At 68.8% G+C, this 43700-nt stretch carries 41 protein-coding genes; 28 read left to right on the top strand and 13 right to left on the bottom strand.

The window, feature by feature from the left end; all coding sequences use genetic code 11:
- Window positions 1–77: 77 nt before the first annotated feature.
- Entirely contained in the window at window positions 78–1403 is a 1326-nt protein-coding gene (locus CUR96_RS09155) for a hypothetical protein (RefSeq protein ID WP_102193010.1), read from the bottom strand.
- 56 nt (window positions 1404–1459) lie between these two features.
- On the bottom strand, window positions 1460–2110 hold the full coding sequence (locus CUR96_RS09160) for a PadR family transcriptional regulator (RefSeq protein WP_102193011.1): 651 nt from the start codon (window positions 2108–2110) through the stop codon (window positions 1460–1462).
- A gap of 179 nt (window positions 2111–2289) precedes the next feature.
- On the opposite strand from CUR96_RS09160, the gene secA reads away from it, so the two are divergent.
- Together secA and CUR96_RS09170 are read left to right on the top strand one after the other, a co-directional pair.
- Window positions 2290–5097 (top strand): preprotein translocase subunit SecA, encoded by a 2808-nt coding sequence (secA, locus tag CUR96_RS09165; protein WP_102193012.1) that lies wholly within the window; start codon window positions 2290–2292, stop codon window positions 5095–5097.
- Window positions 5098–5163: 66 nt separating this feature from the next.
- Window positions 5164–6390, top strand: coding sequence for a pyridoxal phosphate-dependent aminotransferase (locus CUR96_RS09170; protein ID WP_102193013.1), 1227 nt, complete (start codon window positions 5164–5166; stop codon window positions 6388–6390).
- Here the strand turns inward: CUR96_RS09170 and CUR96_RS09175 are convergent.
- Together CUR96_RS09175 and CUR96_RS09180 are read right to left on the bottom strand one after the other, a co-directional pair.
- Window positions 6338–7585: an AAA family ATPase gene (locus tag CUR96_RS09175; protein ID WP_102193014.1), complete on the bottom strand. Its 1248-nt coding sequence runs from the start codon at window positions 7583–7585 to the stop codon at window positions 6338–6340. The two genes, CUR96_RS09170 and CUR96_RS09175, sit on opposite strands and share 53 nt — an antisense overlap.
- Window positions 7582–8202: an SAF domain-containing protein gene (locus tag CUR96_RS09180; RefSeq protein ID WP_102193015.1), complete on the bottom strand. Its 621-nt coding sequence runs from the start codon at window positions 8200–8202 to the stop codon at window positions 7582–7584. The genes CUR96_RS09175 and CUR96_RS09180 overlap by 4 nt, the downstream gene beginning before the upstream one ends.
- 99 nt (window positions 8203–8301) lie before the next feature.
- Here CUR96_RS09180 and CUR96_RS09185 point away from each other — a divergent pair, with 99 nt between their 5' ends.
- Window positions 8302–8589 (top strand): helix-turn-helix domain-containing protein, encoded by a 288-nt coding sequence (locus tag CUR96_RS09185; RefSeq protein WP_102193048.1) that lies wholly within the window; start codon window positions 8302–8304, stop codon window positions 8587–8589.
- Here the strand turns inward: CUR96_RS09185 and CUR96_RS09190 are convergent.
- A complete protein-coding gene (locus CUR96_RS09190; RefSeq protein WP_102193016.1) occupies window positions 8577–9191 on the bottom strand; it encodes a hypothetical protein in 615 nt (204 codons plus the stop codon). The genes CUR96_RS09185 and CUR96_RS09190 overlap by 13 nt on opposite strands.
- Before the next feature lie 126 nt (window positions 9192–9317).
- Here CUR96_RS09190 and CUR96_RS09195 point away from each other — a divergent pair, with 126 nt between their 5' ends.
- Complete coding sequence (locus tag CUR96_RS09195) at window positions 9318–9704, top strand: Rv3235 family protein (RefSeq protein ID WP_102193017.1); 387 nt, start codon at window positions 9318–9320, stop codon at window positions 9702–9704.
- A 24-nt stretch (window positions 9705–9728) separates the two neighbouring features.
- Window positions 9729–11213, top strand: coding sequence for a sensor histidine kinase (locus tag CUR96_RS09200; protein ID WP_102193018.1), 1485 nt, complete (start codon window positions 9729–9731; stop codon window positions 11211–11213).
- Between the two features lie 15 nt (window positions 11214–11228).
- Here CUR96_RS09200 and CUR96_RS09205 read toward each other — a convergent pair whose 3' ends face one another.
- Window positions 11229–11477, bottom strand: coding sequence for a WhiB family transcriptional regulator (locus tag CUR96_RS09205; protein WP_017203224.1), 249 nt, complete (start codon window positions 11475–11477; stop codon window positions 11229–11231).
- 235 nt (window positions 11478–11712) lie between these two features.
- Between CUR96_RS09205 and CUR96_RS09210 the strand changes: the two genes are divergently transcribed.
- Window positions 11713–12114 carry a hypothetical protein gene (locus CUR96_RS09210; protein WP_102193019.1) on the top strand — a complete coding sequence of 134 codons (402 nt, stop codon included), beginning with the start codon at window positions 11713–11715 and terminating at the stop codon, window positions 12112–12114.
- Window positions 12115–12135: 21 nt separating this feature from the next.
- Here CUR96_RS09210 and bcp read toward each other — a convergent pair whose 3' ends face one another.
- The 3 genes from bcp to aroA are packed head-to-tail and all read right to left on the bottom strand — an operon-like array spanning window position 12136 to window position 15011.
- Entirely contained in the window at window positions 12136–12609 is a 474-nt protein-coding gene (bcp, locus tag CUR96_RS09215; protein ID WP_102193020.1) for a thioredoxin-dependent thiol peroxidase, read from the bottom strand.
- Window positions 12610–12618: 9 nt separating this feature from the next.
- The gene (gene rsgA / locus CUR96_RS09220) at window positions 12619–13689 is read right to left on the bottom strand and encodes a ribosome small subunit-dependent GTPase A (protein ID WP_102193021.1); all 1071 of its coding nucleotides are present in this window, start codon (window positions 13687–13689) and stop codon (window positions 12619–12621) included.
- Window positions 13686–15011: a 3-phosphoshikimate 1-carboxyvinyltransferase gene (gene aroA, locus CUR96_RS09225; RefSeq protein ID WP_102193022.1), complete on the bottom strand. Its 1326-nt coding sequence runs from the start codon at window positions 15009–15011 to the stop codon at window positions 13686–13688. The genes rsgA and aroA overlap by 4 nt, the downstream gene beginning before the upstream one ends.
- 49 nt (window positions 15012–15060) lie before the next feature.
- On the opposite strand from aroA, the gene CUR96_RS09230 reads away from it, so the two are divergent.
- From CUR96_RS09230 to CUR96_RS09285, 12 genes are all read left to right on the top strand, one after another.
- Window positions 15061–15723: a sigma-70 family RNA polymerase sigma factor gene (locus CUR96_RS09230; RefSeq protein WP_102193023.1), complete on the top strand. Its 663-nt coding sequence runs from the start codon at window positions 15061–15063 to the stop codon at window positions 15721–15723.
- Window positions 15720–15965, top strand: a complete 246-nt coding sequence (locus CUR96_RS09235) for a zf-HC2 domain-containing protein (RefSeq protein WP_102193024.1) — start codon at window positions 15720–15722, stop codon at window positions 15963–15965. The genes CUR96_RS09230 and CUR96_RS09235 overlap by 4 nt, the downstream gene beginning before the upstream one ends.
- Before the next feature lie 55 nt (window positions 15966–16020).
- The gene (locus CUR96_RS09240; protein WP_102193025.1) at window positions 16021–17325 is read left to right on the top strand and encodes a GNAT family N-acetyltransferase; all 1305 of its coding nucleotides are present in this window, start codon (window positions 16021–16023) and stop codon (window positions 17323–17325) included.
- An 89-nt stretch (window positions 17326–17414) separates the two neighbouring features.
- Window positions 17415–18686, top strand: a complete 1272-nt coding sequence (locus CUR96_RS09245; RefSeq protein ID WP_102193026.1) for an APC family permease — start codon at window positions 17415–17417, stop codon at window positions 18684–18686.
- A gap of 114 nt (window positions 18687–18800) precedes the next feature.
- Entirely contained in the window at window positions 18801–20471 is a 1671-nt protein-coding gene (locus CUR96_RS09250; RefSeq protein ID WP_102193027.1) for an ABC transporter substrate-binding protein, read from the top strand.
- A gap of 40 nt (window positions 20472–20511) precedes the next feature.
- Complete coding sequence (locus CUR96_RS09255; protein ID WP_102193028.1) at window positions 20512–21516, top strand: ABC transporter permease; 1005 nt, start codon at window positions 20512–20514, stop codon at window positions 21514–21516.
- Window positions 21509–22510 carry an ABC transporter permease gene (locus CUR96_RS09260; protein WP_102193029.1) on the top strand — a complete coding sequence of 334 codons (1002 nt, stop codon included), beginning with the start codon at window positions 21509–21511 and terminating at the stop codon, window positions 22508–22510. Before CUR96_RS09255 ends, CUR96_RS09260 begins: the two co-directional genes overlap by 8 nt.
- On the top strand, window positions 22507–23367 hold the full coding sequence (locus tag CUR96_RS09265) for an ABC transporter ATP-binding protein (protein ID WP_102193030.1): 861 nt from the start codon (window positions 22507–22509) through the stop codon (window positions 23365–23367). The genes CUR96_RS09260 and CUR96_RS09265 overlap by 4 nt, the downstream gene beginning before the upstream one ends.
- A complete protein-coding gene (locus CUR96_RS09270; protein WP_102193031.1) occupies window positions 23364–24203 on the top strand; it encodes an ABC transporter ATP-binding protein in 840 nt (279 codons plus the stop codon). The genes CUR96_RS09265 and CUR96_RS09270 overlap by 4 nt, the downstream gene beginning before the upstream one ends.
- Window positions 24204–24229: 26 nt before the next feature.
- Window positions 24230–25372, top strand: coding sequence for an ROK family transcriptional regulator (locus CUR96_RS09275; RefSeq protein ID WP_102193032.1), 1143 nt, complete (start codon window positions 24230–24232; stop codon window positions 25370–25372).
- 45 nt (window positions 25373–25417) lie between these two features.
- Complete coding sequence (locus CUR96_RS09280; protein ID WP_102193033.1) at window positions 25418–26674, top strand: 6-phospho-beta-glucosidase; 1257 nt, start codon at window positions 25418–25420, stop codon at window positions 26672–26674.
- Window positions 26671–27687 (top strand): N-acetylglucosamine kinase, encoded by a 1017-nt coding sequence (locus CUR96_RS09285; protein WP_245861161.1) that lies wholly within the window; start codon window positions 26671–26673, stop codon window positions 27685–27687. Before CUR96_RS09280 ends, CUR96_RS09285 begins: the two co-directional genes overlap by 4 nt.
- A gap of 65 nt (window positions 27688–27752) precedes the next feature.
- On the opposite strand, the gene CUR96_RS09290 is transcribed toward CUR96_RS09285, so the two are convergent.
- Complete coding sequence (locus CUR96_RS09290) at window positions 27753–31427, bottom strand: multifunctional oxoglutarate decarboxylase/oxoglutarate dehydrogenase thiamine pyrophosphate-binding subunit/dihydrolipoyllysine-residue succinyltransferase subunit (protein ID WP_102193035.1); 3675 nt, start codon at window positions 31425–31427, stop codon at window positions 27753–27755.
- A 159-nt stretch (window positions 31428–31586) separates the two neighbouring features.
- On the opposite strand from CUR96_RS09290, the gene CUR96_RS09295 reads away from it, so the two are divergent.
- Together CUR96_RS09295 and CUR96_RS09300 are read left to right on the top strand one after the other, a co-directional pair.
- Window positions 31587–33041 carry a GuaB1 family IMP dehydrogenase-related protein gene (locus CUR96_RS09295; RefSeq protein WP_102193036.1) on the top strand — a complete coding sequence of 485 codons (1455 nt, stop codon included), beginning with the start codon at window positions 31587–31589 and terminating at the stop codon, window positions 33039–33041.
- Window positions 33042–33116: 75 nt separating this feature from the next.
- On the top strand, window positions 33117–33536 hold the full coding sequence (locus CUR96_RS09300; protein WP_102193037.1) for a hypothetical protein: 420 nt from the start codon (window positions 33117–33119) through the stop codon (window positions 33534–33536).
- A gap of 35 nt (window positions 33537–33571) precedes the next feature.
- Here the strand turns inward: CUR96_RS09300 and CUR96_RS09305 are convergent, their stop codons facing one another.
- Complete coding sequence (locus CUR96_RS09305) at window positions 33572–33817, bottom strand: hypothetical protein (protein ID WP_102193038.1); 246 nt, start codon at window positions 33815–33817, stop codon at window positions 33572–33574.
- A 241-nt stretch (window positions 33818–34058) separates the two neighbouring features.
- On the opposite strand from CUR96_RS09305, the gene CUR96_RS09310 reads away from it, so the two are divergent.
- Window positions 34059–35375 carry a hemolysin family protein gene (locus CUR96_RS09310; protein ID WP_102193039.1) on the top strand — a complete coding sequence of 439 codons (1317 nt, stop codon included), beginning with the start codon at window positions 34059–34061 and terminating at the stop codon, window positions 35373–35375.
- Window positions 35372–36439, top strand: coding sequence for a hemolysin family protein (locus CUR96_RS09315; RefSeq protein ID WP_102193040.1), 1068 nt, complete (start codon window positions 35372–35374; stop codon window positions 36437–36439). Before CUR96_RS09310 ends, CUR96_RS09315 begins: the two co-directional genes overlap by 4 nt.
- Window positions 36440–36442: 3 nt before the next feature.
- Here CUR96_RS09315 and CUR96_RS09320 read toward each other — a convergent pair whose 3' ends face one another.
- A complete protein-coding gene (locus CUR96_RS09320; RefSeq protein ID WP_102193041.1) occupies window positions 36443–37510 on the bottom strand; it encodes an NADH:flavin oxidoreductase/NADH oxidase in 1068 nt (355 codons plus the stop codon).
- 57 nt (window positions 37511–37567) lie between these two features.
- Here CUR96_RS09320 and CUR96_RS09325 point away from each other — a divergent pair, with 57 nt between their 5' ends.
- From CUR96_RS09325 to CUR96_RS09345, 5 genes are read left to right on the top strand one after another with little or no spacing between them, the layout of a single operon-like run.
- Window positions 37568–38404, top strand: a complete 837-nt coding sequence (locus CUR96_RS09325) for an NAD(P)H-hydrate dehydratase (RefSeq protein ID WP_102193042.1) — start codon at window positions 37568–37570, stop codon at window positions 38402–38404.
- Window positions 38401–39621 carry a hypothetical protein gene (locus CUR96_RS09330; protein WP_245861162.1) on the top strand — a complete coding sequence of 407 codons (1221 nt, stop codon included), beginning with the start codon at window positions 38401–38403 and terminating at the stop codon, window positions 39619–39621. Before CUR96_RS09325 ends, CUR96_RS09330 begins: the two co-directional genes overlap by 4 nt.
- Window positions 39622–39638: 17 nt before the next feature.
- On the top strand, window positions 39639–39971 hold the full coding sequence (locus tag CUR96_RS09335) for a thiamine-binding protein (RefSeq protein ID WP_102193043.1): 333 nt from the start codon (window positions 39639–39641) through the stop codon (window positions 39969–39971).
- Window positions 39972–39980: 9 nt separating this feature from the next.
- Complete coding sequence (locus CUR96_RS09340) at window positions 39981–41213, top strand: MFS transporter (protein ID WP_102193044.1); 1233 nt, start codon at window positions 39981–39983, stop codon at window positions 41211–41213.
- Between the two features lie 22 nt (window positions 41214–41235).
- Complete coding sequence (locus CUR96_RS09345) at window positions 41236–41844, top strand: NUDIX hydrolase (protein WP_102193045.1); 609 nt, start codon at window positions 41236–41238, stop codon at window positions 41842–41844.
- A gap of 2 nt (window positions 41845–41846) precedes the next feature.
- Here CUR96_RS09345 and metX read toward each other — a convergent pair whose 3' ends face one another.
- Window positions 41847–43055 (bottom strand): homoserine O-acetyltransferase MetX, encoded by a 1209-nt coding sequence (metX, locus tag CUR96_RS09350; RefSeq protein WP_102193046.1) that lies wholly within the window; start codon window positions 43053–43055, stop codon window positions 41847–41849.
- Between the two features lie 80 nt (window positions 43056–43135).
- Here metX and CUR96_RS09355 point away from each other — a divergent pair, with 80 nt between their 5' ends.
- Window positions 43136–43612, top strand: coding sequence for a hypothetical protein (locus tag CUR96_RS09355; protein ID WP_146008139.1), 477 nt, complete (start codon window positions 43136–43138; stop codon window positions 43610–43612).
- Window positions 43613–43700: the final 88 nt, after the last annotated feature.

A 43700-nucleotide genomic window follows, 5' to 3' on the forward strand; every position in this document is an offset into this window, starting at 1 on the left:
GCCCGGTCCCTGAGGGGACCGGGCCGCTCTGTCGTCGCCAGCCCGCGCGTGGACCGGCTCGTCGATCGATTCCGACGTCAGTCGAAGATTCCGTCGAGGAGGCTGCCGATGACGAGGCCACCGAGGAGTCCGGAGGCGATGTCGCCGCCGCCACCGCCGCGGCGACCGCCGCCGCCCCAGCCATCGCCGCCGCCCCAGCCCTGATCCTGCGGGCGTGACGAGTCGATGTCGCGCTGGGCGAGCTGCAGAGCCTCGGAAGCGAGGTGCGCGACCCGCCGTGCGACGGCGAGGGCCTCTTCACGGGTGTCCTCGGCGGGGAGCAATGCGGGAAGGTCGACGCGCAGACGCTCGGCCTCTGCCAGGCGGGTGCGCGCATCCGCACCGATCCAGCCACGGTGTCCGGCGATCAGCCCGCGAGCCACGCCGAGCTGACGATCGGCATCGTCGATGGCGTGCTGAACATGCTGCACGGTCGGCAGCGGGTTCTGCTCCCGATGCCGGGCCTTGGCGATCGCCTCGTCGAGTGCGCCGTTGGCCTCGCGCAGCTGCGAGAGCTCGGCGAAGGGATCGTTCGGCGTTCCGGAGGGGGCGAGCGCGGCCAGCGCCTGTTCGAGGGCTGCGACTGCTGCGCGCACCGCAGGCACCTGCGGTGCGGTCCGCGCCGCGATGATGTCACCGCGGGAGTCGGCGACGACCTCGGCGAGCGTCGATTCCGCGCGCAGGGCCTCGATCTCGAAGTCCTCGACCGCGTCGAGGAGCGCGGAAGCGCGGCGCGTGGCCTCGGTGGCCGTCTCGAGCGCGAGATTGGCCTCCTCGTTCTGCTTCGCCGCACGCCGCCGCTCCGACACGTTGGCCCCGTGCGTCGCGAAGGAGATGAGCTGCTCGGCTTCCCTCGCGCTCGCGGTGATCTGCGCCATCGCCGAGTCGGAGTAGCGGGAGGCCAGACGCTCCACGGTCGCGTTGGTCTGCGGGATGCGCTCGCTCAGGGTCTCGGCATCCGCACGCACCTGAACGATGACCTCCGGCGCGCGACGCACGCGCGAGATGGACTCGGCGAGCACGCCGGTCTTCTCATCCAGCAGGTCCTGAGCCCAGTCGCACAGCTGCACGATGCGGGCGTTGCGGGTGCGCAGCTCTTCTGCCGTGTCCGGAATCTCGTCGTGGTTCAGCTGGTGGAGCTGGAACGCCTCGCGCAGGTGCGTCCGCACAGCGCTGAGCGCCTTCTTCAAATCGGAGGTGAGCGACCCGCCCAGCTCCGCATCGGCGAACGCCAGTTCGTCGGCGGTCGTGCGGATCCGCTCGTCCGCTGCGACCAGCGCCTGCTCGGCGCGACGCGCCAGATCGGCGTCCTGTGCCGCGAGTGCTTCGTCTTCGCGCTTGCGTTTGCCCCAGAATCCAGCCATGGTTCCGATCCTACGGGAGGCGCGGTGCCGGAGAGCCGTGCTTTCCTGGGGCATTCCTATGACAGAGCGTGGTTCGCGCCCGTCGGCGCTGTGGTCGTCCGGCGGAGCGCCGGATCTGCGGCATCCGCCTTCACCGGACGTCCGCGGCGAGGGCGTTCCGCCGCAAGGCCCAGCCCGATCGCGTGCTGCGGCTGCTGGCCCAGGCGCTCTTCGGCGTGATCGAGCCAGCGCAGTTCAGCCTCGGCGGCGAACCTCATCGAGGCGATGACCAGCGACCAGGCCAATTCGGAAGCCTCCGAACCGGCGCCGTCGAACGTCGCGGTCTTCAGCTTCTCCAACTGCTCGTGCGACGTGGCACGCTGGGTGCGGATCAACCTCGACACGTCCACTCCGGGGAGGGTCGCCGCCACAGCGAGCTTGATCGCGAGCTCGTCGCGTGTTGCCTGGCCGCGCCGCACAGGGGAGGACAGCCATTGCCCGACCTCGGCCGAGCCCGCCTCGGTGATCGTCCAGTAGACGTGCCCCAGCTCATCGGCGTCCCCGCGGGAGACCAGCCCGTCACGCTCCATGCGCTCCAGCGTGTTGTAGATCTGGCCGACGTTCAGCGGCCACGTCGATCCGGTGCGCCGGTCGAACTCGTGGCGCAGCTGATAGCCGTAGCAGGGGCCCTGGTCGAGGATCGCGAGCAGGCTCTGGCGCACCGACATGGGACTCCTGTTCGAGCGGAGGGGAAAGGCATACCGAGTATATGCATGCGGGGAAACCCGGCCGCCCGGAGCACGCAGGCGACGCGCAGGTCACAGCCCGGTAACATGGCACCGTATGTCTGTGCATGCCCGCACGCGGGCGGCACGGCAGAAGACCCACCAACAGGGAGAAGACATCTGTGGCGAATCCTCTTGAGAAGCTGCTGCGCGCGGGCGAAGGGCGGGTCATCCGCCGCCTGAACCAGGTCGTGAAGGCAGTGAACGCGCTGGAAGAGGAGTTCGCGAAGCTCACCGACGAAGAGCTCCGCGGAGAGACGGCGGAACTGCGAGCGCGCTTCGAGAAGGGCGAGACGCTCGACCAGCTGATGCCGGAGGCGTTCGCCGCCGTCCGCGAAGCAGGCAAGCGGACCCTGGGCATGCGCGCCTACGACGTGCAGCTCATGGGCGGCGCGGCCCTTCATCTCGGCAACATCGCCGAGATGAAGACCGGTGAGGGCAAGACGCTCGTCGCTACGTTCCCGGCGTATCTAAACGCCATCGCGGGCCAAGGCGTGCACGTCATCACCGTGAACGACTATCTCGCCAGCTACCAGGCCGAGCTCATGGGCCGCATCTACCGCGCACTGGGAATGAAGACCGGGATCATCGTCTCCGGTCAGACTCCGGCGGTGCGGCGTGAGCAGTACGCCGCCGACATCACTTACGGCACGAACAACGAGTTCGGCTTCGACTACCTGCGCGACAACATGGCCTGGCGCAAGGAGGATCTCGTCCAGCGGGATCATTTCTTCGCGATCGTCGACGAGGTCGACTCGATCCTCATCGACGAGGCGCGGACCCCGCTGATCATCTCCGGCCCGTCCTCAGGGGAGGCGAATCGCTGGTTCGCGGAGTTCGCGAAGATCGCGCGCACCCTCGTCGCGGGCGAGGACTACGAGGTCGACGAGAAGAAGCGCACCGTCGGTGTGCTCGAGCCCGGTATCGAGAAGGTCGAGGACTACCTCGGCATCGACAACCTCTACGAGTCCGCCAACACGCCGCTGATCTCGTTCCTGAACAACTCGATCAAGGCGCTCGCCCTGTTCAAGAAGGACACCGACTACGTCGTGATGAACGACGAGGTCATGATCGTCGATGAGCACACCGGTCGCATCCTGGTCGGACGCCGCTACAACGAGGGCATCCACCAGGCCATCGAGGCCAAGGAGGGCGTGCCGGTCAAGGCCGAGAATCAGACCCTCGCCACGGTCACGCTGCAGAACTACTTCCGCCTCTACGACAAGCTCGCAGGCATGACCGGTACGGCCGAGACAGAGGCCGCCGAGTTCATGTCGACCTACTCGCTCGGCGTGATCCCGATCCCGACGAACAAGCCGATGATCCGCAAGGACCAGTCCGACCTCGTCTACAAGAACGAAGCGGCGAAGTTCGGTCAGGTCGTCGAGGACATCGCCGAGCGGCATGCCGCCGGGCAGCCGGTGCTCGTGGGAACGGTCAGCGTGGAGAAGAGCGAGTACCTCTCGCGGCTGCTCGCGAAGAAGGGCGTCAAGCACGAGGTGCTCAACGCGAAGAACCACGCACGCGAGGCGGAGATCGTCGCGCGTGCAGGGCGTCTGGGAGCCGTCACCGTCGCCACGAACATGGCCGGTCGAGGCACCGACATCATGCTCGGCGGCAACGCCGAGTTCCTCGCCGTACAGGAGCTCAAGGCCCAGGGTCTGGACCCGGTGGAGACGCCGGAGGAGTACGAGACGGCCTGGGACGAGACCTATGCCGCGATGAAGGCGACCGTCGCGGAAGAGGCGGAGAAGGTCATCGAAGCCGGTGGCCTCTACGTGCTCGGCACCGAGCGCCACGAGTCGCGCCGCATCGACAACCAGCTGCGTGGACGATCCGGACGTCAGGGCGACCCGGGGGAGAGCCGCTTCTACCTGAGCCTCACCGACGACCTGATGCGGCTGTTCCAGTCGGGAGCCGCCGAGGCGATCCTCGCGCGGACGAACTTCCCGGACGACGTGCCGATCGAGTCGGGCCTGGTCTCGCGCGCCATCCGCAGTGCGCAGTCGCAGGTCGAGGCGCGCAACGCCGAGATGCGCAAGAACGTCCTCAAGTACGACGACGTCCTCAACCGTCAGCGTGAGGCGATCTACGCGGATCGCCGGCACATCCTGCAGGGCGATGACATCGCGGACCGCGTGCAGCACTTCATCGAGGATGCCGTCACCGGCGTCGTCCGTGATCACACCGGCGAGGGCCACAACGAGAGCTGGGACTTCGACGCACTCTGGACCGAGCTGAAGACCCTCTACCCGGTCGGCGTGACGATCGACGAGGTCGTCGCGGAGGCGAGCGGCCGCAAGGGCGGCATCACCTCGGACGGCCTCACCCGCGAGCTGCTCTCCGACGCGAAGATCGCCTATGAGAAGCGCGAGGAGACCCTCGGCGCGGCGGCGACACGCGAGCTGGAGCGCCGCGTGGTGCTGCAGGTGCTCGATCGTCGCTGGCGCGATCACCTCTACGAGATGGACTACCTCAAGGACGGCATCGGGCTGCGCGCGATGGCGCAGCGCGACCCGCTGATCGAGTACCAGCGCGAGGGCTACTCGATGTTCCAGTCGATGATGGGACAGATCAAGGAGGAGTCGGTCGGCTACCTCTACAACCTCGAGGTCGAGGTGCGCCGCGCTCCCGACAGCGATGCGGCCGAGGTCGAAGCCAAGGGGCTCTCCGACGGCGCCGGCGAGCAGCGCCTCGAGTACTCGGCGGCGAATGACGCCGGCGAGGTCGAGGTGCGCAACGATCGCGGTCAGGTGCAGCAGGCGGCGACGGATCGGATCCGCCAGGCGGCGGCCCGTGCCGCCGCGACCGAACCCGCCGAGCCCGAACAGGGCGCCCGCGGTGCCTTCGGGCAGCGCACGGATGCCGCCGAGCAGCCGGCCGCAGGCAACCGCGAGCAGCGACGGGCGCAGGGCAAGAAGAAGAAGTAGCGGTAGGCCGAAGAGGGGCCGATCCATCCGGATCGGCCCCTCTTCGCTGGCCTGTAGGCTTGGCCGATGACCCCAACGCGCCACTTCGACCAGTCGTCGAAGCTCAAGAACGTCCTGTACGAGATCCGTGGGAACACGCTCGTCGAGGCGGCGCGGCTCGAGGCCGAGGGGCACCAGATCCTCAAGCTGAACACGGGCAATCCGGCGATCTTCGGCTTCGAGGCGCCCTACCAGATCGTGCGCGACATGCTCGAGGCGCTGCCCACCGCGCACGGCTACAGCGACAGCAAGGGCATCATCTCGGCGCGTCGCGCCGTGGTCAGCCGATACGAGGAGATCCCCGACTTCCCGCGCTTCGACCCGGATGACGTCTACCTCGGCAACGGGGTCTCCGAGCTCATCACGATGACGATGCAGGCTCTGCTGGACGAAGGCGATGAGGTGCTCATCCCGGCTCCGGACTATCCGCTGTGGACGGCGATGACCAGTCTCGCCGGGGGAACCCCCGTGCACTACGTCTGCGACGAGGAGGACGGCTGGCAGCCGGACCTCGAGGACATCCGGTCCAAGATCACGCCGCGCACCAAGGCGCTGGTCATCATCAACCCGAACAACCCCACCGGCGTCGTGTACTCCAGGGCTGTGCTCGAGGGCATGGTGCAGATCGCCAGAGAGCACCAGCTCCTGCTGCTGTCCGATGAGATCTACGACCGCATCGTCTTCGACGAAGCGATCCACATCCCCACGGCGACGCTCGCGCCCGACCTCCTCTGCCTCACGTTCAACGGACTGTCCAAGACCTACCGGGTCGCCGGATTCCGTTCGGGCTGGGTGGTCATCACCGGTCCGCAGGCTCATGCCAAGGGCTTCATCGAGGGGATCACGCTGCTCGCGTCGACGCGTCTCTGCCCGAACGTGCCCGCGCAGCACGCTCTGCAGGCCGCGCTCTCCGGAGTGCAGTCCATCGACGCGCTCATCGCTCCCACCGGACGCCTGCACGAACAGCGCGACATCGCCTGGCAGGGACTCGAGTCGATACCGGGCGTCTCCTGCGTGAAACCCGAAGGCGCGCTCTATGCCTTCCCGCGGCTCGATCCGAACGTGCATGAGATCAGGGACGATGCGAAGCTCGTCTACGACCTGCTCGTCTCCGAGCACATCCTGCTCGTTCAGGGCACCGGCTTCAACTGGGCGACTCCCGATCACCTCCGGATCGTGACGCTGCCGGAGGCCCGGGTGCTCAGCGAGGCGATCGAGCGACTCGGAAACTTCCTCGCCAGTTACCGCCAGTAGCTCGCGCTGGTGCTGGTTCCGGCGCGGCCGCGCTCGGAGCCGGTGCCAGCGAGCCCGCCAGCCGGCGCACGGCCGCGACGAGCGACGAGCGCGGGGTGACGTCGCTCATCGGCCTGGCATGCAGGAGCGCGGCATCGGCAGCCCGCCGGTCGTATGGCAGGAACGTCACGTCGGCGATGCCGGCGAATCTCTCGAGCGTGCGTCGGATCTGACCACGGGCATCGATGCCGAGTGGTCCGGGGCGCACCTGGTTGGCGACCACGGTGATCGGGGTCGGCCCGATGAGATCGCGGAGTTCGGCATGATCGCGCAGGAAGCGGCTGATTCCGAGCGGATCGGCCGTGGTGACGGCGATCACCGCATCGGCCTCGCGGAGGGTCGTCGTCGTCGCGGCGTGGCGGCGCGGACCGGTGAGGTCGAACGTGGCCTCGTCGTCGGCGTCGAGGGTGCCGGCGATGTCGACCACCGTCTCCTGCATCCACTCGCGGCACGCCTGGAGCGTTGCGCGCAGGCGGGCGGCCGACAGTTCCGGCCAGCGGCCGGGTCGATTGATCCCTCCGAGCACTTCGACGGCGCCGGCACTCGTCTCCAGCGTTGTGGCGAGCCGGGTCAGCTCGTTCGAGTCGAGTCCGCCGAGCTCGGCGCGTCGGCACGCGGCCGCGATACCCGGTGAGTCGTCGCTGAGGCCGAGGAGGAGCGCGAGCGAGGGGGCGACCGTGTCGGCGTCGACGAGGGCGGTGCGGCGGCCGGTGCGGGCCAGCTCGACGGCGAGCTGGATGGCGAGCGTGGATCGTCCGGGAGCACCGTGCGGGCCCCAGAGCGCGAGGATTCGGCTGGTGGATGCCGACGAGACCGGCCGCACCGCGACCGGCGCCTCCGCGGTCAGCGCCGCAGCCACCTCCCATCCCGACGCCTCCGCAGGCAGCGCGGCCGTCAGTCCGTAGCGCCCGAGGAGGCGGCTGTCGCCATCCCCGAGGGGGACGATGCGGACGCCGGAACGATCGCAGGCGGCGATGAGGTCGGGCGTGAGGACGGCCCGAACGGCCGGTGCGAGCAGCGTGTCGGCGTCGCCCAGATGGGAGGCGATCGCGGCGTCGGGTGAGAGGACCGCGATCACGCGCACGCCCTCGAGCTCGAGCTCCTCGGCCAGAGCGGTCGCCCGCGGCTCGGGGATGGCGATGATCACGCCGGTCATGAGCCGGCGCCCACGGGGACCAGTGACAGCACCGAACCGCCGGTGATGGCCGCGAGGACGTCGGCCACATCGGAGCGGTCGATGACCACTTCGACTCCGGCCTTCGCCCCCGCCATCATGCCTTCGGTGTCCACGATCGCCGCGACCACGGCATCGGCGATGAGGATCCTGGGCGCATCGAAGGAGCGGTCGTCCTCGAGGGGAGGGGCGTGCCACAGTTCGACGACCGTCCCCGGTGCGACGTCCTCGGGGATGCCGGTGCTGCTCTCGACGACGATCGTCGTGGTGCGACCGCTCTCGGCGCCCGCCGCAGCGGCCGAGGGGACGAGCTCTCCCTCCGCGAGCGTGCGGGCGGCGATCTGCCCCGGCTCCAGATCCTGCGGGGCGAGATAGGCGTCGCCGACGGCGCCGAGGTTGACCTCCACGACCTGGAAGTCGCCCGAGACGAGCGCCTCGCCCGCGACGATGGTGCGGTTGGCCTGCAGCACCGGCGTGGTGTGATCGGCGGAGGAGATGATCAGCCACACACCGGCGATGGAGAGGGCGACCAGCACGATGCCGATCAGGAAGCGTGCATCGCCCCAGAAGGCGCGTCGCGGTCGAGTGTGCGTCGTCATGGAGCCATGGTCACAGAAATCGGCTGATCGCCGTTCGAGTTATCCACAGGCCGGCCGAGAGCGGGGCATATATGCACGGCGCAGGGGAGAATGGGGGACATGCCCGATATGCCCGCATCCGCTCCGCGCTTCCTCGCGCCTGCCCAGGTGGCGGAGCTGCTGAGCATCGAGGTGGACGAGGTGATCGCGCTGGTCTTCGAGGGGCGCCTGCGAGGTTCGCAGCTCGGGTCTCCCGCACGCTGGCGGGTCGAGGAGTCGAGCCTCTCGGAGTACCTCGCCGAACAGTCGGAGGAGGCCAGGCGGATGGCGTTGTGGCGTCAGGCGAACGAGGCCAGCTTCCCCGAGGTGTGGGGAACGTCGACCCGCACCCCCCTTCAGGGCAGCTGAGCGACTCCGGACGTCCGGAGCCGGAGCAGCGCGCTGAACGGCACGATGCGGAACCCCTGCACTGCTTCCGCGCGCCGCACCTCGCCGGCGTCGTGCACGGCGAGGTCGAGATGATCGGCACCGGCCCGGTCGATGGTTCCGTGCACCTCGCCGCCGTCCTGGAGGGCGATGCGGACGGGCACCCGCCGGCGCGCGAGATCCCGCAGCACGAAGCCGAACGTCATGCGTTCGCGCAGCGCGGGCTCCGCCGTGGTCTGCGGGTCGAGACTGGCCAGCAGCATGCCATGATCCATCGTCATCCCGCTGATCGCGTGCAGCGGGATGACCGACATCGTCCGAGCCGCGGCCGATTCCGCATGGGACGACGACTCGGCGGCGATCCAGTCCGCCCCGAGCGCCCGGAGGCGCACGGGGAGACGCAGCCCGGCGGCGAGCTCGAGCGTCACCGGCGCCTCGACGGCGCACAGCATCCGGAGCCTGCTGCGCAACTCGAGTCGTGAGATGCGCAGCCGCTCTGATTCCGCATCGAGGGCGGCGCGCTCCGCCTCCCACTCCGAGGCGAGCTGACCTTCGAGGTCTTCGAACAGGCGATCCCAGTGCACCCGACCGAGCGTAGGCGACCGACCGGATCCATGTACGAGTTATCCACAATTGTCGTGCTCGCACCGTCGGAGCCGTCGTCACCGTGCTGTACTTTCACGCAGTTTCCCAGAACGAGAGCGCCCCTCATGACCTTGCACGAGTACTTCGCACCCCAGCCCACCTCGGCATCCGAGCTGCCGGATCCCGCGCCGCTGCTGCGAAGCCTCACCCAGGGCGTTCTCGAGGTTCTCGCCGGCGTCCGCGAGGTCGATCAGCTCGCGAGGTGGTTCAGCGAGGATGCGTTCCGCAGTCTGGTGACCAGGGCGAACCTGTCGGCCAGGGCGCGCAGCGCCCGCGGGGTCGCACCGGCGCGGCCCTCGTTCGAGATCCTCTCGATCCGGTGCGCGGCGCCCAGGGACGACGTGATCGAGGCCGTGGTCGTCGTGGCGGGTCCCGGACGCACGCGAGCGGTCGCAATACGGCTCGAGGGCATGGACCGACGCTGGCGGGCGACGTCGCTGGCGATTCTCTGAGCCGACTGAATCTATGCTGGGGAGGTGTCAACCCTCAGCGATCTCGCCCAGGCCCAGGGCCTCCTGACCGACGCCGACGTCGAGTGGCTCCACCGCCTCGCCGGCGACGGCCAACTGCTCGCGGACCTCGCCTCTGCCGACATCGTCGTCTGGATCCAGACCGACGACGGCAGCTTCGTCGCCGTCGCGCACGCCCGTCCCAGCGGTGCTGCCACTCTGTTCTACCGCGACATCGTCGGGGAGCGGGTCCGTCCGCAGTGGCGCACCCAGGTGCAGGGGGCGTTCGACTCGGCGGAGATCGTCGATTCCTCGTCGCCGGACTGGTTCGAGGAGACGCCGACCAGAGTCCGGGCGGTGCCGATCGCGCGCCAGCGGCGCAAGGAGGACGGTGCGGCGACGGTCATCGGCGTGGTCACGCGGCACACGAACCTCGGTGAGGCCCGCACCCCGTCACGGCAGCAGATCACTTTCGAGGAGTGCGCGAACGACCTCTTCCGCATGATCGCCGACGGCAGCTTCCCTGATCTCGCCGCCCCCACGTCACCGCGTCGCGGCGCGCCCCGAGCATCGGACGGACTGATCAGGATCGATGTCGACGGCATCACCACGTTCGCCAGCCCGAACGCCCTCTCGGCATTCAATCGGATGGGCTTCGATGACGAGCTCGAGGGGGAGTCCCTCGCCGAGGTGACCACCCGCCTGGTGCCGCCGTCGCGGCAGGTCGACGAGTCGTTGCCCGTCGTCGTCACGGGGCGCGCCCCCTGGCGCACGGACATCGAGGCGCGCGGTGTCACGGTCTCCCTCCGGGCCATCCCCCTGAAGGACCACGGCAACCGGATCGGCGCGATCGTGCTCTGTCGTGACGTCTCCGAGCTGCGGCACCAGGAGCAGGAACTCATCACCAAGGATGCGACGATCCGCGAGATCCACCACCGGGTGAAGAACAATCTGCAGACCGTCGCCTCGCTGCTGCGTATCCAGGCGCGCCGCACCCACTCGGAAGAGGCGCGCGACGCGCTCGCGCAGGCGATGCGCCGCGTGGATGCGATCGCCGTCGTGCATGACACGCTGGCGCAGGGTCTCACTCAGAAGGTCGATTTCGACGAGGTCTTCCAGCGGGCGCTGAAGCTCGTCGCCGAGGTCGCCTCAGCCCCGAACACCCGTGCCAAGGTGCGGTCGACGGGTCGGTTCGGCGTGCTGCCGAGCGAGTACGCCACACCGCTGGCGCTGGCGCTGACCGAGGTCGTGACCAACGCCGTCGAGCACGGCCTTGCGGGCCAGGAGGGTTTGGTCACCGTCGATGCGGTGCGCACAGAGGAGAATCTCCGCGTGACCGTGAGCGACACGGGGCGAGGCCTGCCCGAGGGGCGCATCGGTCAGGGACTGGGCACGCAGATCATCCGCACGCTCATCCAGGGTGAGCTCAGCGGCACGATCGAGTGGCACGGCCGCGAGGGCGAAGGCACCGATGTGATCATCGACATCCCGCTGCGCTGGCTGATGAAGTAGCGCAGCGGGTATCGATCAGGACGCGCGGCGGGCGCGTGCTGCGCGGCGCTTGAGGGCGCGGCGCTCGTCTTCGGAGAGACCGCCCCAGACGCCGGAGTCCTGGCTGGTCTCGAGGGCGTACTGCAGGCAGATCTCGGTCACCGTGCAGGTGGCGCAGACGGTTTTCGCCTTCTCGATCTGGTCGACTGCCGGGCCGGTGTTCCCTACGGGGAAGAACAGCTCGGGGTCGACAGTCAGGCAGGCGGCCTTGTCGCGCCAATCCATGGGGGCTCCTCGGTGTGGATTTCAAGAGCGACCGCAGACGCGATGGCTCGGATTCGGGTGTCGGTTTCGGGTTCCGCTACCCTGATGTGTTGCAGACGGATGCCTGCGTTTTGTGTTGCGAGCTGAAGCGCCCGCCCCACGCCGCTGTGGGAGCACATGACTCTGTCTATTCTGTAACATAACGTTAACAAGGGCAAGGGTTTTCTGCGCTCTCATTCGATTCTCAGGAGATCCCGTGCGCGCACCCGGACTGGCTCTTGCCGCCGCCGCCGTACTCGCGGTCGAGGGTCTGGCGCTCACCGCCTTCGCCGTCATCGAGCTCACCGGACTCGGCGCCGGAGACGCGGCCTCGCTGCCCACCGCTCTGGCGCTCATCGTGCTCACGCTGATCGGGGCCGTCGCACTCTTCGCGTTCGCCGCGGGCACACGTCGGGGGCGCTCGTGGGCGCGCTCAGGCGGCGTCGTCTTCCAGGTGCTGGCCGTCGCACTGGCGCTCGCGTCGCTCACGCTGCAGCCGATCCCGTGGATGTTCACCGCGGGGGTCGGGCTCCCCGGCCTCATGGGCTTCATCCTGCTGATCGCCAGCGCCCGCCGCGAGGCCGAGCAGATCGAGGCGGAGCAGACCGCGGCGGAATGATCGTGCCCGCCTGAGCCGCCGTCAGGCGTCGATGCCGAGCAGCTTCCGGATGCGTGCGACGTGTCCGGTCGCCTTGACGTTGTAGAGGGCGAGGGTGACGATTCCGTCCTCATCGAGCACGAACGTGGAACGGATGACGCCCTCGATCACCTTGCCGTAGTTCATCTTCTCGCCCCAGACGCCGTATGCGTCGTGAACGGCGTGATCGGGGTCGCTGAGCAGGGTGAAGGTCAGTCCATCGCGTTCGCGGAACTCGGTCAGCTGCGACGGCTCATCCCGGGAGATCCCGATCACCCGGTAGCCGGCGCCCTGCAGCGACGAGATGCTGTCGCGGAAGTCGCACGCCTGGGTCGTGCACCCGGGCGTCATCGCCGCGGGATAGAAGTACAGGATCGTCTTCGTGCCCCGCAGATCGGCGAGCCGGACGGGCGCACCGTCCTGGTCGAGGAGCGTGAAGTCGGGGGCGGCGGTACCGGATTCCAGGCGCAGAGTCACCTCTTCAGCCTAACGGCCCGGGGCCTGGTCCGCCTTGTCGGAGAACGTCTGCAGCAGCCGCTGCAGCGAGTCCAGGCGTGCCCGCCCGGTCTCGCCGAGCTCGCCGCGCTCGGCGGCTTCGATCAGCGCGCAGTCCGGGGCGTCGGCCAGGTGCGTGCAGCCGCGGGGGCAGTCCTCGGCGATGAGCGACAGTTCGGTGAACGCCGCGAGGATGTTGGCCGGGTCGACGTGCCCGAGGCCGAAGGACCGCACGCCGGGAGTGTCGATCACCCAGCCGGTCCCGTCCGCGCCGTGGTAGCGCAGTGAGACCGTCGAAGAGGAGGTGTGCCGCCCGCGTCCGGTGACCTGGTTGACATGACCGGTCGCCCGCAGTGCCGTGGGAACCAGCGCGTTCACGAGTGTGGATTTGCCGACGCCGGAGTGGCCGACGAACACCGTGGAGTGCCCGACCAGAGCGGCGCCGATCTCCTCGATCGGCATCTCCTCCTGCGCGCTGGTGAACACGCGCAGGTCCAGGCCCTCGAAATGCGAGAGGAAGGCGGTGGGGTCGGCGAGGTCGGTCTTGGTCACGACGAGGAGCGGACGGATGCCGGCGTCCAGCGCCGCGACGAGATAGCGATCGACGAGCCGCGCTCGGGGTTCGGGGTCGGCTGCGGCCACGACGACGAGCATCTGGTCGGCGTTCGCGACGATCACCCGCTCCACCTGGTCGGTGTCGTCGGCGCTCCGTCGCAGCAGCGAGGTGCGATCGACGATCCCGACGATGCGGCTGAGCGTCCCTTCGGCACCCGAGGTGTCGCCGACGACCCGTGCCTGATCGCCGGTCACGATCGGCATGCGTCGCAGTTCTCGCGCCCTGGTCGAGGTGACGGCGCGTTCGTCCTCGGTGTTCTCGTCGATGAGCACGGAGTAGCGGCCACGGTCGACGCCGAGGACCCGGCCGATCACTGCGTCGTCGTGTGCGGGGCGGCGCTTGGTACGCGGGCGATTCGCCTTCGGGTTGGGCCTCGTCCGGAAGCTGCTCTCGTCGTAGGCCTCGAAGTCGTCCTCGAGGTCGTCGGCATCGTCGAGCCAGCTCATCCTGGGGTGCCCTGCAGCATCCGCTCCCAGAGCATGGTGAACTCGGGAAGCGTCTTCGCGGTGGTGCCGATGTCGTCGACCTCGACGCCGGCGACGCGGAGGCCGATGAGGGCTCCGGTCGTCGCCATCCGGTGGTCGTGGTGCGCGGCCCATCCGCCGCCGCGCAACGGCCGCGGGATGATCCGCAGTCCGTCCGAGAGCTCCTCGGCCTCGCCGCCGAGCGCGTTGACGTTGCCGACGAGCGCGGCGATGCGGTCGGTCTCGTGCAGGCGGATGTGGCCGATGCCCCGGATCGTCGTCGGGGTGTCGGCGAACGCCGCGAGACCGACGAGCGTCGGCGTGAGCTCGCTGGCCGCGGACAGGTCCAGATCGAGTCCGCGGATGCCGGCTCCGGCGCGCACGGTGAGGACTCCGCTGTGCCTGCTGACATGCGCGCCCATCGCTTGCAGGATCTCGGGCAGCAGCGCACCCGGCTGAGTCGAGTGCGCGGGCCATCCGGTGACCGAGACCGAACCGCCGGTGATGAGCGCGGCTGCGAGGAAGGGCGCCGCATTGGACAGATCGGGTTCGATCGCGATCTCCTTGGCCCGCGGTACGCCGGCCTCGACGAGCCATTCGCCTGCGGCCGGTCGTTCGATGCGGATGCCGCGGCGGCTGAGCGCCTCGATCGTCATGTCGATGTGGGGGAGGCTGGGCAGGTGGGAGCCGGTGTGCACGAGGTGCAGTCCCACGTCGAACCGCGGCGCCGCGAGGAGGAGCCCCGACACGAACTGGCTCGACGCGGACGCGTCGATCTCGACCCGTCCTCCGCGGATCCGGCCGTGTCCGCGGATCGTGAACGGCAGCGACCACGTGCCCTCGTCGTCGATGTCGACGCCGAGGTCGCGGAGCGCGTGGATCAGTCCGCCCATCGGGCGGTGAAGCGCCGTCTCATGTGCAGTGAGGTGCACGTCCTCAGCGGCGAGACCGGCGAGCGGGGCGATGAAGCGCATCACGGTGCCCGCCTGTCCGCAGTCCACCGTCTTGCCGCCCTGCAGCTTCGCGGGCGTCACGATGAGGTCGGGACCGAACTCGCTGCCCGCATGCTCCTCCTCGATCCCGACGCCGAGGGCGCGCAGCGCGTCGACCATGCGGCGGGAGTCGTCGGAGTGCAGCGGAGCGATCAGCCGCCCGGGCCCATCGGCGATGGCGGCGATGATGAGCTCACGATTCGTGAGCGACTTCGACCCCGGAATGGTCAGCGTGGCGCGCACGGCGTCGGAGGTCGTCGGCGCCGAGTAGGCGCCCTGGACGAGGGGAGGGGAATACCTGTTGGCGCTCATCGGTTTCCACCTTAGTGAACGGCGAACGACGCGCCGAGAAGGAGACAGCATGCTCGCCACGCTCGAGCGCGAGACGGTGGACCTCAGCGGCCTAGACTGGCCGGTGATGGATGACACGGCGACGACAGACACGACCGGCGACGCGCGGCGTGAATTCGAGGAGCAGGCGATCCCTTTCATGGATCAGCTCTACGCCGCGGCGATGCGCATGACGCGCAATCCGGCCGACGCGGCCGACCTCGTGCAGGAGACGTTCGTTAAGGCGTTCGGGTCGTGGGCGACGTTCACGCAGGGGACCAACCTGAAGGCCTGGCTGTACCGCATCCTCACCAACACGTACATCAACATCTATCGCAAGAAGCAGCGCGAGCCGTACCAGGGCACGATCGACGAGCTCGAGGACTGGCAACTGGGCGGGGCGGAGTCGACCACGGCCTCGCACGGCCGCTCGGCCGAGGCCGAGGCGATCGACCGGATGCCGGCATCGGTCGTCAAGGACGCCCTGCAGGCTGTCCCGGAGGATTTCCGGCTGGCGGTGTACCTCGCCGACGTCGAGGGCTTCGCCTACCAGGAGATCGCCGACATCATGAAGACGCCCATCGGCACCGTGATGAGCCGTCTGCACAGGGGCAGACGGATGCTGCGGGAGCTGCTGGCCGACTACGCCGCGGAGCGGGGCATCGCCGCGGCAGACACGAGGAGCAAGAGATGAGCGACTGCGGCTGCACGAAGGCGCGTCAGGATCTGGAGGAGTACCTCCGCAACGAGGTGTGCAAGACCGAGCACACCGAGATCCGCGAGCATCTGGAGAGCTGCCCGTCCTGCCGGGACGAGGCACTCGTCGCGACGACTCTGACCGAGGTGATCGCCCGCGCCTGCAAGGAGAGCGCCCCGGAGGAGCTGCGCGACCAGGTGTTCGCGCGTCTGCGCGAAGTGCAGGCCGCGCAGCACTGACCGGGTGTTTCACCGCCGCGCCGATTCGGCGCGCGCGCCTGGATAGTGTGGAGGCATGAGCCTCATCGATGCGCGGGGGATCCTCGCCGACACGACCTCAGCCGCTCGACTCGCCGACAGCGGGCTCGAGTATCGACTGGTCGACTTCGGCGATCCGGTCCGCGCGAAAGCCTTCCAGCGGGCGGTGTCGCGGGGGTTCCTCGGCGAGGAACCGAACGCCGAGGCCCTCGAACACGGGCGTCCGCCGATGCAGTGGCGCCGTAACACCGGCGTCTACGATCCGGGCTCCGGCGACGACGAACTGCCGGTGGCCACGGTGAACTCCTGGGTGGCCCCGATGACGGTTCCGGGTGGAGTCGAGGTGGGGATGTGGGCGATCAGCTACGTCACCGTGGCGGCGACGCACCGGCGGAGGGGCATCGCGAGGGCTCTCCTCGAGGGTGAACTGCGCGCCGCATCGTCGGCCGGCGTCCCGCTGGCCGGGCTCACGGTGTCGGAGGCGACGATCTACGGCCGCTACGGGTTCGCTCCGGCCATCCCGATGTCGCGTTTCACCGTCGACACGCGCAAGGCCGGATGGGCGGGTTCGCTGGCCGCCGGTCGCGTCGAGTACGTGGAGAAGGAGCAGCTGGCCGCCGATCTCGGAACGGTGCACGAGCGCGCGCGACTCGCGCGTTCGGGGCAGATCCCCGGGTGGCGGGAGCGCTGGGAAGGTCATACCGGGATGTCGCCGGCCGACTCCGACCGTGGCAAGGTCCGAGGTGTCCGTTATCTCGACGAGTCGGGAGAGGTGCGCGGCGCGCTGGCGTTCACCCTCCGGGAGAAGGGCGACACCTTCCGATTCAGCCTGAGCGTCCGACTGCTGGCGGCCGAGACGCCGGAGGCGCTCAGGGCGCTCTGGAGGTTCGCGCTCCAGCACGACCTGGTCGACGAGGTCACCGCGGACCTCCGTCCGCTCGACGACCCGCTGCCGTGGCTGGTGGCCGATCCGCGCGGCGTGACGCAGGTCGTGCACGACCACGGGTGGTTGCGAATCCTCGATGTGCCTGCGGCGCTCGGCGCCCGGACGTACGCGGCACCCTTGGACGTCGTGATCCGCATCGACGACGAGCTGGGGTTCGCCACCGGCGACTGGCTGATGCGCGTGGACGCTGACGGCGGCACGCACATCGACGCCGTGCACGGCGAGCAGGCCGACGTGTCGATGGGCATCGCCGCGCTGTCGGCGCTGTACGCCGGTGGCGTGCGGGCGTCGTCGCTGCATGCGGGCGGCCTCATCCGTGCGGAGACGGAGACCGTCGACCGGCTCGATCGGGCCTTCCTCGCCCTGCCCTCGCCGTCGCTCGACATCTGGTACTGAGTTCCGCCCCGCGGGGATTGTCCGAGAAACGACGGTCGTTGTCCGCGCAGACGGTCGGATGCCGGGAGCGGATGCCGGAGGATGAGCGGATGGCGACAACCTTGGCGCACCGCTCCACCCGCGGGCTCGGCCTCCTGCAGGGCATCGCCCTGTATCTCGCATCGGTCCTCGGCACCGGACTCCTCGTGCTTCCCGGGCTCGCGGCCAGGGAGGCAGGACCGGCGAGTCTCGTGTCTGTCGCCGTCGTCGCGGTGCTGGCCGTCCCGCTGGCAGGGACGTTCGCCGTGCTCGCGGCTCGGTACCCCGACCCCGGCGGTGTCGCGAGCTACGTGCGTCGCGCGCTCGGTGCCACCGCCGCCCGCGCGACGGGGTACTGGTTCCTGCTCGGCGTCGCCGCCGGCGGCCCGGTGGTCGCGACGCTCGGGGCGCAGTACATCTCCGCGGTGCTCGGTGTCGACCGCACCGCCGTTCCCTTCGTCGCCGTCGCGTTCTACGTGATCCCGTTCTGCGTCAATCTGTTCGGAATCCGCGTGGCGGGGTGGCTGCAGCTGGTGCTCATGGCGCTCCTGCTGGGCGTCGTCGTCACCGTGGTCGCCGTGGCCGCGCCCGCTGTCGACCCCGCGAACTTCGCCCCGTTGTTCCCGCACGGATGGGGCGGCGTCGGCGTCGCGATCGTGATGTTCGTGTGGGCCTTCGCCGGGTGGGAGGTCGGCACCCACATCTCCGGCGAGTTCGCGCATCCGCGCCGGGTCATCCCGATCGCAACCGCGGTGACCCTGGTGATCTCGGGAGCGGCGTACCTGGCGTTGCAGGTGGTGACCGTCGGCGCCCTCGGCGATCGAGCAGGGAGCGGGAGCGTCGTACTGCTCGACCTGGCGAGGGAAGGTGCTCCGGGCGCCGCTCCCATGATGATCGGCGCCGTCGCCGCGATCGTCGCCGTCGGCGTGCTGAACGTGTATCTCGCGGCGTTCTCGAAACTCGGCGCGTCGCTCGCTCTCACCGGTGATCTGCCGCGGTGGTTCGCACGGGGAGCAGAGAGCGGTGCCGTGCCTCGCCGCTCGCTTCTGCTCACCGGAGCCATCGGCCTCCTGTATTTCGGGCTGCTGCTGGCAGGAGGCCTGAACCTCCAGCCGTTCATCCTGATCCACACGGCCAGCATGGTCGCGATCTATGCGCTGGGCATGATCGCCGCGGTCCGGATCCTCGAGCGGGGGAGTGCCGGCTGGTGGATGGCGGTGATCGCCGCTGTCCTCTGCGCCGGGCTGCTCGCGCTCGCGGCATCCGCATTGCTCGTGCCGGCGCTGCTCGCGGCAACGGCCGTCGTCGTGACCGCAGTCCGGCACCTTCGAAAAGAATCCTAACAAAATAATCGGAAGGGTCTTTTCTGAAAAGAACCTTTCCTATAACCTCATCTCCAGGCGGATGCCCTTCCGCCCTGCTCTCACGAGCAACGAAGCACTTGAGACGAGGTCCCCATGCACGACAACCGCTGGAGGAAAGTTCTTCCTCTTGTCGCGGGCGCAGCTGCGCTCGCCCTGACCCTGGGCGGCTGTGCGCCCAGCGGCAGTTCCACAGGCGCCGGTGAGCGCCCCATCCGGATCTGGTCCGGGCACATGACGCCGATCACCAACAACTTCAGCCCCTTCGCCGTCGACACCGCCACCCACCTGACGTTCGGTGCGATCTACGAGCCGCTGTTCTTCTTCAACCAGCTTTCGGCGGAGGAGCCGGTCGGCCTGCTCGGCGATTCCTACGAGTTCAGCGAAGACGGCACCGTCCTCACGATCACCATCAAGCCCGGCCTGAAGTGGAGCGACGGCGAGGACCTCACCGCCGAGGACGTCGCCTTCAGCCTCGGCTACGGGCCGAACCTCGACCCCGATCAGGTCTCGGTCGAGACCTCGGACGACACGACGGTCGTGGTCACCTATGCCACCCCGAAGTTCACGTCGGCATCGATGATCCTCGGCTCGACCTGGATCATCCCGGAGCATGTCTGGGCCGACATCGAGGACTACACGACCGAGACGAACCCGGAACCCGTCGGCTCGGGCCCGTACAAGCTGAAGTCCTTCACCGACGCCGCGTACACGCTCGAGGCGAACCCCGAGTTCCGTGACGGCGCCCCCGCGGTCGCCGAGGTGCAGGACGTCGGCATCGACTCGAACCAGTCGTCCGAGGACCTGCTGAAGACCGGCAAGCTCGACTGGGTCGGCCAGTTCATCGCCAACCCCGACGGGGTGACCGCGAACGGCAAGATCAGCACGATGAACCAGCAGCAGGATCCGACGGTGATCATGACCTGCGCGAATGCGGAGCTCGGATGCACCGGCGCGCAGACCGACCCGGCCGTGCGGCAGGCGCTGAACATCGCCATCGACCGCAGCGCGATCGGGACCAAGGCCTTCGCCGGACTCGCCGGAGAGGCATCGCCGAGCTTCGCCCTGATGCCGCGCGACGAGAAGTGGCTGTCGGATCAGAAGCTGGCGACGAGCCCGCAGGAGCCGGATGCAGCGGCGGCGGGGGCGATCCTCGAAGCCGCCGGTTACACGAAGGACGGCGAGGGCTTCTATGGCAAGGACGGCACGGCCATCGAGCTCGACCTGTTCTCGCCGGACGGCTGGACCGATTACAACGATGCTGCCAAGCTCATCAGCGCGCAGGCGGCCGAAGCCGGCATCCGGGTCAACGCCCGCACCGTCTCGGACGCGGAGTACTGGACGCCGATCTCCAGCGGCGAGTTCCAGCTCGCCCTCTACGGCCTCACGCAGTCGCTCGTCGCCGACCCGTACTCCAACTACGACCAGTACTTCAGCACAGCGGCGACGGCGAAGGTCGGCGAGGACCCGTTGAAGGGGCAGAACTACTCGCGCTACAGCAACGCCGCGGTCGATGCGGCAGTCGCTGCGGCGGGAGCCACGCAGGACGAGGCGATCAAGCAGGGCGCCTACACGGCCATCCAGGCCGAGATCGCCAGTGACCTGCCATACATCCCCGTGGTGCTGAACGCCTCGCAGTCGTTCTTCAACACGGCGGACTTCACCGGCTGGCCCACGGAGGGCGACATGTACGCGGCACCGCTGCCGTACCTGTCGACGGCTTCCGCCGTCGTCCTCACCCATCTGAGCCCCGCCTCGAAGAAGTAGGGCGCACGTCCATGGACCGATCCACTGAAGGGAGGCTCTCGTGAAGTTCTGGATGCGACGCATCGTGTTCTACGTCGTCACACTGTGGGCCGCGATCTCCCTCAACTTCCTGCTCCCGCGGATGCTTCCGGGCGATCCCGCTGCGATCATGCTGGGAAAGCTCCGGCGTGCGAACGGCAATCGGCCGTTGTCGGAGGAGACGATCAAAGCGATCACCTCCATCCTGGGCGCAGAGAAGGGATCGAGTCTGTGGGACCAGTACCTCGCCTACTGGGGCCGGCTGCTGCAGGGTGATCTCGGAGTCTCCTCGACCCGATACCCGGCCCCGGTGGGCGAGCTCATCACCGCGGCTTTGCCGTGGACGGTGACCCTCGTGGGTGCCGCGACCATCGTCTCCTTCGTCATCGGCATCATCGCCGGCGCGTGGGTGGGATGGCTCCGCGGCACCTGGGTCGATCAGCTCGTCCCGATCACCACGTTCCTCCAGTCCGTTCCGTACTTCTGGCTGGCGCTCGTCCTCGTCGCGGTGTTCTCCGTTCAGCTCGGGCTGTTGCCGATCATCGGCGGGTACGACGTGTTCGAGTTCCCGGCCGGCCCCGAGTGGAGTCCGGCGTTCATCGGCAGCACCCTGCTGCACGCCATCCTGCCGGCGACAACGATCGTGATCTCCTCGGTCGGCGGATGGCTGCTGGGGATGCGCAACATGATGGTCCAGACGATGGCCGAGGACTACGTCATCACGGCGGAGGCCAAGGGCCTGACCCGCTCCCGCATCCGCACCGCCTACGCCGCCCGCAACGCGGCGATCCCGAGCCTTTCCGGTTTCGGCATCGCCCTGGGATTCGTGGTCGCCGGCTCCATCGTGACCGAGCAGGTGTTCAGCTACCCGGGCATCGGCAAGCTGATGATCCAGGCGGTTCAGGGACTGGACTACGCGCTGATGCAGGGCGTCTTCCTCGTCATCACTCTGACCGTGCTGGCCGCCAACTTCCTCATGGATCTGGTCTACGGATTCATCGACCCGAGAGTACGACGCGATGGCTGAACAGATGCTTCTCCTTTCTCCTCCCGATTCCACCCATGCCGTGGCGGTCTCTCAGTCCGGCCGCGCGCGTCGGCGCAGCGGGCTCACGATGTCGGGCAAGCTCCTCGCCGGGATCATCATCGTCGGCGTGATCGTGGTGTTCGGTCTGCTCGGGCCGCTCTTCCTCGGCGACCCGCGCGACGCGAGCTTCGATGCGCTGCTCCCGCCCGGTGCCGAGCATCCACTCGGCACCACCAAGCTCGGTTACGACGTGCTCTCGCAGATCGCGACCGGAACTCAGGGATCACTGTTCGTCGGCGCGGTCGCGGGCCTCGTCTCGCTTGTGCTCGCGCTCGTGTTCGGGGTGCTCGCAGGGTACTTCGGCGGAGTCCTCGACGAGGTCCTCACGCTGATGACCAACATCATGCTCGTCATCCCCGGTCTTCCGCTCGTGATGGTGATCGCGGCGTACGTGCAGAACACCGAGGGACTCGGGGCGCTGGCTCGCAGCTCGCTGCTCGTGGCCCTCGTGCTCGGCATCACCGGATGGGCGGGGTCGGCGGTGGTGCTGCGCGGCACGGCACGTTCGCTGCGCACGCGGGACTACGTCGCAGCCTCCGTCGTGGCAGGGGAGCGACCCATGCGGGTGATCTTCGTGGAGATCCTGCCCAACCTCGTGCCGCTGCTCGCCGCGCAGCTCATCTTCGGCGTGATCTTCGCCGTCCTCGGTGAGGCGGGCCTGTCGTACCTGGGTCTCGGGCCGACGGGGTCGATCACTCTCGGCACCGTGCTCAACGACGCGCAGACCGGCCAGGCGGTCGGTAGCAGCGCATGGTGGTGGTTCGTCCCTCCAGGAGCGATCATCGCCCTGATCGGCGCTGGTCTCTCGCTGATCAACTTCGCGATCGACGAGATCGTGAACCCGAAGCTGCGTCTGGCGCCGATGGCGGCACGGCGGCAGCGCCGAGCGCGTCGCGCCGGCGTCGGCATCGCGGGAGATGGAGCAGTCGCATGAGCGTTCCCGAAGCCGTGCTGACAGCACGCAACGTGTCGATCGAGTACGAGGTCGATCCACCGGTGAAGGCCGTCCGCGACGTGTCGCTGACGCTCAACCGCGGCGAGATCCTGGGCCTTGCAGGGGAATCCGGTTGCGGCAAGACCACCCTGGCGTACGGCATGAATCGGCTGCTGAAGGCACCGGCGCTGATGACGAGCGGCGAGATCACCTTCCATGACCGCGATGGATCCGACATCGATATCGTGGCGTTGGAATCGGAGGGGCTCAGGGCCTTCCGCTGGGACAAGATCTCGATGGTGTTCCAGGGGGCGATGAACTCGCTGAACCCGGTCATCTCGGTGCGGGCGCAGATCTTCGACATCTTCGACACGCACCGGCCAGGGATGTCGCGGAAGGCGAAGGCCGAGCGGGCCGAGGAACTCCTCACCCTCGTCGGGGTGGACCCCGCCCGTCTCACCTCGTTTCCGCACGAGCTCTCCGGTGGGATGCGCCAGCGCATGATGATCGCGATGGCCCTCGCTCTGGATCCGCAGGTGATGATCATGGACGAGCCGACCACGGCGCTCGATGTCGTCGTGCAGCGGGACATCATCCGCGAGATCATGCGGCTGCGGGAGCGGCTCGGGTTCGCGGTGATCTTCATCACGCATGATCTGCCGATGCTGATCGAGATCAGTGACCGGATCGCGGTGATGCTGCAGGGGGAGATCGTGGAGCAGGGCACGGCCGAGGAGATCTACCGGTCGCCGCAGCACGAGTACACGAGGAAGCTGCTCTCCAGCTTCCCGTCGCTGAAGGGCGAGCGGGGCGACTTCGTCCGCACCGGCGCATCGATCGAGGAGCAGGTCCGATGAACGAGACATCCACTCTGGAGGCCCGGAACCTGGTGAAGGACTTCACCCTCCGGTCGGGGTTCCGCACGCACACTCTGCACGCGGTGAAGGACGTCTCGTTCACGATCGCGGCCGGCAGGACGCTCGCACTGGTGGGGGAATCCGGGTCGGGGAAGTCGACGATCGCGCGGATGCTGATGAAGCTGGAGAGCCCGACCGGCGGGCAGATCCTGCTGGACGGCCACCGCACCGGCACCCGTTCGAAGGACATCGCCGCGTACCGGTCGCAGGTGCAGATGGTGTTCCAGGACCCCTTCGCGTCGCTGAACCCGTTTCACACCATCGGTCACCATCTGGAGCGTCCGATCCGCATCCATCGTCCGCAACTGAGTGCCGCGGCAGTGCGCGAACGCGCGATCGAATTACTCGAGCGGGTCCGCCTCACGCCGGCGGAGAGCTACATCGATCGTCGTCCGCACGAGCTCTCCGGCGGGCAGCGCCAGCGCGTCGCGATCGCCAGGGCGCTGGCCCCCGGAGCCGGATTCATCGTCGCCGATGAGCCGGTGTCCATGCTGGACGTCTCGATCCGTCTCGGAGTGCTGAACCTGCTCGCGGACCTGCAGCGGGAGGAGAACCTGGGCGTGCTCTACATCACCCACGACCTCGCGACCGCGCGGCATTTCTCCGACGAGATCATGGTGCTCTACCGCGGTGACGTCGTGGAACGCGGCCCCGCCGACGACGTCATCCTGAACCCGCAGCACGAGTACACCAGAACTCTGCTCGGAGCCGCTCCCGAACCGGACAACCTCGGCAGACTCCGCGACGAGGTCCGCCGCGAACTCCGCTCGGTCTGAGCCGCGGCATCGTCCAAGGGAATCCCATGTCACAGATCGATCCGGGCACCTCGTCCTGGTTGCGCACAAGGAACGACCGCGAGGCCCTGCACCTGTTCCTCGAGCACGGCCCGCTCACGCGGACGCGGCTGGGCGAGTTGACGGGGATGTCCAAGCCGACCGCCACGCAGATGATCGCGCGCCTGAAACGCGCCGACCTGGTGCGCCCCGTCGGCGAGGTGGCCGGAAACCGCGGGCCGAGTGCCGTGAGCTGGGGCGTGCGCACCGATCGGATCACCGGCGTCGCGATCAGCATGCGGGAGGACACGATCCAGGCCGTCCTCGTCGACGCGGCTGCGGCCGAGCATCCCGTCATCGAACTTCCCGTCGACAGAGCCGGACGAACCCCGGAGGGTGACATCGGGCGTGCGATCGACGCCGCCTGCGCCGCGGCCGATGCCGAGCAGCACACCGTCGAGGCCGTGACGGTCGGTGTGCAGGGCGCCGTGGGCCGCGCGGAGGATTCCATCTCGATGACGGACACGCTCCCAGGATGGCCATCGACCGGCTCGCGGGAGCGCATCGAGCAGTCGCTCGGCGTCGCGGTGACACTGGAGAACGACGTCAATCTTGCGACCATGGCCGAGCGCGCCGTCGGCGTGGCGCGGGATGCCGGCAGCTTCGCCCTGCTGTGGATCGGCGTGGGGCTCGGTGTCGGCGTCGACCTCGCTGGCAGCATCCATCGCGGCGCGCACGGGAGCGCCGGCGAGGTCGGATACCTCACCGTCGCCGCCGGTTCCGGCGCCCCGGGCGCCGGAACCACGGAGCTGCTCGGATCCGACGCTGTTCGGCAGCTCCTCGGTGGCGCGGCCGCACGCTATCCGGAGGGCCTCCTCGCCCTCGCCGACGACCATGCGGCGCTCGGCGTCATCGCCGAACGGATCGCCCTCACCCTCGAACCCGTGCTCGCCGTCCTCGACCCCGAGATGGTCGTGCTCGGCGGGCCGACAGCTCTCGCCTGCGGCACACGGCTCGCCTCCGCCGTGATGGATCGCCTCGCCGGCGATGACCGCCCGACGCCGACGGTGCTGCTCAGTTCGACCGGAAGCACCGCGGTCCTGGTGGGCGCACGCCGCCTGCTGGTGCAGCAGATCAGGGAACGCCTCGAAGAGCGCATTCCCACACAGTGACGCCCGGCCATCGGGCGCAGAGATGCAGAGAAAGCAAGGAGAGCAATGAAACTCGCCATCGTCGGCGGTGGATCGACATACACCCCGGAGCTGATCGACGGATTCATCCGACTTCAGCAGCAACTGCCGATCGAGGAGATCGTCCTGGTCGACAGCGACCGCACGCGGCTCGAACTCGTCGGCGGCGTGTCCCGACGGATGCTGGCTCGCGCCGGCCATCCGGCGCGCTTGACGGCGACGGACGACCTCGCCGGCGGAGTCAGCGACGCGGATGCCGTTCTCATCCAGTTGCGGATCGGCGGGCAGGACGCCCGCGAGCAGGATGAGACGTGGCCGCACGAGGTCTCCTGCATCGGCCAGGAGACGACGGGCCCCGGTGGCCTGGCGAAGGCTCTGCGCACGGTGCCCGTCGTCCTGCGGATCGCCGAGGTCGTGCGTACGCACGCGAAACCCGATGCCTGGATCGTGGACTTCACCAATCCCGTCGGAATCGTGACCCGCGCCCTTCTGCTGGCCGGGCACCGGGCGGTCGGACTGTGCAACGTCGCCATCGGATTCCAGCGGCGCTTCGCGGCCGAGGCGGGGGTCGAACCCGATCGGGTCGGCCTGGCGCACGTCGGGCTGAACCACCTCACCTGGGAACGCGGCGTATTCGTCGACGGCAAGGATGTGCTGCCAGGACTCCTGGACAGCAACCTGCAGGGGCTCGCGGATGACGTCGAGCTCGCACCGGAGCTGCTGTCGCAGCTCGGTGTGATCCCGTCGTACTACCTGCGCTACTACTACGCGCATGACGAGGTGCTGCATGAGCAGCGGCACCACGCGACGCGCGCACAGGAGGTGCGGGCGATCGAGAACGAACTGCTCGGACTGTATGCCGACCCGGCGGTCGACACGAAGCCCGCGATCCTCGAGCAGCGCGGCGGGGCCTTCTACTCGGAGGCGGCGATCGAACTGCTCATCGCCATCCGTGGCGGGACCGATGTGCCGCGGGTCGTGAACCTGCGCAACGACGGCGTGCTGCCGTTCCTGCCGGACGACCACGTCATCGAGGTGCCCGCGCGGCACGTCGGCGGCAGGTTCGTCGCCGAGCCGGTGGCCGCGCTGCCGGACGACATCAGCGGCCTGATCAGTGCCGTCGCCGGATACGAACGTCTCGCCCTGGACGCGGCGATCCAGGGCGGACGCGATCGAGTGCTCCGTGCGATGCGCGCCCACCCGCTGGTGCTGCAGCATGAGCGGGCCGAGAATCTCACCGACCTCCTCCTGGCTGCGAACTCGCAGTTCCTGGAGTGGGCGTGAGTGCGTCGCCCGGCCTCGTCCTCGCCGTCGACGGCGGCGGATCGAAGACCGATGTGGTCCTCCTCGACACCACGGGTGAGGTGCTCGCCTGGGAGAGGGGCAGCGGTTCGAGCCCTCAGCTGGAGGGCCTCGACGCCTCCGTCGGGGTGATCGACGACCTGGTCGACCGCGCTCTCGGCGGGCGTGATCCGCGGAACCTGATGCAGGTGAGCCTGTATCTGTCCGGTCTCGACCTGACAGAGGAGATCGTGGCGTATCGCGCTGCGATCGCCGACCGGGAATGGGCGGGCACAGTCGTGGCCGTCGAGAACGACCTGCATGCGCTGCTGCGCGCCGGAACCGATTCGGCCGACGCGGTCGCCGTGATCTGCGGCACCGGGATGAACGCGATCGGCGTACGGGCCGACGGCGCGGTGGTGCGCTTCCCCGCCCTCGGACCGCTCTCCGGCGACTGGGGCGGCGGCAGCGAACTGGGCGGCGCCGTGGTCTGGCACGCCGCACGCGCCGAAGACGGCAGGGGACCGGCGACGGCTCTGCGCGGGCTGCTGCTGGACCGTGTCAATGCGCCGACAGTGGCCGCGCTGATCGAGGACGTGCACTTGGATAGACGCCAGGACGAGGGCTTCGCAGCGCTCGCGCCGCTCGTGTTCGAGGCGGCGCACGCCGGCGACGCGGTCGCCCTGAGCGTGGTGCAGCGGCAGGCCGAGGAGGTCGTCGCCTACGTGCAGGCGTGCGTGCTGAGGCTCGGGCTTCAGGGCGCCGCCGTGCCTGTCGTCTTCGGGGGAGGAGTCGCGCGCTCGCGGGATCCGCTTCTCCTGACCGGCATCCGCGAGGGTCTCGGCAGGGTGGCGCCGCACGTGCGGCTCACCGTCGTCGATGCCCCGCCGGTCCTCGGGGCGGCGCTGCTCGCACTGGCCGCGGCCGGCGGCGACGAGCTGGCCCTCGAGCGTGCACGAGCAGGACTCAGCACCGACGAGAGATTCCAGCAGCGGATGCCGCTCCGCACCGGCTGACACCGCGTGCATGCGGAAGAGGCATCCCAGCCGAAGCCGGGATGCCTCTTTCCGTGCGTCTGCGGTCAGCCGATGGTGAGTGCCGTGCGCAGCAGCTGCGCCTGCTCGGCGGCATGCACCTTCGAGGACCCGGTCGCCGGAGAGGCGGATGCCGCTCTCGCCACCGGCTGAAAGGTGCGATCGCCGGGAACATCGGCGAAGGCGAGCGCGAGGAAGGGCCAGGCACCCTGGTTCTCCGGCTCATCCTGCACCCACACCAGCTCGGCGTTCGGGTACGAATCGGTGATCGCCTTCAGCTCATCGATCGGAGTCGGGTACAGCTGCTCGAGCCGCACCAGCGCGATCTCCGGGTTGGGCTTCTTCTCGAGCTCGCTGCGCAGATCCCAGTGGATCTTGCCGGAGTGCACGAGCACGCGCTTGACGGCGGAGCGGTCGAGCCCGCGGTCGTCGTCGATGACCGGCTCGAAACGGCCCTGGGTGAACGCCTCGACCGGGCTGGTCGCGCCGCGCAGGCGCAGCATCGCCTTCGGCGTGAAGACGATCAGCGGTTTGCGCGGACGCGAGTAGGCCTGTCGCCGCAGCAGGTGGAAATGGGATGCCGGCGTCGAGGGGCGGGCCACGATCATGTTGTCCTGCGCGCACAGCTGCAGGAACCGCTCGATGCGCGCGGAGGAGTGGTCGGGTCCCTGGCCCTCGTAGCCGTGCGGCAGCAGCAGCGTGACGCTGGAGTGCTGGCCCCACTTCTGCTCGGCGGCCGAGATGTACTCGTCGATGACGGACTGAGCGCCGTTGACGAAGTCGCCGAACTGCGCCTCCCACAGCACCAGCGCCTCGGGCGCCTCGACGGAGTATCCGTACTCGTAGCCGAGGGCGGCGTATTCGCTGAGCAGCGAGTCGTAGACCCAGACGCGGCCCTGGCTCTCGGAGAGGTTCGCCAGCGGCAGCCATTCCTGCCCGTTCGTGCGATCGTGCATCACGGCGTGACGCTGCACGAAGGTGCCGCGACGGGCATCCTGTCCGGCGAGGCGCACCGGTGTGCCCTCGAGCAGCAGCGATCCGAACGCGAGCAGCTCGCCGAACGCCCAGTCGATTCCGCCGTTGCGGCTCATGTCTGCGCGCTTGTCGAGCAGCTGCTGCACCTTCGGGTGCACAGTGAAGCCTTCCGGCTTGTTCACGAAGGCGTCGCCGATGAGCTGGATGACCTCGTTCGCGACGCCGGTGACCTCGGGCGCGCCCTCCTGCTCGTCGACAGGGGCGGTGACCGGGGCGATCGGGGTCGCACCGGTCTCGGCGGCGTGCGTCTCGGCGAATGCGATCTCGAGGCGGTTCTGGAAGTCGGCCTTCGCCTCTTCGTACTCCTGCTCGGTGATGTCGCCGCGGCCGACGAGAGCCTCGGTGTAGAGGCGGCGGACCGAGCGCTTCGCCTGGATGAGGTCGGTCATCAGCGGCTGCGTCATCGAAGGGTCATCGCCCTCGTTGTGGCCACGTCTGCGGTAGCAGACGAGATCGATCACGACGTCGCGGTGGAACCGCTCGCGGTACTCGAACGCGAGCTGTGCGACGTGGATGACGGCTTCGGGGTCGTCGCCGTTCACGTGGAAGATCGGAGCCTGGATGGTCTTGGCGACGTCCGTCGCATACACCGAGGAGCGCGCGTCCGTCGGCGTGGTGGTGAATCCGACCTGGTTGTTGACCACGACGTGGATCGTGCCGCCCGTGCGGTAGCCGCGCAGCTGCGACATCTGCAGCGTCTCGACGACGACACCCTGGCCGGCGAAAGCGGCGTCGCCGTGCACGAGGATCGGCAGCCACGAGAAGGTGCCGATCGGGTGCCGGTCCTGCTTGGCGCGGACGATGCCCTCGAGCACGCCGTCCACGGTCTCCAGGTGCGACGGGTTCGCTGCGAGGTAGACGGGGAGCTCTCCGCCGTCATCGGCGATGAAGGTGCCTGCGGTTCCCAGGTGGTACTTCACGTCACCGGAGCCGCGCTGGTTGCCCGGCGTCTGGGTGCCCTCGAACTCGCGGAACACCTGCCCGTAGGTCTTGCCGCCGATGTTGGTGAGCACGTTCAGGCGGCCGCGGTGCGCCATGCCGATCGCCGCGCCCTCGAGGCCGGCTGTCGCCGCTCCCTGCAGGATCTCGTCGAGCAGCGGGATGAGCGACTCGCCGCCCTCCAGCGAGAACCGCTTCTGCCCGACGAACTTCGTCTGCAGGAACGTCTCGAACGCCTCGGCCTCGTTGAGCTTGCGGAGCACCCGCAGCTGCTCGTCGTGGCCGGGCTTCTGGTACTTGAGCTCGACCTTCTCCTGGAACCAGCGCCGCTGCTCAGGATCCTGGATGTGCATGTACTCGATGCCGAGCGTGCGGCAGTAGGAGTCACGGAGGACGCCGAGGATGTCGCGCAGCTTTGCGACACGCCGACCGCCGAAGCCGCCGGTGACGAACTCGCGATCGAGGTCCCAGAAGGTGAGGCCGTGCGTCTCGATCTCGAGGTCGGGGTGCGAACGCTGCACGTACTCCAGCGGGTCGATGTCGGCCATCAGGTGGCCGCGCACACGGAACGAGTTGATCAGCTCCTGCACTCGGGCGGTCTTGTCGACGCGCTCGGCGAGGTCGACGGCGATGTCGGCGTTCCAGTGGATCGGGGCGTACGGGATGCGCAGGGCCGCGAAGATGTCGTCGTAGAAGCCGCGCTGCCCGATGAGCAGTTCGTGCACCTTCTTGAGGAACTCGCCGGATCCGGCGCCCTGGATGACGCGGTGGTCGTAGGTGCTGGTGAGGGTGATCGTCTTGCCGATCGCCAGCTCGTTCAGCGTCTTCTCGCTCGCGCCCTGGAACTCGGCCGGGTACTCGAGGGCGCCGGCGCCGATGATGGCTCCCTGCCCCTTCATGAGACGCGGCACGGAGTGGACGGTGCCGATGCCACCGGGGTTGGTGAGCGACAGTGTCGTGCCTTGGAAGTCCGCGGCGGTGAGCTTGTTGCCGCGCGCGCGGCGGATCAGGTCCTCGTAGGCGGTGAGGTACTCGGTGAAGGACATCGTGTCGGCGCGTTTGATGCTCGGCACCATGAGCGCGCGCGTGCCGTCGGGCTTCGGCAGGTCGATGGCGATGCCGAGGTTCACGTGCGCCGGTGCGACGACCGACGGCTTGCCGTCGATCTCGGCGTAGAACACGTTCTGGCTGGGGAACTCCTTGAGCGTCTGGATGAGGGCCCAGCCGATGAGGTGCGTGAAGCTGATCTTGCCGCCGCGTGTGCGCGCCATGTGGTTGTTGATGACGATGCGGTTGTCGATCATCAGCTTGGCCGGGATGGTGCGGACGCTGGTCGCGGTGGGGACGGTGAGCGACTCGTCCATGTTCGCGGCGAGGGTCTTGGTCATGCCGCGGAGGACGGTGACCTTGTCTTCCTCGGCGGCCTCGACCGGATCGCTCTTCGCCTCGGGCTTGGGCGCCTGGGCGGGGATCGGGGCGGATGCCGCGGGCTTGGTGGTGGTCCTGGCGACCGGCTGTGCGCCGATCACGGGGATGGGTGCCGTGACCGGATGCGCGGGCTGCTGCTCCGCGGGCTGCGCATCCGCCGGGGGAGCGCCGGTCTCCGGCTGGTAGTTCTCGAGGATGGGCCACCACTCCTTGTCGACGGAGTCGCGGTTCACCTTGAACTGTTCGTAGAGCTCTTCGACGAGCCAGGAATTGGCTCCGAACCCCCCGTCGCCCCCGACGCCGGTCACCTGGTTCGACACGCTCGATCGCCCTCTTTCATCACTGAATCCGTCTTCACGATCCAGGGCGCAGGATGCGTCCGGGCTCGCACACTCTCAACGAACAAGCCTAACGTGTTTCCCCTGCCGAATCCGCGACACCACGAGCCGAACGGCACCCGACGTGAGTAGCGTGGGGGCATGGAGTTCTCAGGTGCGCTGCCGACCGTCGATCTGACCTATTCGGACGTCTTTCTCGTGCCCCGCAGATCCGCGGTCTCCAGCCGCCTGCAGGTCGATCTGGCGCCGCAGGACGGCACCGCTGCGACTCTTCCGCTGGTGGCATCCAACATGAACTCCGTGACGGGTCCGCGTCTCGCAGCCGTGCTCGCCCGGCGTGGCGGAATCGGCGTGCTTCCGCAGGACATGCCGTTGCAGGACCTGGATGCGGCGATCCGCGAGGTCAAGAGCCAGCCGGTGATGTGGGACACGCCCCTCGTGCTGCCGCCGGAGGCGTCGGTCTCGGATGCGCTCCGACTCTTCCCGGCGGTCGCCGGGCACGGCATCGTCGTCGCGACGGGGCGAGCGCCCTATGACGTCGGCCGCATCCTCGGGATCCTCCCCGCCACGCGACTCGCGACAGCGCTCCCGGATGCGCAGCTGGGCGACCTCGTGCACTCGGGGACGCCGTCGCTCGACGCCGACGACATCGGGTCGGAGCGTCATGCCTTCGACGTGATCACCGACGCCGGCGTGGAGATAATGACAGTCATCCACCATGGACATCTCGTCGGCACGCTGAGCGCCCGGAGCGCGCTGCGATCGACCCTGTACCGTCCGGCGCTCGACGCGCACGGCCGGCTCGTGGTCGCGGCGGCGGTCGGGATCAACGGAGACGTGGCGGCGAAGGCGACGGCGCTCGCCGGGGCCGGCGTGGACGTCCTGGTCCTGGACACCGCGCACGGACACCAGGAGGGGATGCTGCGGGCGCTGCGCTCCGTCTCGGAGCTGAACCTCGGGCTGCCGATCGTGGCGGGGAACATCGTCACCGCTGACGGCGTGAACGATCTGGTCGACTCCGGCGCCACGATCCTGAAGGTCGGCGTCGGCCCGGGGGCGATGTGCACGACCCGCATGATGACGGCCGTCGGCCGGCCGCAGTTCTCCGCGGTGCTGGAGACCGCGGAGGCCGCCCGGGCGGTCGGAGCGCACGTCTGGGCCGACGGCGGGGTGCGCTACCCCCGCGACGTCGCACTCGCGCTCGCCGCCGGCGCGGCATCCGTGATGATCGGCTCCTGGTTCGCCGGCACGATCGAAGCGCCGGGCGAGCTGCAGAGCGACGCCGACGGACGCATCTATAAGGAATCGTGGGGGATGGCCTCGACGAAGGCCGTGCAGGCCCGCTTCGGGCGCCTCGACGCGTATGAGCGCGCTCGCAAGGAGCTGTTCGCGGAGGGGATCTCCTCGTCGAAGATCTACCTCGATCCGCTGCGCCCCGGTGTGGAAGACCTCCTCGACATGATCACCTCCGGCGTGCGCTCCTCGTTCACCTATGCCGGCGCCGCGACGGTGGCGGAGTTCCACGAGCGTGCCCTCGTCGGCCTGCAATCGGCCGCCGGCTACGAAGAGGGCAAGGCGCTGCCCATGATGTTCTAGTAACACGAGGAATGTGGGGGACACGCTCCGAAATGCGTCGGCGCGCATCGCCGGGTTCCGGCAGAGTTGGAGATCATGGACGAGGCAGCATACGTACCGAATGAGTTGCTGTCTCGGCTCGTCGGCGAACGGATGTACTCCGTCGAGTTCGTCGCTAACGATTATGTGCAGTTGAGATTCGATGGCGCACAGTCAGAAGCCATGCCCGTCGTGCTCAACTGCTATGTCTGGCCAATCATCGAATTTGCGGGCCAGATCTGGCGTGAGACAGATCTTGGGTATGCCGACGCATTACGAAAACTGACGCCCGGCGTTGTCACTTCTACTTCGGAAGGGGCTGGTTCGGGTATCCGAATCACTATCGACACGGGCACCGTGGTGATTGATCCTGCATTGGACGAGGTCTTCGTCGAGATCGCGGAGATCATGGGGTTTAGCGACGGATCGTGGATGGTCTGGCGGCCGGGCGAAGACAGCTTTGAGGGCTTGGTGTGAACCGCGTAGCGCTCGGCTTCCGCTAAGGAAGCCGACTACTCCTTCGGAGGCATCACGCCGAGGGCGACGAGGACAATAAGCAGGAGCCCCACAGCAACGAAAAGCACACCCCCGACGCGGTTGAGGTGAACTTGGAAGCGACGCATCCTCTGCGTCATCATGCGTCGCTGTCCGCGCCTCTCGGCGAACGCTTCGATTGCGTCCGGCCGGAACGCAAACAAAAGCCCCATCAGGATGGCGAGAACGCTCCAGACGAGGATGAAGAGGGCAGGCCCGGACATGAGCCGAGCGTATCGGTCAAAGGCGGCAGCCCCGATCGTCCTCGCGTGGCGACACGCGTATGTCCCCGCACGCGTGTCGTTCCCGCGTAGCTGGGCAAGGCCCTGCCGGTCAGCTGGTAGCGGCGACCCCGCGACTCGCAATCACAGATCCCTTCTGTAGAATCGTCGGCACGATGGATGACCCTCCCAGTTGCAGTAGTTCGCCCCACCGTCCACCTCTCCTCAGCGGGAGGAACACCTGATGGACTACATCTTGTTGGGCGTGGGGCTCCTGCTCACGGTCGGTACCGGACTGTTCGTCGCGAGCGAGTTCGCGCTGGTCAATCTCGACCGTGCCGACCTCGAGGCGCGTCAGGCTCGCGGGGAATCACGACTGACGCTCACGATCAGCGCTCTCCGGCACACGTCGACGCATCTGTCGTCGGCGCAGCTCGGCATCACCCTGACGACCCTGCTCACCGGCTACACGATGGAGCCGGCGCTCTCGAACATCCTCGGTCCGACGTTTCTCGCCTGGAACGTCCCCGAAGCGGCCGTCTCGCCGATCGCGACCGTGGTGGCGATGACGCTCGCCACCATGGTGTCGATGATCCTCGGTGAGCTCGTGCCCAAGAACTTCGCGCTCGCCCTGCCGCTGGCGACGGCGAAGCTCGTCATCCCGTTCCAGATCGCGTTCACGACGGTGTTCAAGCCCGCCGTGATCGTGCTCAACGGCAGCGCCAACGCCGTGCTGCGCGGAATGGGCATCGAGCCGAAGGAGGAGCTCTCCGGGGCGCGCACCGCGGAAGAGCTCTCCTCGCTGGTGCGACGTTCGGCCCGTGCCGGCGTCCTCGAAGCCGACACGGCGAGCCTGCTGGACCGCAGCCTCAGCTTCGCGCGTCTCACTGCGGGTGACGTGATGACCGCTCGGCCGAGCATGCACGCGATCTCGGCAGGCGATTCCGCGAACGACCTCATCCAGCTCGCCCGCCGAACCGGGCACAGCCGCTTCCCGGTCTACGACGACGACCTCGACGACATCACCGGCGTGGTGCACCTGAAGGCCGCCGTCTCCGTCCCGCGCGAGCGTCGTGTGGAGGTTCCGGTCGGCGCGCTCGCCACCGAGCCGCTCCGAGTGCCGGAGACCGTGCACCTGGACGGGCTCATCTCCGAGCTGCGCGCGCGGGGCTACCAGCTCGCCGTCGTCGTCGACGAGTACGGCGGGACGGCGGGACTGGTCACGCTGGAAGACCTCGTGGAGGAGATCGTCGGAGAGGTCTCCGACGAGCACGATCGCTCCAAGGCCGGCGTCGTCCGCGGCCGCGACGGGATCACCTTCCCCGGAGAGCTGCGCCCCGACGAACTCCGCCGCCGCGCGGGCGTCGAGGTGCCGGAGGGCGACGTGTACGACACGGTGGGCGGCTTCATCATGAGCGTTCTCGAACGCGTGCCGTCGAACGGAGATGAAGTGCCCCTCGACAGCGGCATCCTGCAGGTGGTGCGGATGGACGGGCGCCGGGTCGACCGCATCCGATTCATCCCGGCACCGCACGACACCGAGAAGGAGGCGACCCGATGAACGACTGGGCAGGCCTCATCTGGCTCGTGGTGCTCCTCGCGGCGAACGCGTTCTTCGTCGGCGCCGAGTTCGCTGTCATCTCCGCGCGACGCTCGCAGATCGAACCGCGTGCCGAGCTGGGCTCCCGCGCAGCCAGGACCGCGCTGTACGCGATGGAGCACGCGACGCTCATGCTCGCGACCTCGCAGCTCGGCATCACGATCTGCTCGCTCCTCATCCTGAACGTCTCGGAGCCGGCGATCCACCATCTCCTCGCGGAGCCGCTGCACGCGATCGGATGGTCCGACGGCGTGGTCGACGCGGTCGCCTTCACCGTCGCGCTGCTCATCGTCTCGTTCCTGCACGTCGTGTTCGGCGAGATGGTCCCGAAGAACCTCGCTTTCTCGGTGCCCGACCGGGCCGTGCTGATCCTCGCGCCGCCGCTGGTGTGGGTGTCGAAGGTGTTCATGCCGGTGATCTGGCTGCTCAACGGAGCGGCCAACGCCGTGCTGCGGCTGTTCCGGGTGGAACCGAAGAACGAGGCGGCGTCGACCTTCACCCTCGAGGAGGTGGCGACGATCGTCGATCAGTCCCGGCGGGAGGGCGTGCTCTCGGATGCGTCCGGCACACTCGCCGCGGCGCTGGAGTTCACCGACAAGAAGGCCCGCGACATCGCCGTTCCGCTCGGTGATCTCGTGTCGTTGCCCGAGACCATCACGCCCGACGAGATCGAACGGGCCGTCGCCCGCTACGGGTTCTCGCGGTACGTGATCGTCGATGCCGAGGACGCGCCGATCGGTTACGTGCACCTGAAGGACATCCTGCGCACCTCCGACGGTGCGGATGCGGTCGCCAAGTCCGCCCAGCCGGTGCCGAGGAAGCGCATCCATCACATGGTCCCGGTCCAGGAGGACACGGACCTGGAGGACGCGCTCGCCCTGATGCGCCGGGCCGGCCGTCACCTCGCGAAGGTGCGCAACGCGCAGGGCGAGACCACGGCCGTGCTGTTCCTGGAGGACATCCTCGAAGAGCTCGTCGGCGAGGTGCAGGACGCGACGCGTCGAGTGATCAGCCGCGGGGAGTGACCCTCAGCGCCAGCGGGCGCGCTCGTACTGCGGAGGCCACGCGATCTCCGCGCCGAGTTCGTGCGCGGCGCGGAGGGCGAAGTGCGGGTCTCGCAGCCACTCGCGGCCGGCGAAGATCGCGTCGGCCGCGCCCTCTTCCAGCACCCGCTCGGCCTGCTCGGCCGCGGTGATCAGGCCGACGGCCGAGACGGGGATGCGTCCGCCCTGGCGCACCGTCTCCGCCAGCGCGACCTGATATCCGGGGAAGACCTCGATCCGCTGATGCGCGACGAGCCCGCCGCTGGAGACGTCGACGAGATCGGCGCCGTGGTCGGCTGCCCATCCGCCGACGATCGCGGCCTCCTCGGGAGTGAAACCGCCCTCGGCGTGGTCGGTCGCGGAGATGCGCACGAGCACCGGAACGTCATCGCCGGACTCCGCGCGCACCGCGTCGATGACGCGCAGCAGCAGCCGGGCGCGGTTGGCGAGCTCTCCGCCGTACTCGTCGGCGCGCCGGTTCGACAGCGGCGAGAGGAACTGATGCAGCAGGTAGCCGTGGGCGCCGTGGATCTCGAGGACGTCGAATCCGGCGTCCAGGGCACGGCGTGCCGAGGCGGCGAAGGCGTCGACGACGCGTTCGATTCCGGCGGCGTCCAGCGCGATCGGGGCGTCGAAGCCGTCGTAGGCGACAGCGGACGGAGCCGTCGTGGTCCACCCGCCCTCGGTGGAAGGGACGGACCCGCGCGCGTCAGCCCACGGCCACCACGTCGACGCCTTGCGTCCGGCATGCGCGAGCTGGATGCCGGCGACCGCGCCGCGGTCGTGGATCGCCTGCACGATCGGCGCCCACGCGTCGCGCTGCTCATCGTTCCAGAGCCCGGTGTCGCGCGGCGAGATGCGCCCCTCGGGGACCACGGCCGTGGCTTCGGCCACGACGAGACCGGCACCGCCTGAGGCGAACTGCGCCAGGTGGGTGTGGTGCCACTCCTGCGGCACGCCGTCGACCGCGCTGTACATGCACATCGGCGATACCCAGAGCCGGTTGCGGAACTCGATCGAACGAAGGCGAAGAGGGGAGAAGAGAATGCTCACCTCTCGACCGTAATGCGCGCACGACGCATCAGGGCCGGTCGCACTAACGTGGAGTCCATGGTCGAGGTTCGTGAGTGGTCCCGCGCGGACACGATTCCGTTCCTGCGCAACCCCTCGCCCGCCGACGACAAGTATTCGCGAGGTGTCGTCGCGCTGCGCACCGGTTCGGCCGCGTACCCGGGGGCGGCCGTGCTCGGCGTTGAAGCCGCCTGGCGCGCCGGCGCTGGCTACGTCCGCCACGTCGGTGCGGGAAGGGCAGCGGATGCCGTCATCGCCCGGCGCCCCGAGACGGTGACCGGCAGCGACACGGGAGGCACGCGGATCGGCGCATGGGTGATCGGCTCGGGCACGGATGCCGACGGCCGCAGCGCCGACGAACGGGCGGCGCTGCACGACATCCTCGCTGGCCGCGTCCCCGTGGTGGTGGATGCCGGCGCGCTCGATCTCGCCGCAGGGGCCGACGCGCCGATCCTCGTCACTCCGCACGCGGGGGAGCTCGCCCGGCTGCGCGGTCAGCTGCGGCTGGAGTCCACGGAAGATCGTGCGTCAGCCGCGGCAGAGACCGCGGCGAGACTGGGCGGCACGGTGCTGCTCAAGGGCGCGCAGACGCTCATCGCCTCGCCCGACGGCGCGATCATCACCGTCGAGGCAGCGACGGGCTGGATGGCGACGGCCGGCACCGGCGACGTGCTCGCGGGCATCCTGGGTGCGCTGATCGCTGCGAATCCCGATGCGCCGCTCGCCGAGACGGCCGCGGCCGGGGCCTGGCTGCACGGGTACGCCGGGCGCGTGGCTGCCGGGATGACGCAGGACGACAGTCGTCATGGGCATCCGATCGTCGCGATGGACGTCGCCGAGGCGCTGCCGCGAGCGATCGCGGATCTGCTGCTGTGACCTCCGCCCGCACGGGACGGCTCATCGCACTGTGGGCGATGTTCCTCGGCGTGCACGCGCTCGTCGCCGTGCTCGGCTGGATCTATCCCAGCCAGCCGATGGGCGACGTCGTGCTCGTCTACGAACCGTGGTCTGCCGCCGCGCTCGGCGGGGGAGCGATCGTCGGGATCACCGAGCAATGGGTCTATCCGCAGCTGGCGCTGCTGCCGATGCTCATCGCGAAACTCCTCTCACTCCCGCTCGTGCCGATGCTCGGCGCGTCCGGCGCGTATCTCATTGCCTGGGCCGTGCTGGTGACGGCGCTCGACGCCGTGGCGTTCGGCGTGCTGCTCGGCCGTACGGCGTCGCGACCGCATCGGATCGCCGGATGGACCTGGTCGGCTGCGCTGTTCCTGCTCGGTCCGATCGCGATGTACCGGATCGACGCGGTCACCGTGCCTCTCGTCGTGATCGGCGGGCTCTGGCTGCGGAAGCGGCCCGCCGTCGCCGCCGCCCTCCTGACGATCGGCGCCTGGATCAAGATCTGGCCGGGCGCTTTGATCGTCGCCGCCGTCCTCGCCGGCACGATGCGGATGCGGATGCTCCTCACCGCCGCAGCGGTCACGGCCGGAGTGGTCGTGCTGCTCTTCCTCCTCGGAGCCGACGGCGAGCTGTTCGGATTCCTCACCGAGCAGACAGGCAGAGGCCTGCAGATCGAGGCGGTCGCGGCCACGCCGTTCCTCTGGCTCGCCATGACCGGGTCCGCTCGCATCGAGTACAGCTTCGACATCCTCACGTTCCAGATCGCGGCGGCGGGGGCGGACGTCGTCACCGCCCTGCTCACGCCCCTGATGATCGTCGCCGTGCTCGCGATCGCCCTGATCGGCTCGATCAAGGCCATGCGCGGAGCATCCTTTCCCCGGCTGTTCCCGCCGCTGGCGCTCGCCCTCGTCTCGGCACTGATCGTCACCAACAAGGTCGGTTCCCCGCAATTCCAGACCTGGCTGATCGCCCCGGTCCTCCTCTGGATCGTCTTCGACCGCACCCGCGCGCGGGTGCCGGTCGTCGTCGTGCTCCTGCTGTGCGCGCTGACGTGCCTCATCTACCCGCTCAGCTACGACGCGCTGCTGCGTGCGGAGCTCGTGCCCGTCCTGTTGCTGTCTGCACGGAACATCCTGCTGATCGTCCTGCTCGCCATCGGCATCCGTGCACTCGTGCGGGTGCCGGTGAAACCCTGAAAACCGGAGGTCCTCCCATGCTCATCGCCTTCTCCGTCGCCCCCAGCGGCACACCGGCCAGTGGCACCGAAAGCACGGACGGCTCGGTGCACGACGCTGTCGCGGCGGCTGTGCGTGTCGTCCGCGAGTCCGGCCTGGCGCACCGCACGACCAGCATGTTCACCGAGATCGAGGGTCCGGATTGGGACACGGTGATGGACGTCGTCAAGCGCGCCACTGAAGCCGTGATGCCGTTCGGTTCGCGGGTGTCGCTCGTACTGAAGGCCGACATCCGCCCCGGCTACTCCGGCGAGCTGGACGCGAAGGTCGACCGCCTGGAGGCGGCGATCGAGGACGCGTCGGACCGGTAGCATCAGAGGGTGAATCCCTCGACTGAATCGAGGGGTGCGGCGAAGAGGGCGCTCCTCTCTCTCGCCATCGGCAGCTTCGGCATCGGCATGACCGAATTCGTCGTCATGGGTCTGCTGCCCGACGTCGCCCGCGACCTCCTGCCGACCGTCTGGGAGGCCAGTGCGGAGGATGCCCTGGGTCAGGCCGGCTGGCTGATCTCCCTGTACGCGCTCGGTGTCGTCGTGGGTGCGCCCACCATCGCGGGGTTCGTGGCACGATTCCCGCGGCATCGGGTGATGATCGGCCTCGCTCTGGCGCTGACCGTCTTCAACGCGCTCACGGTGGTTCTGCCGTCGTTCGAGCTCGTCGGAGCTTCGCGGTTCCTCGCGGGACTGCCGCACGGTGCGTTCTTCGGCATCGGCGCGCTCGTCGCCGCCGATGTGATGGGCCCGGGCAACAGGGCCAAGGGCGTCGCGTTCATCCTCACCGGTCTCACCGTCGCCAACGTCGTCGGCGTCCCGCTCGGCACGTTCCTCGGTCAGCAGTGGGGCTGGCGAGCGGCGTTCGCCGTCGTCGCGCTGGTGTTCGCGCTGGCGACGCTCTGCATCGGGCTCTTCGTTCCGGAGCACGCCGGAAATCCCGGACGCACGATGCGTGCGGAACTCGGCGTGTTCCGCATCCCGCAGGTCTGGCTCACTCTCGCCGTGGGCGCGATCGGATTCGGCGGCTTCTTCGCCGTGTACAGCTACATCGCACCCCTCGTCACCGACGTCGCCGGATCGCCGGCGTGGTCCGTGCCGATCGTGCTGGTGCTCATGGGCGTCGGCATGACGGTCGGAAATCTCGCCGGCGGGCACTTCGCCGACATCGACCTGCGCCGCACGCTCCTGATCGGCCTGGCCGCGATGGCGGTGGTGCTCGTGCTCCTGGCCTTGCTGTCGTTCTGGATCGTGACGCTGAGCGTGCTGGTCGTGGTCGTCGGTTTCGTGTCGTCGGTGCTCGGTCCCACGATCCAGACCCGTTTGATGGATGTCGCCGGCGACAACCAGTCGATCGCCGCGGCGGTGAACCACTCGGGGCTGAACATCGGCAACAGCCTCGGCGCCTTCCTCGGCGGCGCAGTGATCGCCACGGGCTGGGGTTTCACGGCCCCCGCGTGGACTGGAGCGGCCCTCGCCGTGGTCGGCCTCGCCATCGCCGTCGTGTCGTACCGGGTTCAGGCACGACAGACGGCGCCCGAACTGGTCTCCGCTGGTGCGTGAGGGCCCGCCGTAGAGTGTGGGAGTGACCGACTCCGAGGATCTGCCTGTCGCCGGTACGGCGGTGCTGCTGCGCGAGGGCGCGGAGGGTCTCGAGGTTCTCCTGATGCGCAGGCCGGAGCGCGGTTCCTTCGCGGACGCGTGGGTGTTCCCCGGCGGCCGGATCGAAGACGGTGACCGGATCGCCGGTGCTCGAGAAGCGGATGACGCCTGTCGTGCCGCCGTCCGCGAGACGTTCGAGGAGGTCGGGATCGTCGTGTCCGACCTCGTTGTGCTCTCCTGCTGGCATCCGCCGGTCGAGGCGGCCAAGCGGATCCGGACCTGGTTCTTCGTCGGCGCCGATCCCGGTGGAGAGGTCCTCGCCTCGGCCGAGGAGGTCATCGACGTCGTGTGGACGACGCCGGCGGATGCGCTGGCCCGGCACGCCGCAGGGGAGTGGACGCTGTTTCCCCCGACGTGGGTGACGTTGCACGCGATGACCGCCGTCGCGGATGTCGAGGCGGCGCTCGCTGCGGCGGGAGAACCTCGGACCTACCGCACGGTGATCAGCCGCACGGAAACAGGGCCGGTGTTCTCCTGGGACGGCGATCGCCTTGAGGCGGCGTCGCTGCCCTGGAGATACGTGAAAGGCTGATCTCAGCTCGCCAGGAGCCGTCGCAGGTGGACACCGACTGCGTCGGTCTCGATCAGGAATCCGTCGTGCCCGAAGTCGCTCGTGAGCACCACGGCCTCAGCGCCATCGAGGGTGTTCGGGATGCTGCGCGCGATGCGGTGCTGCCCGTCGATCGGGAACAGTCGGTCGCTGTCGATGCCGAGCACGAGCGTGGTCGCGGTGACGGTGCGCAGCGCGTCCTCGACGCCGCCGCGGTCGCGCCCGACGTCGTGCGAGTTCATCGCCTCGACGAGGGTGACGTAGCTGTTCGCGTCGAAGCGACGGGTGAACTTGTTCCCGTGGAAGTCCAGGTAGGACTCCACGGCGAAACGTCCGCCGTGACCGAGCGGGGACACGCCGGATTGCCAGGACCGCTGGAAGCGCTGGTTGAGCTCGATCGGGCTGCGGTAGTTCAGCAGCGCCATCCGCCGGGCGAGGGCGAGCCCGCGATGCGGCCCGTCGCCGTCGCCGAGGTCGTAGTACTCGCCGCCCTGGAATCGCGGATCCATCCGGATCGTCTCCGTCTGCACGGTGTTCAGTGCGATCTGATCGGCGGTGGTCACCGGCGGCGAGGACAGCACGGCGAGTCGCTGAACGCGGTCCGGGTGCGAGACGGCCCACTCCAGGGCGTGCATCCCGCCCATCGACCCGCCGATCACCGCTGCCCAGACGTCGACGCCGAGAGCGTCGGCGAGGCGCACCTGCGCTGCCACCTGGTCGCGGATGGTCAGGTACGGGAAGCGCGAGGCCCACTCGTAGCCGTCCGGCGCGACACTGGCCGGTCCGGTGGAACCCTGGCACCCGCCCAGCATGTTGGGAGCGATGACGAACCACCGGTCGGTGTCCAGGGGAGCGCCGGGGCCGGTGATCTGCTCCCACCACCCGGCCGTGGGGTGACCTGCGCCGGCCTCGCCCCGGAGATGGCTGTCACCGGTGAGCGCGTGCAGTACCAGCACGGCGTTGTCCCGTGCGGGGTTCAGCTCGCCCCAGGACTCGTAGGCGAGACGGATGCCGGGGAGCTCGGCGCCGCTCTCGGTCCGGAACGCCCCGAACCCGGCGAAGCGCCGATCGCCGATGGGGTCGCCATCGCGCCAGGCGCCGGTGGCCGGCGGCCGCGCGCGGAGCAGGCGTACATCCGCCTCCGTCACCGGTGCCGACGGCACGGTGTCTTCAGAGGTCGTCTGCCAGTCCATGTTCCCATTGTCGCGTGCCGGGGCGGTGGACCGGCGAAGGTTACGGTTCAGCGTCGTTCGCGGCGGCTACACTCGGGGCCATGAGGACACGGACAGGCGCGGGCGCGGTCACCGCGTTGCTGGCGATCGCGTGCCTTTCGGCGTGTACCCCGCAGTCATGGGAGCACGATTCAGCACCGGCTCCGACGAAGACGGTGCGGCCCGCGGCGCTCGATCGGTTCGCGGGGTTCTTCGAGGACGAGCCGATCCCCGAGGGCGCGAGCGCGATGCGCGGATCGTTCGGACCCGCCGGACAGGTCGGACCCCAGGGATGGCACAACCAGAACGGCGCGGCGGCGGAGTATTCCGTCACGGTATCGTGCGCCGGTGCCGAGATCGTCGACTTCTGGTTCAGCGAGGCGGACGCGATCGACCATCGGTCCGCGCCCACCGGGAGCATCCGGTGCCCGTCGAGCGCGACCACGCTGTTGACGACGAGCACGCAGAGCTGGATCATCGAGCTCGACAGCCGCGGTGAGGCCGGCGCCTACCTGGTCACGGCGACCCCCGCGGTCTGACACCGGCCCCGCAGAGGGCACGGCCGGAACGCACGGATGCCCCGGACCGCTGCGGTCCGGGGCATCCGTGCGTGGAACGGGATCAGGC

The organism is Microbacterium aurantiacum, assembly GCF_002872075.1.
Classification (GTDB): Bacteria; Actinomycetota; Actinomycetes; order Actinomycetales; family Microbacteriaceae; genus Microbacterium; species Microbacterium aurantiacum_A.

Bases quoted from the DNA above. Each gene is read 5' to 3' on its own strand.
- CUR96_RS09155 (WP_102193010.1), bottom strand. From the start codon at position 1,403: ATGGCTGGATTCTGGGGCAAACGCAAGCGCGAAGACGAAGCACTCGCG.
- CUR96_RS09160 (WP_102193011.1), bottom strand. From the start codon at position 2,110: ATGTCGGTGCGCCAGAGCCTGCTCGCGATCCTCGACCAGGGCCCCTGC.
- CUR96_RS09170 (WP_102193013.1), top strand. From the start codon at position 5,164: ATGACCCCAACGCGCCACTTCGACCAGTCGTCGAAGCTCAAGAACGTC.
- CUR96_RS09175 (WP_102193014.1), bottom strand. From the start codon at position 7,585: ATGACCGGCGTGATCATCGCCATCCCCGAGCCGCGGGCGACCGCTCTG.
- CUR96_RS09180 (WP_102193015.1), bottom strand. From the start codon at position 8,202: ATGACGACGCACACTCGACCGCGACGCGCCTTCTGGGGCGATGCACGC.
- CUR96_RS09185 (WP_102193048.1), top strand. From the start codon at position 8,302: ATGCCCGATATGCCCGCATCCGCTCCGCGCTTCCTCGCGCCTGCCCAG.
- CUR96_RS09195 (WP_102193017.1), top strand. From the start codon at position 9,318: ATGACCTTGCACGAGTACTTCGCACCCCAGCCCACCTCGGCATCCGAG.
- CUR96_RS09205 (WP_017203224.1), bottom strand. From the start codon at position 11,477: ATGGATTGGCGCGACAAGGCCGCCTGCCTGACTGTCGACCCCGAGCTG.
- rsgA (WP_102193021.1), bottom strand. From the start codon at position 13,689: ATGAGCTGGCTCGACGATGCCGACGACCTCGAGGACGACTTCGAGGCC.
- aroA (WP_102193022.1), bottom strand. From the start codon at position 15,011: ATGAGCGCCAACAGGTATTCCCCTCCCCTCGTCCAGGGCGCCTACTCG.
- CUR96_RS09230 (WP_102193023.1), top strand. From the start codon at position 15,061: ATGCTCGCCACGCTCGAGCGCGAGACGGTGGACCTCAGCGGCCTAGAC.
- CUR96_RS09235 (WP_102193024.1), top strand. From the start codon at position 15,720: ATGAGCGACTGCGGCTGCACGAAGGCGCGTCAGGATCTGGAGGAGTAC.
- CUR96_RS09240 (WP_102193025.1), top strand. From the start codon at position 16,021: ATGAGCCTCATCGATGCGCGGGGGATCCTCGCCGACACGACCTCAGCC.
- CUR96_RS09245 (WP_102193026.1), top strand. From the start codon at position 17,415: ATGGCGACAACCTTGGCGCACCGCTCCACCCGCGGGCTCGGCCTCCTG.
- CUR96_RS09250 (WP_102193027.1), top strand. From the start codon at position 18,801: ATGCACGACAACCGCTGGAGGAAAGTTCTTCCTCTTGTCGCGGGCGCA.
- CUR96_RS09260 (WP_102193029.1), top strand. From the start codon at position 21,509: ATGGCTGAACAGATGCTTCTCCTTTCTCCTCCCGATTCCACCCATGCC.
- CUR96_RS09265 (WP_102193030.1), top strand. From the start codon at position 22,507: ATGAGCGTTCCCGAAGCCGTGCTGACAGCACGCAACGTGTCGATCGAG.
- CUR96_RS09270 (WP_102193031.1), top strand. From the start codon at position 23,364: ATGAACGAGACATCCACTCTGGAGGCCCGGAACCTGGTGAAGGACTTC.
- CUR96_RS09275 (WP_102193032.1), top strand. From the start codon at position 24,230: ATGTCACAGATCGATCCGGGCACCTCGTCCTGGTTGCGCACAAGGAAC.
- CUR96_RS09280 (WP_102193033.1), top strand. From the start codon at position 25,418: ATGAAACTCGCCATCGTCGGCGGTGGATCGACATACACCCCGGAGCTG.
- CUR96_RS09295 (WP_102193036.1), top strand. From the start codon at position 31,587: ATGGAGTTCTCAGGTGCGCTGCCGACCGTCGATCTGACCTATTCGGAC.
- CUR96_RS09300 (WP_102193037.1), top strand. From the start codon at position 33,117: ATGGACGAGGCAGCATACGTACCGAATGAGTTGCTGTCTCGGCTCGTC.
- CUR96_RS09305 (WP_102193038.1), bottom strand. From the start codon at position 33,817: ATGTCCGGGCCTGCCCTCTTCATCCTCGTCTGGAGCGTTCTCGCCATC.
- CUR96_RS09310 (WP_102193039.1), top strand. From the start codon at position 34,059: ATGGACTACATCTTGTTGGGCGTGGGGCTCCTGCTCACGGTCGGTACC.
- CUR96_RS09315 (WP_102193040.1), top strand. From the start codon at position 35,372: ATGAACGACTGGGCAGGCCTCATCTGGCTCGTGGTGCTCCTCGCGGCG.
- CUR96_RS09325 (WP_102193042.1), top strand. From the start codon at position 37,568: ATGGTCGAGGTTCGTGAGTGGTCCCGCGCGGACACGATTCCGTTCCTG.
- CUR96_RS09335 (WP_102193043.1), top strand. From the start codon at position 39,639: ATGCTCATCGCCTTCTCCGTCGCCCCCAGCGGCACACCGGCCAGTGGC.
- metX (WP_102193046.1), bottom strand. From the start codon at position 43,055: ATGGACTGGCAGACGACCTCTGAAGACACCGTGCCGTCGGCACCGGTG.
- CUR96_RS09355 (WP_146008139.1), top strand. From the start codon at position 43,136: ATGAGGACACGGACAGGCGCGGGCGCGGTCACCGCGTTGCTGGCGATC.